This window comes from Paenibacillus psychroresistens, from assembly GCF_009728935.1.
Classification (GTDB): Bacteria; Bacillota; Bacilli; order Paenibacillales; family NBRC-103111; genus Paenibacillus_AC; species Paenibacillus_AC psychroresistens.
Genome location: NZ_CP034235.1, coordinates 2284387 through 2342057, shown reverse-complemented (window position 1 = coordinate 2342057; position 57671 = coordinate 2284387). Strand labels below are relative to the sequence as shown.

General features: G+C 40.8%; 52 protein-coding genes, 1 pseudogene and 1 riboswitch (2 of these 54 only partly in view). Of the genes and pseudogenes, 9 read left to right on the top strand and 44 right to left on the bottom strand.

Annotated elements, in window-relative coordinates:
• From EHS13_RS10405 to liaF, 8 genes are all read right to left on the bottom strand, one after another.
• Positions 1 to 404, bottom strand: partial view of a 4-hydroxy-3-methylbut-2-enyl diphosphate reductase gene (locus EHS13_RS10405; RefSeq protein ID WP_155700276.1) — the 5' end (the start) only. 541 nt of this gene lie to the left of the window's left edge; 404 of the gene's 945 nt are visible here — the first part of the coding sequence; its start codon is at positions 402 to 404; the stop codon falls past the left edge of the window.
• Positions 405 to 524: 120 nt separating this feature from the next.
• Positions 525 to 2051, bottom strand: coding sequence for a sensor histidine kinase (locus tag EHS13_RS10400; RefSeq protein WP_155700275.1), 1527 nt, complete (start codon positions 2049 to 2051; stop codon positions 525 to 527).
• 1 nt (position 2052) lies between these two features.
• A complete protein-coding gene (locus EHS13_RS10395) occupies positions 2053 to 2742 on the bottom strand; it encodes a response regulator transcription factor (RefSeq protein ID WP_155700274.1) in 690 nt (229 codons plus the stop codon).
• A 107-nt stretch (positions 2743 to 2849) separates the two neighbouring features.
• Positions 2850 to 4424 carry a S1C family serine protease gene (locus EHS13_RS10390; protein WP_155700273.1) on the bottom strand — a complete coding sequence of 525 codons (1575 nt, stop codon included), beginning with the start codon at positions 4422 to 4424 and terminating at the stop codon, positions 2850 to 2852.
• 112 nt (positions 4425 to 4536) lie between these two features.
• Positions 4537 to 4950, bottom strand: coding sequence for a YugN family protein (locus EHS13_RS10385; RefSeq protein WP_155700272.1), 414 nt, complete (start codon positions 4948 to 4950; stop codon positions 4537 to 4539).
• Positions 4951 to 5243: 293 nt separating this feature from the next.
• Positions 5244 to 5942, bottom strand: coding sequence for a response regulator (locus EHS13_RS10380; RefSeq protein ID WP_155700271.1), 699 nt, complete (start codon positions 5940 to 5942; stop codon positions 5244 to 5246).
• A 20-nt stretch (positions 5943 to 5962) separates the two neighbouring features.
• Positions 5963 to 6982 carry a HAMP domain-containing sensor histidine kinase gene (locus EHS13_RS10375; RefSeq protein ID WP_155700270.1) on the bottom strand — a complete coding sequence of 340 codons (1020 nt, stop codon included), beginning with the start codon at positions 6980 to 6982 and terminating at the stop codon, positions 5963 to 5965.
• Positions 6983 to 6996: 14 nt separating this feature from the next.
• On the bottom strand, positions 6997 to 8031 hold the full coding sequence (gene liaF / locus EHS13_RS10370) for a cell wall-active antibiotics response protein LiaF (protein WP_227013880.1): 1035 nt from the start codon (positions 8029 to 8031) through the stop codon (positions 6997 to 6999).
• A gap of 242 nt (positions 8032 to 8273) precedes the next feature.
• Here liaF and EHS13_RS10365 point away from each other — a divergent pair, with 242 nt between their 5' ends.
• Positions 8274 to 9566 carry an ammonium transporter gene (locus tag EHS13_RS10365; RefSeq protein ID WP_155700269.1) on the top strand — a complete coding sequence of 431 codons (1293 nt, stop codon included), beginning with the start codon at positions 8274 to 8276 and terminating at the stop codon, positions 9564 to 9566.
• 63 nt (positions 9567 to 9629) lie between these two features.
• Here EHS13_RS10365 and EHS13_RS10360 read toward each other — a convergent pair whose 3' ends face one another.
• Together EHS13_RS10360 and EHS13_RS10355 are read right to left on the bottom strand one after the other, a co-directional pair.
• Positions 9630 to 9971: a hypothetical protein gene (locus tag EHS13_RS10360; protein ID WP_155700268.1), complete on the bottom strand. Its 342-nt coding sequence runs from the start codon at positions 9969 to 9971 to the stop codon at positions 9630 to 9632.
• A gap of 116 nt (positions 9972 to 10087) precedes the next feature.
• The gene (locus EHS13_RS10355; protein WP_155700267.1) at positions 10088 to 11488 is read right to left on the bottom strand and encodes a methyl-accepting chemotaxis protein; all 1401 of its coding nucleotides are present in this window, start codon (positions 11486 to 11488) and stop codon (positions 10088 to 10090) included.
• A 76-nt stretch (positions 11489 to 11564) separates the two neighbouring features.
• On the opposite strand from EHS13_RS10355, the gene EHS13_RS10350 reads away from it, so the two are divergent.
• The gene (locus EHS13_RS10350; protein ID WP_155700266.1) at positions 11565 to 11801 is read left to right on the top strand and encodes a hypothetical protein; all 237 of its coding nucleotides are present in this window, start codon (positions 11565 to 11567) and stop codon (positions 11799 to 11801) included.
• Between the two features lie 318 nt (positions 11802 to 12119).
• Here the strand turns inward: EHS13_RS10350 and EHS13_RS10345 are convergent, their stop codons facing one another.
• From EHS13_RS10345 to EHS13_RS10325, 5 genes are all read right to left on the bottom strand, one after another.
• The gene (locus EHS13_RS10345; RefSeq protein ID WP_155700265.1) at positions 12120 to 12743 is read right to left on the bottom strand and encodes a 3D domain-containing protein; all 624 of its coding nucleotides are present in this window, start codon (positions 12741 to 12743) and stop codon (positions 12120 to 12122) included.
• An 86-nt stretch (positions 12744 to 12829) separates the two neighbouring features.
• On the bottom strand, positions 12830 to 14755 hold the full coding sequence (gene thrS / locus EHS13_RS10340) for a threonine--tRNA ligase (protein ID WP_155700264.1): 1926 nt from the start codon (positions 14753 to 14755) through the stop codon (positions 12830 to 12832).
• Positions 14756 to 15095: 340 nt separating this feature from the next.
• Positions 15096 to 16013: a putative sporulation protein YtxC gene (gene ytxC, locus EHS13_RS10335; protein ID WP_155700263.1), complete on the bottom strand. Its 918-nt coding sequence runs from the start codon at positions 16011 to 16013 to the stop codon at positions 15096 to 15098.
• Between the two features lie 184 nt (positions 16014 to 16197).
• Positions 16198 to 17148, bottom strand: coding sequence for an aldo/keto reductase family protein (locus tag EHS13_RS10330; RefSeq protein WP_155700262.1), 951 nt, complete (start codon positions 17146 to 17148; stop codon positions 16198 to 16200).
• 25 nt (positions 17149 to 17173) lie between these two features.
• A complete protein-coding gene (locus EHS13_RS10325) occupies positions 17174 to 18052 on the bottom strand; it encodes an NAD-dependent epimerase/dehydratase family protein (protein ID WP_155700261.1) in 879 nt (292 codons plus the stop codon).
• Between the two features lie 181 nt (positions 18053 to 18233).
• Between EHS13_RS10325 and EHS13_RS10320 the strand changes: the two genes are divergently transcribed.
• Positions 18234 to 18581 (top strand): winged helix-turn-helix transcriptional regulator, encoded by a 348-nt coding sequence (locus EHS13_RS10320; RefSeq protein ID WP_155700260.1) that lies wholly within the window; start codon positions 18234 to 18236, stop codon positions 18579 to 18581.
• A gap of 5 nt (positions 18582 to 18586) precedes the next feature.
• Here EHS13_RS10320 and EHS13_RS10315 read toward each other — a convergent pair whose 3' ends face one another.
• From EHS13_RS10315 to metA, 7 genes are all read right to left on the bottom strand, one after another.
• Entirely contained in the window at positions 18587 to 19267 is a 681-nt protein-coding gene (locus EHS13_RS10315) for a uracil-DNA glycosylase (RefSeq protein ID WP_155700259.1), read from the bottom strand.
• 140 nt (positions 19268 to 19407) lie between these two features.
• Positions 19408 to 19611: a hypothetical protein gene (locus tag EHS13_RS10310; RefSeq protein ID WP_155700258.1), complete on the bottom strand. Its 204-nt coding sequence runs from the start codon at positions 19609 to 19611 to the stop codon at positions 19408 to 19410.
• 141 nt (positions 19612 to 19752) lie between these two features.
• Positions 19753 to 20886 carry a cyclic dehypoxanthinyl futalosine synthase gene (gene mqnC, locus EHS13_RS10305; protein ID WP_155705294.1) on the bottom strand — a complete coding sequence of 378 codons (1134 nt, stop codon included), beginning with the start codon at positions 20884 to 20886 and terminating at the stop codon, positions 19753 to 19755.
• A gap of 109 nt (positions 20887 to 20995) precedes the next feature.
• A complete protein-coding gene (locus EHS13_RS10300) occupies positions 20996 to 22363 on the bottom strand; it encodes an EAL domain-containing protein (protein ID WP_155700257.1) in 1368 nt (455 codons plus the stop codon).
• 150 nt (positions 22364 to 22513) lie between these two features.
• The gene (locus tag EHS13_RS10295; protein ID WP_155700256.1) at positions 22514 to 23686 is read right to left on the bottom strand and encodes a trans-sulfuration enzyme family protein; all 1173 of its coding nucleotides are present in this window, start codon (positions 23684 to 23686) and stop codon (positions 22514 to 22516) included.
• A 21-nt stretch (positions 23687 to 23707) separates the two neighbouring features.
• Positions 23708 to 24862 carry an aminotransferase class I/II-fold pyridoxal phosphate-dependent enzyme gene (locus EHS13_RS10290; RefSeq protein ID WP_155700255.1) on the bottom strand — a complete coding sequence of 385 codons (1155 nt, stop codon included), beginning with the start codon at positions 24860 to 24862 and terminating at the stop codon, positions 23708 to 23710.
• Positions 24863 to 24895: 33 nt separating this feature from the next.
• A complete protein-coding gene (metA, locus tag EHS13_RS10285; protein ID WP_155700254.1) occupies positions 24896 to 25807 on the bottom strand; it encodes a homoserine O-acetyltransferase MetA in 912 nt (303 codons plus the stop codon).
• 81 nt (positions 25808 to 25888) lie between these two features.
• Positions 25889 to 26009: riboswitch (SAM riboswitch) on the bottom strand.
• Between the two features lie 391 nt (positions 26010 to 26400).
• Between metA and corA the strand changes: the two genes are divergently transcribed.
• The 3 genes from corA to EHS13_RS10270 all read left to right on the top strand — a co-directional run bounded on the left by corA (position 26401) and on the right by EHS13_RS10270 (position 29664).
• Positions 26401 to 27336: a magnesium/cobalt transporter CorA gene (gene corA, locus EHS13_RS10280; RefSeq protein WP_155700253.1), complete on the top strand. Its 936-nt coding sequence runs from the start codon at positions 26401 to 26403 to the stop codon at positions 27334 to 27336.
• A 168-nt stretch (positions 27337 to 27504) separates the two neighbouring features.
• Positions 27505 to 29037 (top strand): MDR family MFS transporter, encoded by a 1533-nt coding sequence (locus EHS13_RS10275; protein ID WP_155700252.1) that lies wholly within the window; start codon positions 27505 to 27507, stop codon positions 29035 to 29037.
• Positions 29038 to 29061: 24 nt separating this feature from the next.
• On the top strand, positions 29062 to 29664 hold the full coding sequence (locus EHS13_RS10270; protein WP_155700251.1) for an acyl-CoA-like ligand-binding transcription factor: 603 nt from the start codon (positions 29062 to 29064) through the stop codon (positions 29662 to 29664).
• A 7-nt stretch (positions 29665 to 29671) separates the two neighbouring features.
• Here EHS13_RS10270 and EHS13_RS10265 read toward each other — a convergent pair whose 3' ends face one another.
• Complete coding sequence (locus tag EHS13_RS10265) at positions 29672 to 31735, bottom strand: family 78 glycoside hydrolase catalytic domain (RefSeq protein ID WP_155700250.1); 2064 nt, start codon at positions 31733 to 31735, stop codon at positions 29672 to 29674.
• 80 nt (positions 31736 to 31815) lie between these two features.
• On the opposite strand from EHS13_RS10265, the gene EHS13_RS10260 reads away from it, so the two are divergent.
• Entirely contained in the window at positions 31816 to 32055 is a 240-nt protein-coding gene (locus EHS13_RS10260) for a helix-turn-helix domain-containing protein (RefSeq protein WP_155700249.1), read from the top strand.
• Positions 32056 to 32127: 72 nt separating this feature from the next.
• Here EHS13_RS10260 and EHS13_RS10255 read toward each other — a convergent pair whose 3' ends face one another.
• The 5 genes and pseudogenes from EHS13_RS10255 to rbsK all read right to left on the bottom strand — a co-directional run bounded on the left by EHS13_RS10255 (position 32128) and on the right by rbsK (position 36527).
• Positions 32128 to 33162, bottom strand: coding sequence for a M42 family metallopeptidase (locus tag EHS13_RS10255; protein ID WP_155705293.1), 1035 nt, complete (start codon positions 33160 to 33162; stop codon positions 32128 to 32130).
• A 63-nt stretch (positions 33163 to 33225) separates the two neighbouring features.
• Positions 33226 to 33378 (bottom strand): annotated as a pseudogene (locus EHS13_RS37515) (pirin family protein); the annotation flags it as partial.
• Between the two features lie 21 nt (positions 33379 to 33399).
• On the bottom strand, positions 33400 to 34497 hold the full coding sequence (locus EHS13_RS10250) for a serine hydrolase domain-containing protein (RefSeq protein ID WP_155700248.1): 1098 nt from the start codon (positions 34495 to 34497) through the stop codon (positions 33400 to 33402).
• A 168-nt stretch (positions 34498 to 34665) separates the two neighbouring features.
• Complete coding sequence (locus EHS13_RS10245) at positions 34666 to 35580, bottom strand: nucleoside hydrolase (protein WP_155700247.1); 915 nt, start codon at positions 35578 to 35580, stop codon at positions 34666 to 34668.
• Positions 35581 to 35621: 41 nt separating this feature from the next.
• Entirely contained in the window at positions 35622 to 36527 is a 906-nt protein-coding gene (rbsK, locus tag EHS13_RS10240; RefSeq protein WP_155700246.1) for a ribokinase, read from the bottom strand.
• 181 nt (positions 36528 to 36708) lie between these two features.
• On the opposite strand from rbsK, the gene EHS13_RS10235 reads away from it, so the two are divergent.
• Positions 36709 to 37479 carry a helix-turn-helix domain-containing protein gene (locus tag EHS13_RS10235; RefSeq protein ID WP_155700245.1) on the top strand — a complete coding sequence of 257 codons (771 nt, stop codon included), beginning with the start codon at positions 36709 to 36711 and terminating at the stop codon, positions 37477 to 37479.
• Positions 37480 to 37591: 112 nt separating this feature from the next.
• Here the strand turns inward: EHS13_RS10235 and EHS13_RS10230 are convergent, their stop codons facing one another.
• The 13 genes from EHS13_RS10230 to EHS13_RS10170 all read right to left on the bottom strand — a co-directional run bounded on the left by EHS13_RS10230 (position 37592) and on the right by EHS13_RS10170 (position 52539).
• On the bottom strand, positions 37592 to 40087 hold the full coding sequence (locus EHS13_RS10230; RefSeq protein WP_155700244.1) for an alpha-mannosidase: 2496 nt from the start codon (positions 40085 to 40087) through the stop codon (positions 37592 to 37594).
• Positions 40088 to 40110: 23 nt separating this feature from the next.
• On the bottom strand, positions 40111 to 41094 hold the full coding sequence (locus EHS13_RS10225; RefSeq protein ID WP_155700243.1) for an ROK family protein: 984 nt from the start codon (positions 41092 to 41094) through the stop codon (positions 40111 to 40113).
• Positions 41091 to 41726: a D-sedoheptulose-7-phosphate isomerase gene (locus EHS13_RS10220; protein ID WP_155700242.1), complete on the bottom strand. Its 636-nt coding sequence runs from the start codon at positions 41724 to 41726 to the stop codon at positions 41091 to 41093. Before EHS13_RS10220 ends, EHS13_RS10225 begins: the two co-directional genes overlap by 4 nt.
• A gap of 207 nt (positions 41727 to 41933) precedes the next feature.
• Complete coding sequence (locus tag EHS13_RS10215) at positions 41934 to 43172, bottom strand: ROK family protein (RefSeq protein ID WP_227014011.1); 1239 nt, start codon at positions 43170 to 43172, stop codon at positions 41934 to 41936.
• Between the two features lie 116 nt (positions 43173 to 43288).
• Entirely contained in the window at positions 43289 to 43753 is a 465-nt protein-coding gene (locus EHS13_RS10210) for a DUF2243 domain-containing protein (RefSeq protein ID WP_155700240.1), read from the bottom strand.
• Between the two features lie 132 nt (positions 43754 to 43885).
• Positions 43886 to 44731 (bottom strand): sugar phosphate isomerase/epimerase family protein, encoded by an 846-nt coding sequence (locus EHS13_RS10205; protein ID WP_155700239.1) that lies wholly within the window; start codon positions 44729 to 44731, stop codon positions 43886 to 43888.
• 31 nt (positions 44732 to 44762) lie between these two features.
• Positions 44763 to 45494, bottom strand: coding sequence for a phytanoyl-CoA dioxygenase family protein (locus EHS13_RS10200; protein WP_227013879.1), 732 nt, complete (start codon positions 45492 to 45494; stop codon positions 44763 to 44765).
• A 205-nt stretch (positions 45495 to 45699) separates the two neighbouring features.
• Positions 45700 to 47343 (bottom strand): type 2 periplasmic-binding domain-containing protein, encoded by a 1644-nt coding sequence (locus EHS13_RS10195; RefSeq protein ID WP_155700238.1) that lies wholly within the window; start codon positions 47341 to 47343, stop codon positions 45700 to 45702.
• 63 nt (positions 47344 to 47406) lie between these two features.
• Positions 47407 to 48306 carry a carbohydrate ABC transporter permease gene (locus EHS13_RS10190; RefSeq protein ID WP_155700237.1) on the bottom strand — a complete coding sequence of 300 codons (900 nt, stop codon included), beginning with the start codon at positions 48304 to 48306 and terminating at the stop codon, positions 47407 to 47409.
• A gap of 25 nt (positions 48307 to 48331) precedes the next feature.
• A complete protein-coding gene (locus tag EHS13_RS10185) occupies positions 48332 to 49279 on the bottom strand; it encodes an ABC transporter permease (protein ID WP_227013878.1) in 948 nt (315 codons plus the stop codon).
• Positions 49280 to 49408: 129 nt separating this feature from the next.
• Positions 49409 to 50395 (bottom strand): zinc-dependent alcohol dehydrogenase, encoded by a 987-nt coding sequence (locus tag EHS13_RS10180; protein ID WP_155700235.1) that lies wholly within the window; start codon positions 50393 to 50395, stop codon positions 49409 to 49411.
• Between the two features lie 53 nt (positions 50396 to 50448).
• Entirely contained in the window at positions 50449 to 51417 is a 969-nt protein-coding gene (locus EHS13_RS10175; RefSeq protein WP_162463053.1) for a zinc-binding dehydrogenase, read from the bottom strand.
• Positions 51418 to 51459: 42 nt separating this feature from the next.
• Complete coding sequence (locus EHS13_RS10170; protein WP_155700233.1) at positions 51460 to 52539, bottom strand: Gfo/Idh/MocA family protein; 1080 nt, start codon at positions 52537 to 52539, stop codon at positions 51460 to 51462.
• A gap of 315 nt (positions 52540 to 52854) precedes the next feature.
• Between EHS13_RS10170 and EHS13_RS10165 the strand changes: the two genes are divergently transcribed.
• Positions 52855 to 53697 (top strand): helix-turn-helix domain-containing protein, encoded by an 843-nt coding sequence (locus EHS13_RS10165; RefSeq protein ID WP_162463052.1) that lies wholly within the window; start codon positions 52855 to 52857, stop codon positions 53695 to 53697.
• A 91-nt stretch (positions 53698 to 53788) separates the two neighbouring features.
• On the opposite strand, the gene EHS13_RS10160 is transcribed toward EHS13_RS10165, so the two are convergent.
• The 3 genes in view from EHS13_RS10160 to EHS13_RS10150 are tightly spaced (at most 30 nt apart) and all read right to left on the bottom strand, a layout consistent with a single transcriptional unit that may run on beyond the window.
• On the bottom strand, positions 53789 to 54838 hold the full coding sequence (locus tag EHS13_RS10160) for a LacI family DNA-binding transcriptional regulator (protein ID WP_155700231.1): 1050 nt from the start codon (positions 54836 to 54838) through the stop codon (positions 53789 to 53791).
• A 30-nt stretch (positions 54839 to 54868) separates the two neighbouring features.
• Positions 54869 to 55801, bottom strand: coding sequence for a nucleoside hydrolase (locus tag EHS13_RS10155; RefSeq protein ID WP_162463051.1), 933 nt, complete (start codon positions 55799 to 55801; stop codon positions 54869 to 54871).
• On the bottom strand, positions 55798 to 57671 hold the 3' portion of the coding sequence (locus tag EHS13_RS10150; protein ID WP_155700229.1) for a hypothetical protein. 316 nt of this gene lie beyond the right edge of the window; the window shows 1874 of its 2190 coding nt (coding positions 317–2190); its start codon lies beyond the right edge, outside the window — the gene reads right to left on this strand; its stop codon occupies positions 55798 to 55800. The genes EHS13_RS10155 and EHS13_RS10150 overlap by 4 nt, the downstream gene beginning before the upstream one ends.

Below are 57671 nucleotides of genomic sequence, written 5' to 3'. Positions count from 1 at the left end.
TCAGGCTCAGGATGCGCCTTTTTACCAATATAAATAATGGTATAACCTTCATCTGCTTTTTCACGAATAAGATCATGTGTGCGAGTTACATCAGGGCAAGTAGCATCGACAACAGTTAATCCCTTATTTTTTGCTCTTCGGCGTACTTCAGGAGAAACCCCATGGGCTGTAAAAATCACGGTACCCTCGGTTATTTGTTCCAATATTTCAAGACGATTCTCTCCGTCTAAGGTAATAATGCCTTCTTTTTCAAAATAATCGGTGACATGTGCGTTATGCACAATCATGCCTAGGATATAGACTGGTCTTGGCAGGTTCAAATTTCGCGCAGCCTGCATAGCTAATGCCATTGCATCTACGACGCCATAACAATATCCTCTTGGTGATATTTTGACAACTTCCATATATAATCCCCATTTATATTCAAATAGTTACTCTTTTATTATAGGGTTTGTTGCAGAAGGAAGCAATGGACCTAAGACGGGTTGCTGTCTAGGACCACTGCTTTGAAGGAATCAAACCAATTAATAAGCTTGTAATAATGTTGCTTTGAATATAGGCAACCAAATAATAAAAGTGCTGCCCTCGCCTTTACGTGTCATTACTTCAATAGAGCCTTGATGCTCATCTATAATCCATTGGGCTATAGAAAGCCCTAAGCCTGTGCCTGCAGTTTGACCACGGGATGGATCTACCCGATAAAACCGATCAAAAATCCGAGGAACTTCATCTTTATCCATGCCTAAGCCTGTATCTTTAATTCGCAATCCAATCTGATCTGGCGAACAAACAGCTTCTAACACTACATACCCGCTAGGCGTATATTTAAAAGCATTTTCAATAAAAATAAATAATAATTGCTGTAAATAATCAGTATCCCCACAAACCTGTATTTGATACAATGCACTTAAATCGCCTGTCCGCCATTCCGCATTTTTCGGAAGCAGCTGTGCTTTGCGAACGACCTCTTCAACCAACGGCAACAATACGATTGGCGTCTTTTGAAGCGTATAGCCCGAATCCGCTCTAGCCAAAGATAATAAGTCATTGACCAACCGGCTCATTCTAGCTGCTTCAGAGGCAATATCCATCATAGCCTCAATAGAAACAGAAAGCTTCTCCCGATTGCTAAATGGATCTACAACAAACTGATTATTGGCTCCATCCACTATTACACTCGATTGAGATTCAATTTGCTTCCACATTTTCTGCAAAAGATCAACATTTCCTCTAATAGTTGTTAGAGGGGTACGCAATTCATGTGATGCATCGGAAACAAAACGCCGTTGAGCTATATTCGTTTCTTCTAGCTCGGAGTAAGTAACTTGAATTCTCGCTAACATACTATTAATCGTATTCGTTAATTGACCTATCTCATCCTGTGGGCCGTCATATTCAATACGTTTAGCTAAATCTGCGCCTTTTTCTATTTGTGTTGTTGCGGCAATGACATACTCAATCGGCTTTAAGGCTTTACGTGCCAAGAACCAGCCTAAGGAAGCCGCAGCAAAAATAATCACAACTGCTAATAATCCCAGAACATACAATAAGTTACTTAACGCTTTATTAATATCATTCATTTTAACTGCAATCTGCACATATCCAAAAAATTGTTTTTCTCCAGATATAGGCACATAGAAGGGTACATTATAAATAAGCAGTGTGTTTGAACCAAAATGCACCGTCTCATAGAAAGACTTTTGTTCTTTAGCGTCTTCAGCAATGTTGCTTTTGTCAGGAACGGGAAATGAAGCCCGCCTTTTGATAGGATATTGGACCGTCAAGTCTTTATCCACAATCTGAATGAAGAATCCTGAATATTGAAATTGGTCCAATGGCTGCAGATTAACAATTGGCTGTTGCACACCTTGGGATTCCCAAAGAGTCACTGTCATTTTGGAAGTAACATCACGGGATAACAGCTCCATATGATCCTTTTGATTACTGATTAAATAATGGGATAAAAAAACATAAACGACTACTCCCGATACAACAAGTGTCAGCGCCAAAATGGATGAGTACCAGATAGTTAGCCGTAATCTAATTGTCATGTTACGATTCTCCTCTCAGCACATAACCTGCTCCCCGGACAGTTTGAATCAAGCGTTTCCCTCCAAACTCTTCTGTCTTTTGACGAATTAATGCTATGTAAACTTCCAATACATTCGATTCACCGCTGAAATCATAGCCCCAAATCTTCTCCATCATTAAATCGCGAGAAAGCACTCGCCGTGGATTCTGCAGAAACAAATGAAACAGCTCAAATTCTTTAGTCGTTAATTCAATTAGCTTGCCGCTGCGGAAAACCTCACGAGTGTCAAAATCCATAATGATGTCCTCATAAGCAATTTGATTGGTTTTTTGTTCAGGACGTTCGGCTTTGCGTCGCAAAAGCACACGCACTCTCGCGAGCAGCTCTTCCAAGGCAAATGGTTTAACCAAATAATCGTCTGCGCCAAGATCAAGGCCTTTAACTCGATCACTAACTTCATCTTTAGCCGTTAGCATGAGAATTGGAATGTCCGTACCTGAAGCACGAATGCGTCGGCATACCTCCCAGCCATCTACATAAGGCATCATTACATCCAGAATGACCAGCTGCGGCTCATTCTCGAGAATACCCTTCAGCCCTTCTTGTCCATTGGCCGCTGTAGCTACCGTATACCCTTCAAAAGATAAGCTACGGCGCAGCATCGAGGTTATTTTTTCATCATCATCAATTACCATTATCTTTTCACGCATTCGATTCACCATCCTTATCTCTATTGTATCAGAAAACACTCGCTCCACAAAAAAGAAGCAGAGCATCACGATCTCTCGTATGTCTGCTTCTTTACTGAATTGTTCAATTATTGTTGTTGCTGCTGTTGCTGCTGAATTATTGCGGCATCTTTATTTTTATCGCCGATTGTTACACTAACATCCATTTTTTTACCATCACGGGAAATATTCAACGTTACTTTATCAGCAACCTTTAATGCCTGAATTTTCGTGATTAATTCTCCACTCTTCTTAATTTCTGCTCCATTGACACCAAGAATGACATCATAGGTTTTAATTCCAGCTTTAAATGCAGGTCCACCCATTGGGACATCTCTAACTAGAGCACCACTTGTATCTGTTAGCTGCAGATCTTTTACATTGGATGGAGGCACATCCAGAACTGTTACCCCAATATAAGGTGCCGGTTCTTTAGGAATCGTCACGTTCTTGATCAAGCTATCCAATACACCTTGAATAGTACTGGTTGGAATAGCAAAGCCAATCCCTTGCGCTTGTGAGCTAACTGCCGTATTAATTCCAATTACTTCACCATTTAAATTTAACAACGGTCCACCAGAGTTACCTGGATTAATCGAAGCATCTGTTTGCAATAAGTGTTTATAGTTACGCGTTCCTTGTTGATCCGGTATTTCAATTGGACGTTCTTTAGCACTAAGTACACCAACGGTTACAGTATGTTCAAATCCATAAGGATTACCGATCGCTACAACCCAATCGCCTACACTTGTATTCTCTACATTTCCTAAAGGCAAGATTGGGAAATCTTTAGTGCCAACAATTTTCAGTACAGCCAAATCCAGATCGTAGCTGTTACCAAGCAGCTTAGCTATAAACGGCTTTTCGTAGCCTTGTACGGTAACTTGAATTTCATCGGAACCATCTATTACATGCTCATTGGTTAGAATATAACCTGATTTTTCAAAAATAAATCCTGAACCCATACCTAGAGGCTGTAACCCTTGACTGTCTGAAGGATCTTGCTGCGGCTCTTGTTGTTGTTCAGAACCATCATCTCCAAAAAACTGACGGAAGATCGGGTCATCGAACAACGAACCTCCACTTTGACCTTGCCTTGTTTTGGGCTTTACCAGTGTTTCAATCTTAACAACGGCTGGACTTGAGCTTTCCACAATTTGTGCAATGTTATTGGGCCTAACAATATCCGAAGCTGAGCTAACCGCTGCTGTTTTGACGTCTGGGCTACCAACACTCGCATTGGCAGGAGCGGCATTCCCTACATTGACTGTTACTTGATCACCTGTAAAAAGATTCATTTTATCGGAATAAACCATTAAACTTGCAAGCACTACGGCTGAAGCCAAAAAGCCTGCAAAAAAGCTTTTTCCACTAACACGTCTGCGAGGTTCTTTAGGAACCGCGGCTGCTGATCTTGTTGAGGAATGTTCAACATTCTCGTAAGTATCCATAGTCCGTAATGGGCTAGGCGATGTTACTTCTACTTCTGTCCGATCACCTGTTGCATGATTTGTTCCTTGAGCGTCTACGCTCCGTTCTTCTGTTTCAGAAGATTTATAAGGACCATAAGAATAGTAATAAGAAGGTTTCTCCTGTTTTACTTCCGATTCCTTTGGCTCATCATTTTTGAGATATTCATCGTAATCTTTTTTGTTATCTTCCATCTGAATGTTCCTCCTCCAAATAAATAGGTATAAGATTGTTTGTCTTAAGTACATATTGCACTCGCAACCTTAAATGAACCTTAAGAATAGTTTAATTGGAGCTAAATAAATTTTATTGTAAAAAGCTCATCTCGACCTCTTGTAAAATATGTTTGGCTTGTTCGACCCAATGAGCTTCAATATCTGCATCCTTGTCGACCGGCTCTTGAAATTGGTTAATTAATGAGCCATATACATTAGGTACGGCTTCCGGATCTAAGCCTTCATTGTAGATATGCTTAAGCACAAAAGGAGAGCCCACCTTCACAATAGCATTGGATGAAGCGGAGTCTCCGTCCATTGTTCCCGAGGTTACCTCAAAAGGGATCCGCAGCCAGACCATATGTGCATCATCTAAGAAGCGATCAAAATAACCATGCTCATAGTCCCAATTACCGCCTAACGTAAAATCAAACCCTCCAAAGAAATCATGGAGAGCTACAAATTCTTCAACCTTATTTTCCAACTCGGATATTATCGCTATCACCACGTCACCCCATGTCTTTTTGATCTTAGGATAGGCGTGAAGCTGTTATTTTATACCCATATAAGGATCGTTTAGATGTCATCAATACGAAAACAGGCTGTTGAGAAACCTTAGAGGTTACGAATTTGTATATCAGTTGTTTGTGGCCAACTCGAAATTGAACTCTTATTACTAAAGTAGGAAGAGATGCAATATTCAAAGGCGGCACGTAAACTCTCCACTAGATATACAAATCCTCCACTTTTGGTTTCTCAACAGCCTAATAAGCTTCTGATGAATCTACGTCCTTATATCTACTCAATCCAGCCTTTACGGTGAGCGAAGATCGCTAATTGTGTGCGGTCCTCGAGATCACATTTCATTAGCAGATTGCTGACATGGGTTTTCACTGTTTTAATACTGATATGCAGCTCTTCCGCGATTTCTTTATTTGCTTTCCCATCTGCAATCAGCAAAAGGACCTCTTTCTCGCGCAGCGTAAAGCCTTCATCTTCCCCTTGTAAAGAACGCTGCCTTAAACCACGTGTTAGCGCTTGTGAAACTTCCGCATTCATCACTGGCATTCCATAATAGGCACCTTGAATGACATGGATTAGCTGATCCGAGGAAATCGTTTTTAGCACATAGCTTACTGCACCGGCTTCTATGGCTTTTACAACTTTATCTTCTTCAAGAAAGCTCGTCAAAACAATAATTTTCAGTTTAGGAAATTGCGTAATGATTTTGGCTGTTGCCTCAACACCATCCATAATCGGCATCATTAGATCCATAAGAATGACATCTGGCATTTCCTCATCATCCAACATTGTCTCATCCGTTTTGTTTAACTCAGCAATTGACCGTCTTTGCAGGGTTTCGAATGCTTCTAATCCGTTGGTTGCTTCGCCAATTACTTTAAACTTAGGCTCCAGCATTAAGAATGTTTTTAACCCCAGTCGAACCATATCATGGTCATCTACGATCATTACTTTAATTGAAGTACCTGTCGCCATTGATCTATTCTCCTTTGCTATTATGTAAATTTAGGTATGCTTATTTTCACACTGGTTCCTGCGCCGATTCGACTAATGATTTCACCGCTGCCGCCAAGCTTCTGTGCACGTTCCTTCATTGTAGCTAACCCGTAAGATGTCGGCTGTGTCTTAAGCAGCTCAAAACCCTGCCCATCGTCAGTGATTTGCAATAAATATTGATGATCGGATTCAAATATAGTCAGAGAAACATGAACGGCTTTAGCATGCTTAACTACGTTCGCCATTCCTTCCTGAATAATTAAGAACAGCTGATGCTCCAAGGCTTCTGAGAATTGAGATTGATATTGTAAATCAAGCTTGCCCTGCAGACCGTTTTGTGTGCAGTATACAGGGAACCATTGATCTAGCGCATCCTCGAGCGATTTATCCTCAAGCTCCAAAGGTCGAAGCTGGGCTATTAACCCGCGCATTTGTTTCTGTGCATGCTGCGACATTGTTACTAGCTGCTCTACAACCCCGTCAACTGCATCTGGTCGGCTTATCAGCATTTTCTGCAAGGATGCAGATGACATATGAATGGCAAACAGCTGCTGACTCACTGTGTCGTGCAAATCACGTGCCAGCCTTTTTCGTTCCTCGAGTACAGCTGCTTCATTGGAATGCATCTTCTGCATAACGCTCTCTTCACCAAGCCGCTGCAGCAGCCGCATTTTACCTTCTACCCAATCTGTCATTTCATTAAAATCTTCATAAACGATATCAAAGTTTTCCGTCCCAACCACTTCAATCCGCGAGCTTAAATTGCCTTTAGAAACCTGCTTAATCGCCAAATGAAGCACATCGAGCTTGCGTTGAAACATTAAAGCTGCCAAATATCCAATAAACAAACTGATTAAAGCTATAATCGCGATAAGAATAAACCACATAGGTGTCGGAGGCAGATCATAGTGACTGTCAATATATACCTTACCTTGAGTCCCAACTCCGATGGTAATAAATGTTGAAATTATAAAAAAAATCGGAAGCCGCCATTTCATATTTTCAATTCGGTTCTTCATCTGTTATCTCCCGCCTAACCAACACGTTTTACGATAACATCACCAATAAAGGTACTAACGACAATCCGTATTTTCTTATCCGCATCCGCATAATCCCGTGTCTTGGCTTCAAGGTTTTTGAATAACCCACTTTCATAACGATCCAATACCTTCATATCCGAAATAAAAGCTGAAGCTGTAACACTAACCTCTAGTTGCAAGTCATTTGGAATGAATATTTTGAAATCTCCGATAAATGAGGATACATAAATCTTCGTCTCACCATCCGGTATATTGGCTTTAGTTAAATCAATTACCGTATCACCAATGAAAAGTGAAATGTTCATCGGCGTTAAATCCCAATTATCCTGACCATAATGAATATCGCCAATAAAGCTGGAGCGATTTACTTTATCCTGTTCGTTATGCACATGGCCAAAGTTCTTCCATTTCCAATGCTTATCCGCTTGCTTGTATGCTTCCTCTGTAAAATTATGCTTCTCTGCACGAAAAGGATCCTCATGTTCAAATGGAGCAGAAAGCGGCGGAAGTTCAGTTCTATCTACTACAGGTATTTCAGCTTGTGTTTTATAGTCATCCAAGGGTTGGTTTTTATGAACTCTGTGACTATTGTGGATTTGCTGCTTAATTTCACGATGCACTTGCCGTCTAAGCTCGCGTTCCTCACGTTTTTCGTTCCTTAGTTCATCTCGAAGCACGTTGGAGCTTGTTCCCTTAAAGAGTATATTTATCCCAAACAATATCAGCAGCACAGGCACAATAAATTTATACATATTATCATAGTTAAACGCCTCTACCCCTAAATTATTCAACAGAAAATAAACACCAAGAAAGATTACAAAAAAGCTCCAAATAAATGAGCCGCTTCCACTATGTTTATTGCGAGACATTAGTCCCTTCAAGCCAAAAAATATGATAAAGATAGGCCAATACGTGGACAACATATAACCTAAATCAAATGTAAGTACATCTAGCTGGTCCAATAAGTACAACACACCAATTGCTATCATTCCTAGTCCAAAAACTAGCTTATTAAAAAAATTGTTCATTTGAGTTACCTCCATTGTACTCTGTCTGTATGTATAGTTTAAGCTATTTTACCAGTTTGTAATAGAGCCGTCGGATGGAATGTTGACTCCGCCTCTAGACGGAGTCCAAAACCCGAACATTATAATTTCTACGTCACCATATCTAACATCATTTATTGACAGTATTATCAGTAGAAACGTATAATATGGGGACTAAAGCTAGCTAATGTTAGGTTTGAGATCAAATTGGGAGTGAATGAACAGTGAATTTAACAGATGTGTCCAATGGATTAGATACCATTTGGGTTATTTTGACTGCTGCGATGATTTTACTGATGGAAGGCGGCTTCGCATTATTAGAAGCGGGCTTTGTTCGTCAGAAAAATGCAGTCAGCATTATTATGAAAGTCTTTGTAGATATAACCTTCGGCGCACTTATCTTTTACTTTTTCGGCTTTGCTTTAATGTATGGAGTAGATAACTTCGGTTTGTTTGGATCATCAGGCTTTATGATGCATGGGAATTTAGGCCATCTAGTTACGAATATTTCACATGATACCTATTGGCTTTTTCAATGCGCATTCGTTATTGCCGTTATATCCATTGTTTCTGGAGCTGTTGCTGAACGTATTCACTTTCGCGCTTATATTCTATATACCATTGCTATGACAGGTTTGATCTATCCGATTGCTGGACATTGGATCTGGGCCACAGGCGGTTGGTTATATAACTTAGGCATGATCGATTTCGCCGGTTCTGCTGTTATCCATGCATTGGGAGGCTTCTCTGCTCTTGCTGCAGCCATGTTCATCGGTCCGCGTATCGGTAAGTTTAACGAAGATGGTTCAGCTAATATTGTTCCGCCTTCTAATTTGCCACTGGCATCTGTAGGCGCTTTCATCCTCTGGTTTGGTTGGTTTGGCTTTAACTCAGGCAGTACATTAAGTGCGACTAACGGGTCGATTGGCCATATCGCTGTAACTACCATGCTTGCAGCGTCTGCAGGTGGTGCAGTCTGTATATTGTTTACCATGTTTCGCTATCACAAAGCAGATCCACCGATGGTTATCAATGGAGCCTTAGCGGGCTTAGTCGGGATTACTGCAGGCTGCGCCTTTGTTTCTGATAATGCAGCAATCCTGATTGGGGCTGTTTGTGGAGTTTCCATGGTATTCGCCACAGAATTTCTTGAATCCAGAAAAATTGATGATCCTGTTGGAGCTTTTCCAGTCCATGGTATCAGCGGGAGTATCGGTACATTAGCTGTCGGGCTATTCGCGCAAAAAGACTTAGCAAGCGTGGCAGGAAAAGGCTACTACGGCTTATTCTATGGCGGTGGCTGGTCATTGCTTGGTGTTCAAGCTCTAGGTTTGGTTACGGTATGTATTTGGGGATTTGCTCTTACCTGGCTTTTCCTTAAGCTCATTAACACCTTCACTAATGTCAGAGTAAGTCGAGATGAAGAATTAATTGGTCTGGATGTTGGAATTCACGGAGTACCTGCATACAGCCAGGAGCATGGTTTCATTGATCTTAAACATATCAAGCGGGATTAAGCTGATTAAAAAGAATAACCTCCTCTTACTAAGCTGCATTCGCTTATAAGAGGAGGTTATTCTTTATTCCATTTCTTTAGCCATTTCGTCGGACAATTTAATTAAATCATGAGGCTGTGATTCCTCGAGAATGGCTCGCGCCGTTTCAATTTCAATCCGGATTTGCTTTACTTGTTCCATAGGTCTACGTACATAATGTATATATTCAACAGCTATATGATGGTCTGGTTTTTTGCCGGATAACATTCGGCGTAAAGGTGACATCGTTTGGTAAGCTCTTTCTTCCATCATTCTCTTCTTCTCGTAACGTTCAACCATTTGGATAATTTCTGACATTTGATGCTCTCTTTTAGCAATATATACCTCTAAAAAAGGATAAACATCCGCTGCTTTACGTTTTTCCACAGAAATCAAACTCCTTGTTGATGCCGCATTAAGCATGATATATCACCTATCCCCCAATGTTAACTATCATCACACTATATAGTGTACTACATTCAGGGTTACTTGGAAATAAGTTTTTAAGTGAGAATCAAATCAATGCCAATAACACCAACGGGTCTGCCTCCATCATCGAGAATCGCTTTGGAAAGCGAAATACAAGGTTTTTTAGTAATCGCTGAAATATAAACGGGAGAGATAAAAAGCTGCCCTGCCATGGCTTGCTTCCACCATTCTCTGCCTCTTGCATTGATTAAGCCTGCTTTAGGCTGCGAGAATATAAAGGTACCATCCGAACGATTAGACCAAATGGCTTCGATTCCATTCGTTTTCTGTAAGGTATGGCTAAGGATGCTTTCATGTTTACTTGCATCTAAGGTACTTATCTCTACATTACGTACAAGCTCAGATAGTATAGTCTGCATGGGTACAAGCAAGGCAGATTTACCTGCAGAGCTTTCAAATCCCATTGCGCGAATTGAGCCATATAGCTCTGTTGAGGTTGCATCTAAATCCTGATTAATTAGCGTAAGCTTCTTGACTTCCTTGTGCTGCAGCTCCATTAATTCAAGCGTCTGTTCTACACTTAATATGGTGCTATTCACTATTTCTACGACTTCTCCCAGCATACTTGTTGCATTCATGACTATATTAGACTGTTCCTTGCTTGAACTTGTCGTAGTGGTAATTAGTCCGTTAACATGAATGATCTGTTGAAAAATAAGGTCGATTTTGTCCTTCATTACTTGCATTTCGGCAATACCTTGCTGCACCGCTTTACGTTCTTCGGCTACAGCAGCAACAACATGTTTCACACCAGTTTCAATCGATTCCAGAATGGAAGAGGATTGACTTACCGCGTTATGACTTTGCTCAGCCAGTTTTTTAATTTCTTGGGCTACAACAGCAAAGCCTCGTCCATGCTCACCCGCACGAGCAGCTTCTATTGAAGCATTCAAGGCAAGTAAGGAGGTTTGCGAAACTACATCGCGGATAAATCCGTTAATGTCCTCAATTTTAGCTGTGTGATCACTTAATTCACCAATTCTATTCTGCATGTTGTCATGATTGGCGTGCATCTGGTTCATCACACGATCCGTATTGTCTAAAGCTCGACAAACATCCACAACCGCATTCTTGGTTTCTTCACTTTCCTTATTCATTACAATAGCTGAATTCATGATTTGATCTGCTGCTGCAGCTACTTGCTGCATGGACGAAAAGGTTTCTTCGATTTGACTTAGCACTTGCTGACTTTGGGCACGCAGCTGTTGCTCTTTATCGACAGAGGCATCAGCTATTTCCGTAAGTTTCGTAATCGATGTATTGACTTCTACTACAGATGCGACGAGTCGATCCGCCACAACTTGAGATTCATTGACAAATTCCTTTATCTTAGTGATAGGATTCGACATATTAACCACTTTCTTATCCGGAAAAATACCCCATTTACGGTCACCCATATCCATCACCCAATCCATTTATTAATATCGTATTATTATAGCGAAATTTAGCAAAAAAAACCATATGCGATAAGATAAACAGTTGAGCAACTACATGGCGGCGCAAATGCTTATTAAAGAACAAACTCACTCTTTGGGTGAGTTTCAGGCTGTTGAGAAACCAAGGACGTTACGGATTCGTATGTTGGCTTCGGGCACTCTTGAATTTGCATCCTTTTTTATTGAAATAAAACAGGTGGTAAGGATGCAATCTTCAAAGGCGCCACGTAAACTCTTCGCTCAACATACAAATCCTCCACATCTGGTTTCTCAACAGCCTTTTTTTGTCTGAATACTTCTTCTTTTCAACAAAATGAAAACAAACTAATGACAAGTTACTTTAACTCATTTACTCCCGATAACATGATTTTCAATTTATCGAAAGCCCAACCAGTTTACTTTGTGCCCGATCTTACTCTGATGCGCTGAAAATCAATCTAACCGCAAGTTACTTTAAGCTCATTTACTCCCGATAGCATAATTTTCAGCTTATCGCTACATCATATATTGCTTTTCCATATCCTCAGGTTACCAACAATCACGAAACGAGTATATTTTCCAAGACAATAAAATAAGGCTCTTGGCAAAAAGCCAAGAACCTAATGTTGTCTTACAATTCAATTCGCATGACCGGAGGATGCTGGGAAAAAGCTTTCATCTCGTTAAGGCGATCCAGCATGGCTTCTGTAACCTTGCCTTCACCTCGTTTTAGCACATAAACGTTGACCTTTTTTTTACCCCAATTTGCATATACCTCTTTTTTGTTCAAAAAGAATAAATCAATTTTATTGCCTTTAATGGCACTGCCAGTATCCGCTACAAGTCCATAGCCATATCCGGGAATGTAGAGCAAAGTTCCTAGTGGAAAGACCTTGGTATCTGCGGCAATGGTAGAAACCATTGCTTTCCTTACCTTAACCCCAGAATAGGTAATGCCATATTGCGGATGACCTGAGCTTTTCCCTGTAGATTCAACACCTGCTGTGTATCCAGTAGCCATTACCTCCACAGATTCATACGAGCTTAAATTACTTATTGGCTTCGTATCAGGCTTTTGGAGTGCGGATTTTTGTGGACCAACCTTTTTTACTATTGGTTCAGATGCATCGGCAGGAAGCGGGTTAGATGCTGAGAAGACTGTCTCACACCTATTAATCCCTATACAGATAATTATTATAGAAACAATTTTTAGCAGATGCAGCCTTCTCGAATGGCTAATCATCATCGGTAACATTGGCTTGAAACCTCCCCTTACTATTAAGAGGTTGCCCCAAGACAATGTTGCTTATGCATCGTTAAATGTTGCCTGTTACCTGTATATTAATTCCCGTCTGTCTTCTTGGAGCGAATTTCTTCTTGAATCAATGCAATTGTAGCCTCAATGCTGTGTGAACCCAAATCCCCAGTACCTCGTCTTCGTACAGAGAAAGAACCTGCATTGACTTCATTTTCTCCGACAACTAGCATAAAGGGAATTTTCTCAAGCTGAGCTTCACGTATTTTGTAACCTAGCTTCTCATTGCGTTGATCGGCTTCTACACGAATTCCAGCTGCCAAAAGCTTCGTTGTAACTTCAGCTACATAACCTTCAAAAGCAGTTGAGACAGGGATAACTTTAGCTTGAACAGGTGAAAGCCACGTTGGGAAGGCTCCTGCAAAATGCTCTGTAAGAATACCAATAAAACGGTCAATGGATCCATAAACGGCACGATGGATAACCACAGGACGATGCTTTTGGTTATCTTCACCTACATAGTTTAGGTCAAACTTTTCTGGCATTTGGAAATCCAACTGAATTGTGCCGCACTGCCAGCTTCTTTTTAGCGCATCAAGAATGTGGAAATCGATCTTAGGTCCGTAGAAAGCACCGTCTCCTTCATTAAGACGATATTCAATACCTTTGCTCTCAAGCACATTCTTTAACGCTTGCTCTGCTTGATCCCACAATGCTGGATCACCCATTGAATCCTCTGGACGTGTAGATAGCTCGACTCGGTAGGAGAAGCCAAATACTTGATAAATTAGATCAATCAACGAAATGACTTGACTGATTTCTGTTTCAATTTGCGAAGGCAGAACGAATAAATGAGCGTCATCCTGACAGAAGGTTCTCACACGCATCATCCCATTTAAGGCTCCAGAAAATTCATGGCGATGAACCTGGCCAAACTCAGCAATACGAATAGGCAGCTCACGGTATGAATGCAAGTCATTCTTATAGATCAACATGTGACCTGGGCAATTCATCGGCTTTAAGGCAAATTTATTGTCATCCACTTCTGTAAAATACATGTTATCGTGATAATGATCCCAATGTCCAGATTGCTCCCAAAGCCTTTGGTTCATGATAAACGGTGTACGTACCTCGTTATACTCACGCTCAATCTGCAGCTTGCGTGCGAACGCCTCCAGCTCGTTGCGGATTGTTGTTCCGTTTGGCAAATAGAACGGCATTCCCGGCGCTTCTTCTGAAAACATAAACAATTTCAATTCCTTGCCTAATTTACGGTGATCCCGCTTCTTAGCTTCTTCCAATAGATGCAAATGCTCATCCAATTGCGCTTTTTTAGGAAATGCAGTTCCGTAAATCCGCTGCAGCATTTTATTATTCGAATTCCCACGCCAGTAAGCTCCTGCCACGCTTAACAATTTAAATGCTTTAATTCGCCCAGTAGAAGGTAAATGCGGTCCACGACATAAGTCGAAGAATTCACCTTGATCATAAATAGTTAGCTCTGTATCCTCAGGTAAATCACGAATCAGCTCTAATTTATAAGGATCCTCTTGTTCTCCAAAAATCCGCAATGCTTCCTCACGGCTAACCACTCGGCGAGTAATCGAAAGATTCTCTCCAGCAACCCGTTCCATTTCCTTTTCGATTCTAATTAAATCCTCAGGAGTCAGTGGATTTGCAATATCAATGTCATAATAAAAACCATCTTCAATAACAGGACCGATACCAAGCTTTACTTCTTTATTGCCGTAAATTCGTTTAATGGCTTGGGCTAGTAAGTGAGCTGTGCTGTGTCGGTATACTTCTAAGCCTGCAGGGTTATCTAAGGTAACGATCTCGATCTTAGCATCCTCTTCAAGCTTTGTGCTCAAATCGACAACCTTACCGTTTAATTTACCGGCTACTGCATTCTTTCGTAAACCTGAGCTGATGGATTCAGCTACTTGATCAATTGTTGTACCTTGTTCATACTCGCGTGTTGCGCCATCTGGAAATGTAACTTGAATAGCCATGTTTACCCCAACCTTCTATTTGTTTTTGAACGCAAAAAAACGCCTCTCTCCTCAAGGGACGAGTGCGTTCAGCTCGTGGTTCCACCCTACTTCGATTCGCTGCATTATACACGAATCCTCAGGCATTCTTTATCGGGAATGAGTCGGCCAATTCTACTTGCATGCATTAATGCATGGTTCAAATTCGCAGCTACAAAGGGGTAAATGACTATTAAGCTCGGAAGGAGATTACAGCCAAGTCTCCTCTCTCTGGACCGTTTAACAGACACTCATGTCTTTGATCGTTGCCGTACAATAACTATTATCTTGTTCTTTATTATAATTACCTCGACCCCTTTGGTCAAGTATAGTGTTGATTCTGAATCATACGATCCCCTAGGATCGGCTTGCATTGTCTGCAATATTCACAGATTTGCACCCTATTCTCGAATATTTGCATAATGGTTTGAATCACCTGAACCTCTGGCTCGCGAGTGTGAATATGGATTTCCTGCGGAGCGATCGAAATTAATGTGCTGACCACTAAATCTTCAAAATTAAACTCCTGATCCAAAATTTCGATTTTGAACGAATCCTCCGTTGCTTTCAAATCCATTGGGGTCATCTGCTCATTGAACAATACAAATTCATGACCCCCTTTGTGCATTAGATGCACAACTGGAATTTTCGCTTCCTGAATGAATACAAAATATTTAAGCAAAGCGATGAATTCTTGATACTGTTTATCCATGATAAATTCATCAACTGCATATTCGACAACCTCGCGAAGCTCCTCTTTGTACTCCTTCAGCCGAAACTCAAGAAAACCATCCAGGTTTAAGTCGTTATTCTTCTTGAAAAATTGCTTGATTTCATTGCTGATTGTCAGTGCCCTGCGATTCTTCCCATGGTCTGCAACATATAGGGAATCATCCTCATTATTCAGCATCTGGTTGCAATAGCGAATGATTTTATTGATCTCAGGCTCATTTTGATAAGAAAAATCTTCGCAAATCAGACTTCGTAACAGTTCTATTTCTTTATGTGCAATAATATGGTCAGCTACGGCTCGTGCTAAAATCTCGCTTATTTCAATTTTCTCGGAATGCTTCCAGCTCTGAGTCAAACTATTCAAACAATAAATTACCGAAAAGCGAGGAAATTCCTCATAGCTTAATTTCACTTTATATAAAAGTGGCTGCATGCGCACAAGGATGTCATTATTCAGCTGTACAACCTCATCTGCCGGCTTCATAAATGTTAGCTTCAATAGATCCAATAGGTCCCACTCCTTTCCAAGCTATCGCCTCTGTTAAACGATTCTTATAAAGTATATGGTTACGGGAATACATATATACAAACAACAATTTGGCAATATCCCCCGTTAATTTCTGCTCAAAAAAATGAAAAAGGCCCCTGCACCCTATACCTCTGGGCAAAGACCTTAGTCATAATCTTCGTTCTTATGCGATTAGAATAGCTTCAATTACATTTAATTCATCATCGCTGAATTTCACTCCAGAAGCTTTAATATTAGCTTCGATTTGATCAGGTCGAGATGCCCCTACAATACAGCTGGAGATATTCGGCAGCCTTAAGATCCACGCTAATGCAAGCTGTGCCATACTGATGCCCTTTGCTCCCGCAATTTCCTGCAATTGCTCTACCTTGCGCAGCTGTTCATCCTTTAATAACCATTCCATGAACATGTTGGATTTAGCATCTGTCGCTCTGGAGCCCTCTGGGACTGCTACTCCTACTTTATATTTACCTGTAAGCACGCCTTGAGCTAGAGGTGAAAACACAACCTGTCCTACTCCCAGTTTCTCTGAAACAGGGATAACATCTTGCTCTATCTGACGTTGCAGCATATGATACTGCGGCTGATTAGAAGCAATTGGATCCAAATTAAGCTCCTTAGCAACCCGAATAGCATCTTGAATTTGCAAGGCACTCCATTCGCTAACACCTGTATATAGAACTTTCCCTTGCGAAACCAAATCATCTAAAGCTCTCAAGGTTTCATCAAGCGGTGTTTCTTCATCAAAGCGGTGGCACTGATATAAATCAATGTAATCTACATTCATTCGTTTCAAGCTCGCTTCGCATTGCTCCATAATATGTTTTCTTGATAAACCGCGATCATTGGGTCCTTCCTCCATCGGGAAGAACACCTTTGTTGCCAATACATAAGAATCACGACGATATTTTTTGAGTGATTTAGCCATAATTTCTTCTGCAGCTCCGCGGTAATAAGCGTTAGCCGTATCAAAAAAATTAACACCTAGCTCATAAGCTTTATCAATGACAGCTTCGGACTGAGCAGCCTGTACAGAGCCACCATAAGTCAACCAGCTTCCTAGTCCAATTTCACTAACCTTTAATCCTGTTCTACCTAAGCGACGATATTGCATTTTATATTCCTCCAATTGTTTTTCATTAATATTCAACATTCTCTTGCAAAAAGAATTGCTGGCGCCAGCCTAATAAGACCTTTGCTTTCTCATTGGATAATAAAGCTGGACGTCCATCACCAGGAAGCTTATTATTCTTAATATTTGGTAAGTATCGTTGCACTAGCTCAGCCGTACTAAGATTGGATGAAGTATCATCCGCTGCGAGAATTATCGCTTGTGCACCAAGCCCAGTCTTATCTACTGCAAGTCTGCAAGCTGCTGCTACATCACGCACATCAATGTAAGACCAAAGAATGACTTTGCGATCCTCAGGCTTTGTAAAGCTTTCATGTACTCGCGGATAATCATTCGGTTCAAGAATGTTGCCTAACCGCAAGGATATAACTTGCATCCCCGTTCTTCGGTGGAAAGCTTCAGCTGTTACCTCATTAACCACCTTGGATAAACCATAGCTATCCTCCGGCAGCTGTGGATGCTGTTCATCCACAGGCAAATATTGCGGTGAGAAAAATGGAGAAGCAAATACCATTCCATAAGAGGATTCACTGGATGCCAGCACCACATTATTGATTCCTAAGTTTGCTGCTGCTTCAAGAATATTATAAGTATTCATCACATTATTGCGATAAATATAGTCATTCGCATAAGTATACGCTTGTGGAATTGCAGCAAAATGGATAACCGCGTCAAACGACTTGCGATTTCTTCCATTATAGCGAGACAATGCGTTATGCACCTGGCCTAAATCATTAAGATCCACAATAACCGTATCACATAATGGTTCATCCGGCAGCTTCCAATCTAAATTTAAAACATCAAATCCATGATCTAACATTTCTTTTATAATCCATTTCCCGGCTTTGCCGCTTCCGCCTGTAATGGCAATACGTTTTTTCTCCAAGATGGCATCACTCCCATTTTTTTGGATCTTTTGCCATCTTATACGCTAATCTTAAAAATAGATAGTAGTGAAATATTCTTAACATTATTACCATTTTTAAACCTAATTACTTTATGTATAGTAGCTTTATATAGTATAATAGGAGCTAGGTTAAGTCATATCTCAAGGAGTGAATAAGCAAATGAGCTTGAAAGAAAGCAATATTGATAATTATATCCCTAAAATCCCGAAGATTATTGACTGCAGAATAGAAAAAACCTTAAATGTTATAGGTGGCAAATGGTCTTTTTACGTAATAAGAGAGCTTTTCGATGGCATTAAACGCTTCGGGGAGCTGCAACGGCAAATTAATGGGGTCAGTCCAAAGGCTTTAACGGATACTTTACGCCATTTAGAAGTTCAAGGTGTCTTGGAGCGAGAAGCTTTTGCTACTGTTCCGGTAACTGTACAATACAAATTAACCCCCAAAGGCGAAGATCTCCATCAGATTCTGATTGAGATGAAGCTTTGGGCGGCTAAATGGGCTTAAATTTATTAATAGGCATCCATTGGCAGCTGCCAATCTATCAGAGCACTGCCGTTTTGCCGTAGGAAACGGTTTGCTGCAGAAAACGGTTTGCTGCCAAAGAATCCTCTATAAGAGGATAAGGGGCTTGGATGTACGGATTGAATCACGAGATGCTTGGGATTAGTAATTAATTCGGTTTTTTGTTGAGCCCCATTCCCCCATAGAATGAAGACAACAGGATTCACACGTGCATTCAATAGACTAATAATTAGGTTGGTGAATTGCTGCCAGCCTATTTTCTTATGTGAATTTGCTTCACCCGCACGAACAGTCATGACAGTATTGAGCAATAAGACACCTTGCTCTGCCCAAGAATGCAAGCAACCATGATTGGGGATATTGAAATCTACATCCGATTGCAGCTCTATGAAAATATTCTTTAGCGAGGGTGGAAGCGGTACGCCAGGTTGGACAGAAAAGCTTAGACCATGCGCTTGACCAGCACCATGATAAGGATCTTGCCCAAGAATGACAACCTTCGTATTCGCATAGGAAGTTGCCTGCAATGCAGTAAACAAATCAGCTCGGTTGGGATATACCACCTTAGTCTGGTATTCTTCCTCTAGCGTCGTCATTAGCTTTAAGTAATAAGGCTTTGCAAATTCCTCTTCCAACAGCACTTTCCAATCATCTTGGATTTGTATCATGGTTACTCTATCATTCCTTTAATGTGAAGTTCAATATAAGCTTTCTTTTACTATAACGTATTGTCCGACTTTTCTCATGTAATTCTACATAAAAAAAGACCACTGCGTAATTGCCAGTGATCTGCTGTAAAACAATTATATTACGAATGTACTAGAGTACAAATGGTAAATTCACTGCCGTCTTTAAAAAAGTAGCTGCTAGTTAATTTAACCGAATGTAAACTATGGGATAGGATTTGACCTCTACCCAGCTGTGAACCATATTGTGTTACCATTACCTCAACAGCATTCAATATAGCATTATCGAAGTCTGCATCTGTTTTTAGAATTTGCCCGGGTAACATACCTGACCTCCAAATAGATTTATAAAATAACATAACGAATGGAAAGGCAAATTTGTTGCAGCACCGAGTGCAAATTATGTAGAAAGCATTAAAAAAAACCGGGAAATAGCTTCCCGATTTCATTTAATCACTTTATAACGTTTAATTCTGTAGGATGAAATCTTTAGCAACCTTATCATTCGCTTCAAATGTACGGAGAATCTCATATTTAGTATTACGCTGAGCTGGGATTTTCCCGGCTTCGCGAATCAATTGTAGAATGAGTTCAATGTTTACTTTATGAGTTGTTCCAGCTGCAGATACGACGTTCTCTTCCATCATTGTACTCCCAAAATCATTGCAGCCATATTCAAGTGATAATTTACCGACGTCTGGTCCCATGGTTACCCATGAGGATTGAAAATTCGGAATATTATCAAGCATAATCCGACTGATTGCTAGAGTCTTAAGGTACTCTTCTGCTGTAACCTTAACACCTTTCATATTCGTATTGTCAGGTTGGAATGTCCAAGGAATAAAGGCTAGAAACCCTGGTGAATTATATTTGCGCTCGACACATTCATCCTGGGCCGTACGAATACGTTCAAAATGAAGGGCTCTCTCTTCGTACGATTCTCCTAAACCAATAACCATAGTTCCTGTTGAATGCATGCCTAGCTTGTGGCCTGTTTGCATAACATCCATCCAATCGCGCCAGCTCCCCTTCAAACGGCTGATCCGTCTACGGGTGCGGTCATCGAGAATTTCTGCTCCGCCACCTGGCAACGAGTCCAGCCCAGCAGCATGCAGTTCACTCAGCACTTCTTCTAAAGACATGCCACCGGAGTTTTCCTTGATTTTCATAATTTCAGCCGGAGATAATGAATGCATTTGAACATTAAAACGTTTTTTGATTTCACGAAGCAGGTCGGTATAATAGGAAAAAGGTAAATCTGGATTTACTCCGCCTTGCATCAGAATCTCAGTACCACCTACATCAAGTGTTTCTTGTATTTTTTGAAAAATTAACTCGTCTGGTAATACATAACCCTCTTTAGAGCCTGGTGCACGATAAAAAGCACAAAATTTGCAATAAACATCACAAATGTTCGTGTAGTTGATATTCCGTCCAATTACGAAGGTTGTTACAGGATCAGGATGCCATTTAAGCATGATTTTATTGGCTGTATCACCAATCTTTTCAACCTCATCCGATTCGAATAAAGCGATACATTCTTCAACATTCATTCTTTCTCCCGCTAAGGATTTCTTCAATATATGGTCAATAGCTAGCAATACAATCACTCCAATCATCTTTATCTATCTCTTATCGTACCATACATACGGTGCATTAGTCATTCTGAAAAACAACCCTTTTGATCTCGAAAGGATCAAAAGGGTTAGCTCAAATATTGTAAGCGGCACGCATTTGCATGATCTTTTCTTTCAAGTGCGGGACGTGAGTGCGAGCATAATCAAATTGCATCCGTTCTGGCTTGGCAAAATAATAACCCTGACCCATTTTGACCTGATGATCGAATAAAATATTCGCTTCTTCTTCACGTTCTATGCCTTCTGCAATCACCTGACATTTAATATCTGCTGCAAAAAATAACAAAGCGCGAAGTAGAGATTGTTTGACTGCAACTTGATCTATATTCTGAATCACTGATTTATCAATTTTGATCATATCCGGTATAAGCTCAGAAATGGACTGCAGGCTCGAATATCCCGCTCCAGCATCATCCACAGCAAACCTAAATCCATGGCTTCTATAATTTCGCAGGATCGTACCCATCTGTTCATAATCACGTATCGAATGCCGCTCTGTTATTTCAAATATGATTTGTGTCGCTAGGATCTTAGGATACTGCTGTAAACAATTTAAGACATGAACCAATAATGTAGGCTGCATCAATGAAATAGGCGTAATATTAATGAATACTTGCTCAGTTATACTGCGACTAGATATCTCCAAAAATGCTTTCTCTAATACAAGATATTCTAGCTCCTGAAGTAAATCTGCTTGATGCGCAAATTCAAATAACTCTGTAGGAGTATGAAAAGGAGAATGCTGCGGGCCTCGAGTTAAGACCTCCCAGCCAAAAATTTCACCCGTATCTAAGCACATAATGGGCTGTGTCAGCACATAAATCGCTTTATCTTTAATGATTTCTTGAAGCCTTAGCCGATACGGTGCGAAATGAGCAGGAAGTCGATCTGTGGCTACGCAAAGCGCATAATAATAAGCTGCTTGTAAGGCAGCTTCTGTATGTTCAGTACTCTGACCCACAATCATACTACCCGATTGAAACTTTAATCGACCATATAGTTGCTGCTCCATGAAATGGTTTAAGTTTAGTTCCACATCTTTGCGAAAGCATACTTCTTTTTGGTGAAGATCTTCGTAAGTCCAATCTTTATCTACTTTTAAGATTACGGTAAAGTCATCTGGATTGAATTGCTTAACACCCAATATCAGACTCTCATTAAAACTTCTCTTTAATACATCTATAAACTCATATTTCAATTGCTGCAAAAGCTTTTGAGCGAGTGAATAAGGAATTTTGGCTAAGATATTCTGAAAATCATCCATATGAATCACAATGACTGCATAATGGAGACCTTTACGACGATACGCGTGAACCAATGATAAAAGTGGATCTCGTATAATAAATTCAGGAGGAAAAAACCTCAAGGCTCGATTTGGAAAAGGCAATGACCAAAGCAATTTAATACGTTTTTCCCATCTAGCGGCCATAGAATACCTCATCGCTCTCCTCCTGCTGTGTTTGTAAATAACCTATGAGCTTTGGGTAAAGTTAACAAAAGCTAATGGTATTTTATCACATCTAATCAGCAAAAAGAAGTCGAATTTTAGCGAATATACCCGCATATAATAAGCGTTTATAGTCCTTTAGTACTATTTTTCAAAAGCTTGGGCTAAATCTGCTAGAATATCATCGATATGCTCCAGTCCTACAGAATAGCGCAGCAAGCCATCTGTTATGCCCCTTTGATGTCTCACTTCACGTGGCATTGCAGCATGCGACATCATAGCTGGATAGGACAATATGCTTTCAACTGCCCCTAAGCTTACTGCAACTAGAGGAATTTTCACACGTGCTAATACCCGCTTCGCGTTTTCTTCCGAGCCCGTATCGAAGGAAACCACAGCTCCATATCCAAGCGATTGCTTTTCATGAATGGCTCTGCCCGGATGATTCGGTAAGCCCGGATAAAAAACCTGTGTAATAGCAGGATGTTTATCTAACCATTCAGCTAGAACTCGTGCACTTTTTTCGGAAAATTCCATTCTTGCTTGCAACGTTTTCATACCGCGAATCAATAGCCAGCTGTCTTGCACACCTAATACATTGCCTAGTCCGTTCTGAATTTGTTTTAACCGAACCCCTAAACTATCACTATTAACCACAGCAAGTCCAGCAAGTAAATCACTGTGCCCACCGAGGAATTTGGTTGCGCTATGCAAGACAATATCTATCCCCAGCTCAATCGGTCTTTGGTGATAGGGCGTCATAAAAGTATTATCCAGCATTGTTAACAAACCAAATTCCTTAGCCCAGTCTGTCAATTCTCTGATATCAGTTATTTTCAAAGTAGGATTAGAGGGTGTTTCCACGAAAACAGCTTTCGTATTCGGCTTCCACGCTGCTTTGACGGCTTCGATTTGAGTCATATCCACAAAGGTCGTTTCGATATTCATCCGACTCATAATGGTACTCAATAAACGATAAGTACCGCCATATACATCCTCTGTACAAATGACATGATCACCTGCTGAAAGCAGCATAAAAGCAGCTGAAATCGCCGTCATGCCAGAGGAAAATGCGAATCCTCTTGTCCCGCCTTCCAGCATCGCGATATAGTCCTCTAAGGCTTGTCGTGTTGGATTTCCCGAACGTGTGTAATCATATTCTGGTGGATTATCCAATGAATAATGATGAAAAGTTGACGCTTGGTATAATGGAACACTAGAGGCTCCAGTATGCGTGTCAATTTCTGCCCCAAAATGGATAAGCCTAGTGGCGAAATTAGTTTGCGGTGACAGCTTTTTTTCTTGATTATCTCCCATTTGAGAAAACCTCCGTAATCATTAATTCAACTCATTACTTGCAATTTCAAAAGCATTGCTTAGATCGGCAATGATATCATCAATATGCTCAATCCCCACTGAAAACCGCAGCAAACGATCATCCACGCCAATTTGACGACGAATTTCTTCTGGAATATCTGCATGTGTTTGAACAGCTGGATAAGTCATTAACGATTCCACTCCACCTAAGCTTTCTGCAAAAGCTATCAACCGAATACTGCGCAGAATAGGCTCTATCGTGCGAGCATCCTTCATTTTAAAAGAGAGAATCCCTGTGTTGCCTGATGATTGACGCTGCTGCACTTCATAATTAGGATGACTTTCTAGACCAGGATAATAAACTTGCTCCACCATAGGATGAGCATCCAAGAAAGCTGCCATCCGAGTAGCATTATGTTGATGTCTTTCCATGCGAAGTGCTAAGGTTTTCATCCCTCTCATCATTAACCAGCTATCCTGTGGTCCAAGTACAGCACCCATTGTATTATGTAGAAATGCAATTTGCTCGGAGAGCTCTTTGCCTTTCGAAACGATTAATCCAGCAAGTACATCATTATGTCCACCTAGATATTTGGTCGCGCTGTGAATAACAATATCCGCGCCAAGCTCAAGCGGCCTTTGGAAGAATGGAGTTAATAAAGTATTGTCTACTATAGTAATGAGGTTATGATGCTTCGCCCAAGTACAAACCTTGGCAATATCTGTAATCATCATTAAAGGATTAGTTGGAGTCTCAATCAATACAGCCTTGGTGTTGGATTGGCGCTTGGATTCCAAGCCATCTAAATCATTCGTATCTACATAGGAGGCAGTAACCCCAAATCTAGACATTACTTTCTCGAGCAAACGGTAAGTCCCTCCGTACAAATCAAGCGAAACCAATAAGTGATCGCCTTGACTAAAAAGCGCAAAAATCGTTTGTAAGGAAGCCATGCCTGAGCTGCTAGCAAAACCGGCATCTCCGCTCTCTAAATCGGCAATGGCTTGTTCTAGTACTGATCTTGTTGGACTCTTCGTCCGCGCATAATCAAAACCAGTGCTTTGTCCTAAACGTGGATGGCGAAATGCGGTTGATTGGTAGATCGGAAAGCTAACTGCGCCAGTTACCGGCTCAGAGATGGATCCAATTTGGGCTAAACGGCTTTCTATGTTCATATTAAGATGAACTCCTCTCATAATGAAGCTAAATTATATATTCCAATCGAATGGTGTTTTTTGATATACGTAATAATTGAGCCAGTTGGAAAAAAGCAGATTAGCATGAGCGCGCCATGATGAGACAGGTGTTTGCGTTGGATCATCATTGGGATAATAGTTCCGTGGGATTGCCACATCAAGTCCTTTACTGGCATCTCGGTCATATTCCCATTTCAACGTTAATGGATCGTACTCCGAATGGCCTGTAACAAAAATTTGCCTGCCGTCCTTAGTAGCTGCAATATAAACGCCCGCTTCTGCGGATTCAGATAAGATTTCAATATCATCGCGACCTGCGATGTCTTCGCGTCGCACTTCTGTATGGCGAGATTGCGGCACATGGAACACTTCATCAAAGCCTCTGAGCAGCTTTACATTTTTCTGGTTAATTGTATGAGGGAAGACACCAAACATTTTTTCATCCAAAGAAAACTTAGGAATATCAAAATGATGATACAGCCCCGCTTGAGCGCCCCAACATATATGAAGTGTTGAAGTAACACGCTTCTTGCTCCAGTCCATGATTTGTTGAAGCTCTTCCCAGTAGGTCACATCTCTAAACTCCATTTGTTCTACGGGTGCACCGGTTATAATCATGCCATCAAAATTCTCATGTTTAATGTCATCAAATGTCTTATAGAAGGTTTCCAAATGCTCAGCGGAAGTATTTTTTGAAATATGTGTTTTGGGATGCAATAACACAAACTCCACTTGAAGCGGTGAATTTGCCAACAGCCGCAGAATTTGAGTTTCAGTCGTTTCTTTAGTCGGCATTAAATTAAGAATAATGATTCGCAATGGGCGGATGTCTTGAAGAAAAGCTTCACTTTCATCCATTACGAATACATTCTCTTGATTTAATATTTCTTTGGCGGGTAAATGGTCGGGTATCTTAATAGGCATTCTGACTCACTCCTTTGTGTGATTATAACGAAAAAGACCTTTCTCAAAGAGAGAAAGGCCATAGAAATATAACAATGTCCTTTCTCATCTCTCAGAAGCTGCATGGCTCCTGCAAGAATTAGCACCGTTCATACCTTGTTTCCAAGATTTGTCGGTTGCCGGGTGTCATCGGGCTAGTCCCTCCACCTACTCTAGATAAGAAATTCAATACTATTTAATTTGTTTTACCTAAGCTTATTACTCACTATTATACCTACTTTTCTGAAAATGTACACCCCTTTTAAGTACCTAGAATGAAAACCAGCTTTTTTGTTCTGAAACTTATGTTATTGGATCTAATCAAAGAATAAAAATTTATGCTAAGATGTATCTTGATGAATGGCAAACGGCAGGTTATACTATAAAAAGTATTCCGACTAGAAAATGAGGTGCAACTGTATGGACGGAGATCGAACGAGTGGAATAAACATATTTAATCCAACCGCATATTTCCTGAAAACAGTCGGTGCACACACCTGTCTACTTGTGCCTGCGTGAAACGTATCGACTGTTTTCGCTCTTAAAGCTTGATCAACCAAGAGGAGTGAAAACAAATGAAAATACGTTTAGTTGAGCATGGCCAGTTTTCTTTAATCGATGATGTTTCCCTTACTCTTACACAGCCGACAAACGGCTATTATTGGATTGATGCCACTATAGATGATCTGGAAGAGCTGCAGCCTTTGTTCCATCTGCATGATTTGGCTGTGGAGGATTGCTTAAGCGAAGAAGAGCAACGTCCCAAAATTGAAATTTATGACGGTCATTATTTTATTGTTATTAATAGCATTCGTTTCGATGACGAAGAATTCTTCTTGCGGTCATTGAATATGTTTCTGGGCAAACACTATATCATTACCGTCACCAAACAAAAGATCAATGAAATGCGCGCGCTAAAACCGATACTCTTAGAAGAACAAGTCAACACACCGGATCGTTTCTTATATCATATCGTTGACCTTGTTATTGATAATTACTTCTCCGTTGGGGATCGAATTGAAACCAAGCTCGAAAAGCTTGAAGAAGATATCTTAATGCACACCAAAAAATCACACTTGAACGAGATTATTGGATTACGCAGTGAGATTTTATGGTTAAAAAAGGTACTGGTTCCGCAAAAGGATCTAGTTTCTACTCTGCACAAACGTGATTTAAAGCTAATTCACGATCAGCTGCAAAAATATTTTGGCGATATTTATGAAAATGCGGTGAAAATTACCGAAACCTTTGATACCTATCGCGATTTGATGGCCAACTTACGTGAAGCCTATCAATCCAGTCTAGCCAATCGTGCCAATGAAATCATGCGTGTATTTACAGCTCTTACCACTATATTCATGCCTTTAACCTTTATTACTGGCTTATATGGAATGAACTTCGAAAAGCTTCCAGGACGTGATTTTCCAGGCGGAGAATACATTGTAATGGGCGGTATGCTGGCTCTTGGAGTAAGTATGCTTTGGTATTTCCGTAAGAAAGACTGGCTATGAGTGTTTTTCCCAAAAACCGCATCAGACCTATAGCTGAAAAGCTGTACATCTGAAGCGGTTTTTTGCTGTTTACTCCACCTTATAAAATAACACTAAATATCATTTGACAGTAACTTTCATATTTTGTATACTTCGATTATTGAACTAAATGGAATGAGCGTGGAGCAAATGAGCGATAATAAAAAGAATAATAAAGCATTAATTATTACGGGCCTGATGATTGGAATTATTTTTGCTGAGCTCGATGAAACGGTTGTAAGTACTGCCATGCCGACAATCGTACGTGACTTAGGCGGATTATCTCTTTATGGCTGGGTTGCTGGAATCTATATGCTGGCTATGACTTCCTTTATTCCAATTCTCGGTAAATTGGCTGATCTCTACGGGCGAAAACGAATCTATGTCATTAGTATGGGCCTTTTTATTGCAGGGTCCGTTATCAGCGGCTTTTCTACCTCTATGACTGTGCTATTAATTGGCCGAGGTATTCAGGGTATTGGTGCAGGGGGTCTTCTGCCATTAGCGCTGGTCATCTTCGGCGATTCTTTTACCGTTGAAGAACGAGCCAAGACACAAGGTATATTCGGTGCATTTATGTTTATTCCACAACTGCTTGGACCTTTAATTGGTGGTTATCTCACACAGCATATTTCTTGGCACTGGATTTTCTGGGTCAATATTCCTGTGGGGATTGTTGCTGCATTTGTACTATCTGCAGGGCTGCGTGAATCAACGATTAGAGATAAAAAAGTCAGCGTGGATTGGGCAGGCGCATTTCTGCTTGTAGGATCCATTCTAGCTTTATTGCTTACCCCCGTGCTTCATCAAAATGAAGGTTATGCATGGGATTCCTCTGTAATAGTTGGTCTTTGGGTATTAGGCGCAGTGCTGCTAAGCTTGTTTATATATGTAGAATCCAAGGCCAAAGAACCCATATTACCCTTAGATCTTTTTAAGAATCGCACTTTTGTAGTGCTTTCATTAATTGTATTTACGATGGTGTTAGGTATTATGGGAGCTTTTGCTGCCTTTCCGTTTTATGCTCAGAATGTGATTGGATTAACACCGATTGTGTCTGGTTACTTAAGCTTGCCTCTGATGGTCGGAGCTATTCTAGCAAGTGTAATAAGCGGGCGTCTGATTACTAAAGTTCCTTACAAATATATTTTCGCCGTATCTATGCTGCTGCCGGCTATTGGATTTTATCTGATGACGAACATCGATATTCACACTAAAATAATTGCAATCATTTGCTATTTCTTCATCCTCGGTCTCGGATTTGGCATCATGTTTAACAATAATCTGATCATCCAGGAATCTGTACCTAAGGAACAAAGCGGGATCGCTTTATCATCTGTTACTCTATTTCAATCGATTGGCATGACAGTTGGCCTAAGTATTTTTGGAAGTCTGTTAGCGTCTAAAATCACTTCAGGTATTGGGGGATTAATGACAGAGGTTCCGGCAGATAGTGTGGAAGCTCTCAAGAAGGCGGCTCAAGGGGGCATTCCAAAAGGGATCGATCCAAGCTTGGCAGAACAAATTAAAATTGTTTTCGCAGATGCGTTTAGGCATTTGTACTGGGTTTCCTTCGGAGTTGCCTTAGTGGTATGTATCCTTTGTTGGTTTCTGAAAAAGGAAGTACTAGCTACTGCTCCTTCAATTCCGAAACAGAATGAACAAGCCTCCCTAGAAGCATAATTAGATATTAGCTGGAGGTAACTAATGGTTGTGGACAAACAGCAAAAACTAGGACTGCGTGAACGAAAAAAAATAAAAACAAGAGCAGCGATTCAACGACATGCGCTGCTCTTGTTTCGCAAACAGGGTTATAACACAACGACGATTGAACAAATCGCAGAAGCTGCAGAAATTTCAGCCAGTACTTTTTTCAGGTATTTCCCTACAAAAGAAGCCGTAGTTATAGAGGATGATTTTGATCCTTTGTTAATCCAATTATTCAAGCAGCAGCCAGCAAGCTTGACACCGCTCCAAGCCATGCATAAATCTATGGTAACGGGTATATCCATGATTCCTAAAGAAGCTCACAGTGAATTAAGGGAACGTTTGGAGTTAACTAGATCTGTCCCTGAATTGCACGCCGCTTTATTAAGTCAAATGGCAAATACGATGCACTTGATTGCAGGGCTTATAGCGGATAGAATTGGCGCTGACCCTCATGATTTTCAGGTGCTTACAATGGCAGGATCGATAATTGGTGTTATGATGGCGGTGCAGGGATACCTAGTATTTAATCCAGATGCGGATTTTGCGGAGCTAGTTGATCAAGCTATGATACATTTAGAGGCTGGATTGCCTATGAAATAACTCCGAATTAGCCCTGAATATGATACTCATACCCATGTTTATCAATAACTACCTCGTAGCTCCCTTCCCCAATTGAAGAAACCGATGCCCCCATACATATAGGTACTACTGAGCTCAGGATTCTTAGGTAACCTTTGCCTCCAGCTGCCTGAATCTTAATAGTTAACTTATCCATATAAAGATTAAGGTCACCTAATGCAGTGGGAACGGTTCCTTCTATCCATTCAAGTCCACCGAGATGGGGTTGGATCACATATGTTTGATAACCAGGGGTAAGTGGACTTACACCAAGAAAATATTTGCCCAGCAGATAAATCGGGCTTGCCCCCCAAGCATGGCATAAACTCTTGCCGTAGCGGGAGCCGTACATTGCATAATGTTCTGGCCCGCTTAACTTGGGGTTATATTCCTCCCAAAATGTGGTTACCCCCAGATCGAGCATTCCTCCCCAATAATCCAAAATTTCACCCATCACATAGGGATGCTCGCCAATCTCACAGAGTGCCGCCAGTTCAAAAAAACGCATATAAGGCGTTTTTATCTTCTGGATTTCATCATTAACCAACACTTGTTTTCTGACTTTTTCTGATTGGGCAGCATCCAGATAGCCGTACAATACAGCAAACATATTAGGGTATTTGGTTATCTGTGTACTCAGAACACCTTGATGGCGTTGATGAACAAAGCCACCTAGGTCATCCTTCCAGAATGTTTCGAAGAGCTTTTTCTTTAATTCTGTTCCCATTGAGGAGTACTGTATCTCACGTGCTTTATCTTCGACTATGGATGCAAAGCTAGACATGGCTTCCAAGCTTCTGCAGAATAAGATTTGGATAACACTTACCTCTCCCCGATTGTCTAAGTCATTCCAATCTACGAACACCCAATCCTCTTCCATCCCCTCAACCATTCCTGCATCATTTATTCTTGTGAGGCAAAAGTCCATTAAAACAACTATATTGTCGTAATGAGCACGAATAAAGGCCTCATCTCCTGTGTACATGTAATAATCCTGAATGGAAATAAACCAGTAAAAGCTGTAATCCAGAATCGTATTAATATGCGTTTCTACCGGATTTTTTCCTCTTAGAGCAATTAGTGTTCGCTTAGTAATTTCCTGATCAAAAAAACTATAATAGTTCATTAAGAATGATTGGTAGGCATCCCCTGACCACACCCATCGATCTCGTTTAATCCCGTCAAAAAAGAACTCGCGAGTGTTTAAATGCAAGGTATAAATGGAAGTATCCCAAATCTGGTTTAACCTTTCATTGGAAGAACGAAACTGTCCATAATATTCAACAGGCGCATATTCATAAAGCATGGAGACTGAACCTAATCTAATATTGCTTCCTGCTTCTGGCTCAATATTTACATATCGAAAAGCTCTTGAAAATGGATTCGTATAGCTAGAAATGCCACTTCCTACCTCGATAATGTCAATTGTTTCACAATATGCTTTGTCGTTAGCTTCTTCGAGTGATTCTCCATAATATAGAGTGACTGTTCCATTTCCTATAAGATTATGTAATTGCAAATAACCAAACGTTTCTTTACCGAAATCCGCTATTAATCCAGTTTCCCCTGATGCTCCTACGATAAGCGGTTGCTGTTCACTTGTCTCAAGTCTAAATTGAGAGGGAGATAAGGATGAATCATAAAAACTCCCCTTTCCTACAGAAACCCATTTTTTATAGTTATGCGATACTTCCCAATGGGAGCCTGTTGAGATTGACTTTCCAGAGATGTACAAAGCCGGTACATTCAATGAGTTATACACCGTTATCAAAAGCGTATGGTTACCAGCAGGAAGGGTGATTGTAGATTTACTCTGTCTTTGGTTATCAAATCCCGACAGATAAGCGGCAAATTCTCCTTCCGTATTAATGCTTATTTCTTCTTCCTTATCGAGTATATAGGTTAAGCGATATACGACACTCCTGTAATGCTGATCCAATCGCCAAAAAGGTGGGAAAATCGCTCCCCGTGTCTTTCTACGTACAGATATTTTTTCATTAAGCCACACTTCAAAATCTCCTGGATACCAAATCCACTCTGCTTGCTGATTCATCGAATTCGTGCTCCCTCACCATTAGTATATTCCTATATTTTAACGAATAATGGCTGCCTAACTAGCCGTTGATCGAGAATATGAGTAAAAGGCATTTTTATCGTATCTTTCAACAAATAACTGGACAAACCTTCACAGGCTACTTACAAATTAAACGCATTGATCAAAGCTGCCATCTTCTCCGCACGACAACAAGAAAAATTGCTGATATCTCGAGGGACGTAGGCTATAAGGATTCCAAATTTTATTCGGCAGTCTTTAAACAATTGTATGGAATTACGCCATCTAGTTATCGTAAGCTGCGAAAGCTAGGTGAGTGATTAAAAAAATGGCAAACGCCTCTGCTAATTTGCACGGACGTTTGCCAATATTCTGAATTGTTCACATAAACGCTAGCTCATCATTGAGCTAAGTAAATATGCGCGCACTAATTTAGACGTATTCTCTAATGAATCCTGATGTGTTCTTTCCATAGCATGTGAGGAGTCAACACCTGGTCCAATTAAACCATGTTTTACATCATATCCAGCATGCATCGCTGAAGTTGCATCCGAGCCATAATTAGGAAAAATATCAATTGTATAGCCAATGTTTTGTTCTATAGCTAGCTGAACCAGTTGTTTTCTCAGCTCATAATGATATGGACCACCACTGTCTTTAGCGCAAATGGAAACGCTGAATTCATTAGAGGCTTGACCTATTCCGCAAATCCCAATATCAACAGCAACATATTCTACCGTTTCTTCAGGAATATTCGAGTTCGCACCAAAGCCTATTTCTTCATTATTGGAAAAGAAGAAGTGAGTCGTGTAAGGAATCACCACTTTGTTTTCTGAAAAATCCTTCAATATAGCTAATAAGCAAGCTACAGGAGCTTTGGCATCGATATGTCTGGATTTGATGAATCCATTATCTAGTTTAACGAATCGAGGGGAAAATGAGATGAAATCTCCGATTTGAATACCCAGCTCTTTTACTTCATCTAAGCTCTTAACCTGTTCATCTAGTCGTACTTCCATATTTTCTTGAGATCTTTCGATTAAATTCGTATCGCGATGTATATGCACGGACGTTTTAGATAAATGAATCGTTCCCGTATATATACGCCCATCTAAAGTGTGTATCTGGCAATACTCCCCTTCAATCGAATTATATGTGAAGCCACCAACTAAGGATAATTTGAGCTTGCCTTTGTCTGTAATTTCCTTCACCATGGCTCCTAAAGTATCTACATGTGCGGAAACTAAACGATGTTTACTTGAATCAGATCCAGCAACAGTGACTAACAAACCGCCTTTTTGAATGCGTTGGCTAGCCATGTTAAATGTATTCAATTCTTGCTGCAGAAATTCAACAATAGAATCCGTATAACCTGATGGACTCGGAATACCGATTAATTTTTCTAAAATATTAACCACATAGTCCATTTTCACTTTTAATCGACTCCTTTATACGAATGAGTGTGTCAGAACTGGCCAATTATCATAGATTCAAGGCAAGTCAATCAACATAAATCTTGTACTGCTAGCTGCTGTTAGATGAAGCTTTGATATATTCGTTACTCGAGCGGTATCTCTTTTACTGAGTTTTTCCGCTCCATTCAATTCTAACACACCATCTACAATGAATATGAATATGCGGCGACCTTCGTTAGCTTTGCCGAGTTAATCCAATGGGATTCCTAGCTTTTTTTTCAATTCATTGATAATAATAAAGCCAGCTCCGTTTTTTGAATAGAGATTATTTACCAAACCAACAGCCAAATGGTTTACTGGATCAGCAAAAGCAATGGAACCGCCATACCCGCCATGCCCAAACGTTGATGCGTGCGGTCCCATGATAGAATCCTGCGCACCGATAGAATATCCCATACTCATGGTAAGTGGAATTCCATCTTGCAGAATGACTGGTTTAGTAGCCAGCTTAATGCGTGCTGGAGAAAGCAATTCTACACCATCCACACCTCCTGGAAGGAGCGCGGCATAGTGTCTAGCAATAGCCTTAGCAGACATGATACCATTGCTCGCTGGAATACATGCTCGACGTGCATCCTGCCTATTCATCCATTCATGAAGCGGCATGATCCATGATGGAATAGACTGGGGTCCTGCAGTAGGATTGACTGCACTCTGCAAATCAAACTCAGGCTCTTCAAGAATCGCAACACGTGATTCAACTGCATCTGGAATCCCTACATACATATCCTCTATACCCAAGGGCATACAGATTTCTTCATGCATAATTTGCGAAAAAGGACGCCCATCTATCCGACGTGCGATCTCCCCTATAATCCAACTGAAAGTAATGGCATGATATTCCATATGTATACCAGGAACCCATTGTGGTGTTAGCTTTGCAATTTTATCACACATTTTGTTCCAATCAACGATATCCTCATATCCCAATGCCTCTGGCATGTGGGGAATCCCCGTTGTATGATTTAATGCATGCCTGATTGTAGCACCTTCTTTGCCATTAACCCCGAACTCCGGCCAGAAGCTGCTAATCTTCAAGTCATAATCTAGTTCTTTTAGATCAGCAAGCAAGTGAATGATTGTGGCTGCGATTCCTTTTGTTGTTGAAAAAACAGGAAATAACGTTGATCCATCCACTTTTCTACCTGTTTTATTGTCGGCTATACCTGCCCAAGCGTCCACTATTAACTCACCTCGATGATAAACGGCAAGCTGAATACCCCGTTCCCTGCCCTCTCCGACAATATCGGCAAGAAGCTGCTGCATTTCCTTTTGAATGTTTTTCATCCTGAACCTCCCATAACGACTCACTCATTTTATGAAATTTGTGTTAATAGTATACTAGACTTGATCATCTTGACAATTATTAAATTTATCTTCTGATAATATACATTCTGATATAAAAAAAGAGAAGCCCATGCTTAGATGCATGAACCTCTCACAAAGTCGGTTTCCTTAGCCAAGCTTTTGGAACAAATCTCTAAACACTGGATCTCGATTAATATAGTGAACATACCGAATAAAATGACGGGAAGCGTCAAAGCTCCAGCGGAAGTCCTCCGAAAGAAGTGGACTGTGCACTAACTCATTCGGCAGCCACTTCGGTTGAACCAGATAGGCAATTGCAGAGATATCCCAAATGACCCGGGAATTAGCAAAATGCTCTTTCATGCAGTTTTTATATGTTTCGTATAAATACTCACCAATATCGCCTTTTTCCTTCACATAATCTCTTAATTCAGACAATGTAGTCTGTAGATGAGAAGCTACTCCTGCACAAGGAATTAATACAAGTGGTACACCGCTATCCAATACAATTCGAGAGGCATGCAAATCTTGGTTTAAATTGAATTCCTTCGTATCTGGCCAATGCAGCGCATGCCCACCGAGCCATACCACGACAATCTTCTCGATGATGAGTGGCTCCAATAGAATCGCAGAGGCAACATTTGTTATAGCACCTATGGCTACTACATATAATGGATCATCCTCAGATGAAGCCATTGCCCGCTCTACCAGATTACGAGCTGCATCGCTCTCTACAGGTTTTTCAGGGCCGGACAAGTAGGCTTCCGATCCACGATAGATTGGAACGCCAGCCATTTCAGGCAATAGCAAAGAGATTTTCTGCAGCTCCTGATAGCTCTTCTCCATACCATCCTTAGGCCCTGTCGACAAATCATTATAAAAAGGCGCTGCATAGAACGCTTCAACTTGCATTTGATCTGGTGATTTCAAAGCATAGACGACTGCAAATTGGTCATCAATCTCATTGAAAGTATCCGTATCCAGTACCATACGAATCTTCTTGTTCGGGTGCGATAACCGCTGTAACAGCTTTTCTTGGCTAAGCTTTGGATAATTAATCATGGTTTCATCCTCCAAAATTTCATTATTAAACACCTGTCTGATTATGCGTTTCTCATGTCTTCCATGCTTGGCATCCCGTTCTGTGCTCCGAATTTCGTAACGGATAAGGAAGCGGCTTTGACTGCAAAAGCAGCGGCGTCTGCCACAGATTGTCCGCTCGCTAGACAACAGCTGAATGCTGCATTAAAGCAATCCCCTGCACCTGTTGTATCCACAACCTCAACCTTGGGAGCATCAACCGTACGTAAACTACCATCCAGCAAATACGAAACACCATTCTTTCCTCTCGTCACAAATAGCTTGGGTCCGTATTCCTGCTGCCATTTCATCATTCCAGCATACAGATCATCCTCAGATTTATATGTAGCGCCACTAAGCAATTCAAATTCGGTTTCATTGGGTGTGAGATAATCCACAAGCTTCAACAAATCTACAGACAATTCCCGTGCTGGAGCCGGGTTAAGAACTGTGCAAACGCCAGCTTCACGAGCAATTTTCAGTGCTGTGTATACCGAATTAAGTGGAATTTCCAATTGAACCAGCAGTAAGTCCGCCCCGTATATCAACGATTCGAAATTACTGACTAATTCTGCGTCGCACAATTCATTCGCTCCCGGGATGATTACAATACAATTATCTTCAGGCGTGTGGAATATGATAGCCGAACCGGTAGGCGCGTCACTAACTAATATCGGATGGACATCGACACCATAATTTCCTAGTTGACTGATGATTTGCTTGCCGAAGCTATCGTTGCCTACTGCTCCAACCATCGAAACCTTCGCTCCCAGTCTCGAACAGCCTACCGCTTGATTGGCTCCCTTGCCGCCAGGGATCGTATGCATTTGCTGACCTGTGATGGTTTCACCCAGCTTTGGCATCCGCGAAGTTGATATAACTAAATCCATATTAAGACTGCCAATTACAACAATATGAGGCTGTTTCATGATACCTGTATCCCCTTTCAGAAGTTGTTGATTAATGAGTGAATCTATTCTATGATATGGCTACAAGATATACATATTAATCTTGTGCATATTCTATTTTATCTGATATGAGGAGATTAAATTTTCACAATTTGGTCAAGTTTTTATACTATTTGGCTATAGTCAAAAAAGAGGTTATGACATGCTTGCTGAGACTAATTTTATTTTCCATGCCCTACGTCCCATAAATTCTTATATATCTTTTCACCAACATAATTGTTATGAGCTCGTTTATTATCAATCAGGCAAAGGTTTAACCCGATTAGGGGAAGTAGATTATCATTACGAAGCTAATTCTTATATGATAATCCCCCCAGACTGGCTGCATGACGAACGACGCACCGAGGATACAAACGTTATCTTCGTCGGATTCAGTTTAAACGAACGAACCTTCCCTTACCTGCAAGAAGGAATATTTCAAGACGAATCGTCTTCACGAATCCTCCCTCTGTTATTGCAAATGACAACGGAAATGCGGGACAAACAAGCTTATTATACCAGCAAATTAAATTTACTTATGAGTGAAATAATCGTCGAGCATTTAAGAAGCCATACCATAAACCCAGTCAACGATAATAACCTACTCTATATACGTAAGTTTATTGATGAGAATTATAGCCAGAAGATGACAGTAGAAGAAATGGCTGATATTGTCGGGTATAGTTATCACCATTTTCGGCACTTGTTTAAGAACTACTTTGGTGTCTCACCTATGCAATATGTTATAAATAAACGTTTGGATAAAGCAAGAAGGCTGCTCAGATATACCGAGCTGCCCATTTCTACCATTACATTGGAATGTGGTTTTTCCAACATCGCACAATTCTGTACAATGTTTAAAAGGGAAATTGGTGAAACTCCTAAAGGTTATCGCAATTCAACAAATGGCAATACTCTCAATAGATTAAATTAAGTAACAAAGCAAACTAGAAATTAATGCATAGGTATAGTGTAGCCAAAAACCACCTTCTATCCGGAGTTATATTTTCCTGATAAGAAAGTGGTGTTTGTTATATTTAATCGACTTAAATAGGCATCTCAATCATATTGACTTCTGTTACAGCTTGCTTCGGATCTATTGGAATCCATAATGTTTTAATTTCGCATTTAGTGAAAGGTACGGTCCACTTCCGATTCAACGCCGGTATCGCCAAATCTGTTTCCCCATCCTGGCCATTTGTTTCATAGAACCGCAAAATATAACCATTACCATCTTCAGATTTCTTGAAAACCGTAACTATGAGATTCTCAGCAGTAACTTGGATACCTTCAGCTATTTGTGGCAAAATGCCTTTGTGATAGGTTTCAATTATGTGAATAGGTGGAACGTTTAGCTCGTAAGCTTTTTTAGAGGCTTCAGCATTACGCCAGTCTCCAACGTGGGAAGCTAGCGCATAACGGAATTCTTGCACCCCTTGGTCCATAAACTCACACTGGTCATCACGTTCACCGTAATGGTCTGCATAAATTGGGCTTCGTACAACTGTCATTCTCAAGTCGTTGTCCTTGACATCAAAGCTATATTTCGAATCGTTAAATAGCGTAAGTCCGTATTGCGGCAAATCACCTGATACTGGGATTCCTGTTACATCAAGCCATTGCTGTCCAGGCTCTTCTTCACCGTTCACAGGCCTTTCAATATAACCATATGGAATTTCATAGGTAGCCTTAGGATCAGTTACGTGTACAGGAAATGAAAGCTTGAGCATCTTGTGTTTTTCATGCCAGTCGAGCTTCACCTTCACTTCAACCCCTGGCTTATCACGATATAGCATGAAATCCTGCTGCAGAACCGAATGGTTGTAGCGATTCGTTACGCGGATTTTAGCACGCAGTGGACCCGATTCTAGTAAGGTAACTTGTGCATCCGAGAATGTAGCGATTTCATTACGGAATTCGAATACCCCATGTGCCCAAGTATCGCAATGATGCTCATCAATAACGATGGGAACTGCGCCTTTACCGCTCAATACCTCAACCTTGTTTTGTTTGTCGTACAATCTTCGAACATGCCCAGTATGGGGTTCAATCTCAAGACGGTACCAGTTATTCTCCAGCGCATATGTCTCTGCAAGGAGACATTGTGTGGAAGCAGGAGTTGGCAGCTCCTTCTCCTTATAGATCCAAAAGACTTTATAGCCCATTGCCGGAATTCGCCCCATGAACAAAGTGTCAAATTTATCTCCGTCGACATTCGTTCGCGATCCACGTACAATTTGATATTCGATTGCCTCACCATCAGCATCAGTAACACTTTTTACTCTTTTATTAATTTGAATCGGGGCTAGGATCTTCCAAGACAGCGGGTTAAAGACAACAACTGGGATCCCGGCATCCTTTTGCTCCCAAAGCTGCCAATCCATATCTTTATTTAATGATTGAATTTCATCCTTCATGGTATCAATTGACCAAGAGATTTTCTGCAGTGCGGCATTTAAGGAAACTGCTGCATTATTAAGTGATTCGCCATAAGCATCCCTTGAATCATCAAAGGCTTCTTTAATGGAGCATCCGCCCATAATATCGTGAAATTGGTTGAACATCACATTATTCCACCCACGGCGAATTTCGGTGGCCGGATACTCGAATCCAGCAATTAAATGCGAGAAGGTGCTGAATTTTTCAGCTGTTAACAACCGATGCTCGGCCCTGCGATTCAAAGCTTTTGTTTCTGAATGCGCGGAATAGCAGCCGCTTGCATGGTGCTGCAAATCATCCGTAAAAACGGGAATAGCAGGATTACTAAGCTCCATTTCTTTAAAGTATGCATTGGGAGAGCTAAGCTTAAATTGCCCCTTTGAATGCTCATCTTGAAGCTGCTGAATCGATTGCAAATTGGCAATAGTGGGTCCGCCGCCATGATTACCAACTCCATAGAAGCACATTAGATTATGTTCATGCTTCTCTGCAAGTTCAAGCACTTCAAGGGCTTTGCTCTGTACAGCATCCTCATGCTTCTTAGGATTCCAGTTATTATAGCTAATCGGATTTCTGAATGTCATAACTCGGCTGCCGTCTAGACTTTCCCACCAGAATAAATTGCGCTCCATACTCTTTTCATGTTCTTCTGGACGCATGTATACATAATAATCCATCCCGCTTTTCTTAAGAATTTGCGGCAGCATATTATGATGGCCGAAAGAATCAACGTTATAACCTACTTTTGCCATTACACCAAATTTCTCTTGAAAATATCGTTGGCTGTACAATCCGTGCCTGACGAATGATTCTCCAGCGGGAATATTACAGTCTGGTTGAATCCACCATCCACCAACGATAACCCAGCGTCCTTCCTTCACCCGACTATGTATTTCTTCAAACATTTCCGGAGCATTTTGTTCAATCCACTGATAATAAGCAGCACCGGCGCAAGTGAAAATAAACTCAGGAAATTCATTCATACGGTCCAACGCAGAGCGAAAGGTTGCTTTTATCTCTGCATATCCTTCCTGCCATTGCCAAAGCCAAACGGGATCCAAATGTGCATTGCCTATCATGTGAAGCTGAATTTCTTTTTCCATAGTACTTGATCATTCCTTCCAAATTATGATTGATTTAAATGTAAATCCCTAGCAACTGACAGTGCTGCATAATCTCCGACTTGCTCTCCTAATCCTGCAGGCACAATCTCGCAAACTGAAAGGGTGTTCGGTAGAGCTTCATTCTCAAGCTCTTCGCGCATATAAGGCTCAATAAGCTCTTTTTGCCGTCCGTAAATACTGCCAATGACAACCTTTTGCGGATTGAGTATATCAATAAGCAGCGCGATTCCGCGTCCAAGCTTTCGTCCGACCTCTTGAAAAATACCAATTGCAAAGGCATCCCCAGATTGAGCTGCTTCAGCTATATCTTTTGTGGAGACTCCCTCAATGTCATTCGACTGCTTAAAGAAGGAAGGAAGCGAATCTCCAGCATCCATACGTTTTCTCAGCATCGATTGTGCAAGCCTGGCAATACCTCCGCCACTACAGAATCCTTCAAATGATCCTGCTTTGTTATACCCAATTGGCCCTTGCTCAGCTAGTCGAATATGACCTACCTCGCCGGCATTATCGTTAGTCCCTGAATACAGCCGACCATCCAATATGAGACCTGCTCCCATTCCCGTACCAAAGGTTAGAAAAATCATATTTCGCGTCCCCTGACCAGCTCCCCATTGCCATTCTGCCAGTGCGCATGCATTGGCGTCATTCTGTAAACCAGTAGGTACATTAAAGTGACTTTGTATCGGTCCAATGATATCAATTCGATCCCAATTGGGTAGATTAGGCGGTGAGAGGATGATGCCTCGTTTGCTATCAAGAGGTCCACCGCAGCTAATACCAATGGCGATTAACCGTTGTTTATCTTCTGGATATTGATTGAATAGCTGATCTAGTTCAATAATAATTCGTTGAATCGATTTTTCTGGTGTGTGCTCTGTGGGGAAAATGACTTTATCAACCAACTCAATGTGATTATTCTCTGCACGACCGATTGTAACTGCACATTTAGTTCCACCAATATCTATGCCTGCATAAGTGATCATTCTCCGAAAAACACCTCTTCTAGCATTATGCACAGAGTATGGTAGATAGGCAGGTGCCGTTCTTGAATGTCAGGGGTCATTTGATAGGGTACTGTAATGGTAACATCACATAGCGCTTTCATTTTCCCGCCCGCAGCTCCCGTTAATCCAATGGTTTTCATTCCTTTTGCTTTGGCAATTTGAATCGCACGAATAATGTTGCGAGAGTTACCCGAGGTGCTAAGCCCAAGAAATACATCCCCTTCTGTTCCATATCCATATACCTGCTGAGCGAAAATCATATCAGATGAAATGTCATTGGAATAGGCCGTCATGAAAGCGGTCTGGCTTACTAGAGAAATAGCGGGCAATGCTCCTTGCAAGCCGTCACAAATCTCGTCATTTTCTTCCGGAAATAGCTCCGAGAAATGATTACGGAATGATTGCGGAATCGGTCTAGCTAACATAAAACCTTTCATCAGCTCCCCGACAATGTGCTCGCTATCGGCTGCGCTGCCTCCATTTCCGGCGATCAATACTTTGCCGTTATGCCTATAGCAGCTTTCTAAGAGATTAAAGGATTGTTGAATTTGCGGTAGGCAATCTTGCAAATCAGGATATTTGTTCTGAAGAGTCTGTAGATGGTGGTTCATACTAGTTCAATCCTTTCACAACTTTTATGGGTATTTCATAAACCTGTATACGTTTACAGATCAATTAAACTTATTTATTTAAGTTTAATAAGTTCGCTTATTATTAATTATATTAAGTTTATAATTAATGGATGTCAACATAAATATCGACACTTATTAATATAGTATTAATAAGTGTCGATACATATTACTTTACAAACGTTTCAATTAGTTGTGCACTGAATCAAGTAAATCATCGAGATTCTTACTGAAGAAATTCTCTAGAATAAGTGTTCCAGCTCCAACCGCACCGCCAAGCATGCCAAGCTCTGATCTCTCGATATGAATATTCTGAGCAAAGGAAGAAAAAATCCGGTTTAAAGCCGACTCTTTAATTAGCTCAAAATAAGGTGTGTAATTATGCGTTAACGTGCCGCCAATGATCACAATTTCCGGCATAAGCAAATTAATCACATTGCCAATTGCAATACTCACGTACCTCGCCGATTCTTGCAGTAATTGCTTTGCGAGTACATCGCCATCATTTGCTGCATCTAAAATGGTATAAATAGTAACAGATTCTTCATCTGCAAGGTATTGAGCTCTAAAAGAAGCATCTGCTCCCCTTCTAATCTCTTCGCTTACTCGGCGCATGATTGCAAGTCCAGATGCGACCACTTCAAGGCAGCCATAATTGCCGCAATTGCAGCGAGGCCCATCGATGTTTATCGTACCGTGCCCTACTTCACCAGCACCATAAGGAAATCCATGGTAAAGCTTACTATCTACGATTAAGCCACTGCCAATGCCAACATCTGCATCCAAATAGAAAACATTTTTCTTTCCTCGTCCTGCTCCTTGCCAATATTCACCAAGTGCAATTAAATTGGCATCCTTCTCAATAAATGTCTCAAGCTGAAAATGATCTGTAATAATTTGTTTAAGAGGAACCGATTCCAAGCCTTTCATATTAGGCGGGGATAACACAATACCATCAAATGGATTTAGCGGTCCGGGAATTCCCATTCCGATTCCAAGAATTTTGCTCCGCTCCAATTTTGAATCCGCTATTGCTTCCTCAAGACAAGTAATTAATTGCAAAATAATCGCATTTGTTTGAAAGGTGTCCTTATTCGTAACCGTTTCATATTGCGCGTATATATTCCCCTCTAAATCTAGGATAGCAACACGAATGCGTGTAATACTCAAATGGATACCAACTGAGTAATAACGGTCCTTTTTAAGTTTATAAAGCTGAGGTTTTCTGCCACCTGAGGATTCATCATAGCCGCTTTCACAGATGACCTGGCAGGAGATTAATTCCTCTATAATGTTAGTGACAGCTGTAAAGCTTAAATGAGTCTGTTGTGCAATATCTGCTTTGGAGATCTGCCCTTGATTGCGAATATATTGCAATACCGTTGAGCGGTTCATGCTTTTAACCCGCCGATTATTAGTACCTTTCATTCGGTCCACTAGTATCGCTCTCCTCATTACCCCTATGTACAAATAATCAAAACTAATTGATTATAATACCATAATTTAAATTAACTACAATTACAATAATAGAATTAGGACGGCTTTTATCGTTCCCTTTGTCTAAATTGCATTTTTAGATTTAAATAAATAGTTCCAATGATTATGAGCAGTACTCCGGATATCAAATAACCAATATCATAAATGAACCAATTTGGGCTATTTGATCTTACGTGATGCAAACCCAATATTTGATGGTCAATCAATCCTTCAAACAGATTAAAAGAACCAGCACCAACAATGATAGAGCCAATGAATATCCTCCAGCTAAACCCTATTCTATTATGGAGCGCATCTCTAAAAATCTTTATACAAGCAAATACTAGCAGCAATGTTACCACTAGATTAAAGACCCCATCCGAAAACAATTCTATTCTGTGATTCTGATGGTCAATAACATGATGCCATTGTAAAAACTGGTGAAAAACGATTCCATCCAACGATCCCATAAATCCAAGCCCCAGTATAAAAGCGCTAATAAATAAATTCTTAGTATTCGTATTCGTATTCATATATTTCCCCCTTGAAATCACTATCTTCTCTATTATTACCAATTTTATAATAGTTAGAACATCCTCTATATATAACTATGTAAAAATGAAGAAGCCCACTCCTATAATAGCGAATGGGCTTTTACAACAGTATTAAATGGAACGGATGTTTCCAAGAACGCGATCTACAGCTGCTTTTGTTTTGATGGCTGCTTCATTTGGATGCATGTTTGGAAGCTCTGTACCAAAGGTTTCTACAGATACAGCGTGGTTATAACCAATTTTGCGAAGCGCACCAAGCATTCCAGCTAAATCTATGATTCCCTCACCAGGCAGCAATCGCTCCATATCAATCTGTTCGTCTTTAGGTTTATTAGGAGCATCATTGATATGAACCAATACAATTTGCTGTTCCGTTAAACCTAAAATATCTTCAATACTGGCATGAGATGTAAACCAATGAAAGCTATCAAACAGGAGACCTGTATTATTTTCACCAATCGCATCTATGAATTCCAATGTGCCAGGAATAGTATGAATAAAATCATGTTTCATGGTTCGCATTGTTTTCGGTCCAACCCACTCAATACCAAAACGAATACCTTGATCACCTAGTACCTTGGCACAAGCTCTTAACCGTCGGATAAAACGGCTAGTGTACTCAGCTACAGGTTCATCTGTAGAGGGCAGCATCCATGTGCAGCAGCGATCGGTTCCCAGCTTGCGAGCCAAGGAAGCTAATTTGGAAAGCTCCTTTAATTGTTCTTGAAACGTGTGTTCATCCTTGCGAAATTCAACAGGCAGCATAAAGCTGCCAATCTGTAAATTCCGTGAAGTTAAGAGCTCTATGGCTGCTGCTTCCGATTGTTCACTTGCCACCTGCGCAAACGGCTCGATACTATACTCAATTGCGGGGAATCCCGCTTCATAGGCAGCATCTAAAAAGTCAATAAAGGGGACATGTCCTCCTGTTGTCATTGGATTCAAAGTAGGTATCATTGCATAAACTCCTTACCTTATTTTTAGATTATTATATATTTTCGCACGGATTACCTGCTATATTTTCTCCGCGTGCCAGCCAGAATTTCCAGCCTGGATTTCTATCCAAATTCATCTTGGTAGAAGCAGATATAAATCTCATAGTATAGCCACAACGGCGATAAGGGCTTGTATTTGCTGTAGCACCGTGAATAATACGTGAATCATGAAGGGAGCACTCTCCCTTTTCTATTTCAAAATAAACGGCTTTGGATTCATCCATGTTTTTAATTTGCGCATGAAACGTGTTAACACTCTTATCCACTGCTTCATATTCTGAAAATCCATTGGTATGTGTACCCGGAATCACTCGCATACATCCATTTTCTTTATTACTCCGGTCAAGGGCAAGCCAAATGGTGACAATTCCATCGTACTTATCAAATCGTCCTTGCCAATAAGATGAATCTTCATGCCACGGAGTCATTCTGCCTTTGTAGGGATCTTTACAAATGAAATGACTTGACCATAAAAGAATGTCAGGCCCTATCAGATCTTCGACCAAATCTAAAGCTTCCTTACTTAGCAAGTAATCTAATAAACGTTTGTCACGGAAGTGAGGTGTATCTAGCTCATCTGATAATTTATCTCCCTTTTCTGCTAAATGCTCCTCAAAAATAGTATTTAGTTGATCGAGCTTTTCTTCCGAAAATAGTGGTTTATGGTGTAATAGATATCCTTCTTTCTTGAAAAAATCTACTTCTTGTTTCGTTAAAGTACCCAATGTGTTTTCCTCCTGCAATAGATGAATTTTTGGAATTCCTGATCTCAATATAATGTTTTTAAGAATAAAATTCTTCTGTTTTATCCCTATCATTTTTGCGCTATATTGATATTTTACTAGCTCATGCACTTTGGCAGAAATAGCAAATGGGCATGAGAATTAACCGCATGCCCATCCAACTAACAAAAGAGTTTACACCGCAATCCTATTTATAGGAATCAAGTGCATCTTGGTATACTTTCAAGTATTTTGCTGCATCCATATCTTGTATTCCTTTGACATAAGCATCCCAATCCTTATTAAGATCTTTTTGTCCAATTACAAATGAAACGGCATTCTGTTTAATATAGGCATTGATAACTGTCGACATTTCCGCAACGGATTGTGCTGCATCCGGATTAATAAAAATATCCGGCAATCTAACATCCTCAGCAGGCTCATGTCCGGAATATTTTAAGTTTTCATTATATAAACGTACTTCGTTCCCTTCTTGTACTTCCATATCTTGTGAACTCACTCTCCCGTGAAACAAATCAATAGGCATATAGTAGAATCCATTTTCCCATTGAGTTTTGGTTGGCGCATCCCAATCTGTAGCGGCTCCCTCTGGATTAGTGTAGAGGGCTGGTTTACCATTCGTACCCACCTGCTCCTCTTTTGGTACAACCCATCCATCGACTCCTTGGAAATTATCCAAAGCGCCTTCCATTGTATATAGATAATCCGCAACCTTAATTGCGGCTATAGCTTGTTCTTTGGATGCCTTATCGGTTATTGCAAATTTGCCATTTGGTACTCGATAACCATTATAGGTTGAGAATTGTGCACCATTCGGCCCTTTGAGCGGTGGAACGGCTACATACTGATTCCAACGTTGATCTACGGCTTCTTCATAAATGGTCACAATATCACCATTCCAGAGATCACCGAAGTCCCCTAAGATCACGCCATCTGGATTCATGGCCGTTTTCTGCAATCCCTCCATATTCTGAGTGAAAGCTTGCTGATCTATTAACCCTTTATCATATAAGCCTTTAATATAAGTAAGACCCTGCTTCCATTCCTCATTATCAGCTACAAGATCAGCCTTGCCATTGTCAAGTTTCAAATAATTGGAAGGATCGGTGTAAACAAAAGCGTTCATTAGGAAAGTAATCGGGTTACCCCAATCGCTGCCTGTGCTTGTATATCCACTTAATGGAACTTCATCGGCTTTGCCGTTCTTATTCGGATCATTATTCTTCATAGCTAATAATACCTTTTCATATTCTTCTGTTGTTGTAGGCATATCCATATTCAATACCTTCAACCAGTCTTCATTAATCCACGACTTCGCAGGCCAATAGCAATGCCAGCAGCCATCAAGACCAGGTAAAGCGTAGATTTTGCCATCTGGAGTTGTAATGCCCGCTTTAAGGGATGGATTTTCTACAAATGCCTTTTTAATATTGGGTCCATATTCTTCAATCAAATCGTTTAAGGGAACTAGCACACCTAATGCTCCGTATTTCAGCTGGTCAACTTTACTGAAGTCTCCTCCAATAAATGCAGCAGGATAGTCGCCGCTCGCTAGAATTAAGTTTTGCTTATCTTTAGCACCTTCAGAAGGAGCTGTTTGAAAATCAATATCGATCCCAAGCTTCTTTTCAATTTTTTGCGTCAATAAATTATCGTTATAGCTGGAAATACGTGCTGGTTGTTCTGAGAATGCAGTGAGTTTTGTTGTCTTTCCGGTTCCTGTCGATTCTCCAGTTGAAGTTGGATTGCTATCTTTATTCTTGCTGCAAGCCGTCATTACCATTACCACGGCAATCAGTACGATCAACCATTTACTTGAATTTTTTTTCAATTTGTATCGCTCCCTATTTCGTTTTTTATTAATGACCCTATTGGATTTTGTAACACGCAGCAACTATCCTTTCAAAGAACCGATCATCATACCTTTTACAAAATGTTTTTGAACAAATGGATAGAAAATGATAATCGGTAAAGTGGAGACAACAATAAGCGCATATTTCAATAGATCAGCTAATCCTTGCTGCTGTCTCATCATATAGGCAAGTTTGGGAGATAATGTGCCGACTTGATTCATTACTAGAATGTTACGCAATACTAGCTGCAACGGATATAACTCTGAAGTTTGCAAATAAAGCAAAGCATCAAAATAGGAATTCCAATTAGAAACTGCATACATGAGCACCAATACCGCGATAATCGGTTTGGATAATGGCATAACTATACGCCAAATGAATCCAATATCACTGCAACCATCAAGTTGAGCGCTTTCATATACTTCATCCGAGATGATTGATTTGAAAAAAGTGACTGTAATAATTACTTGCCATACGAACAATGCCTTAGGAACAATTAACGCCCATCTTGTATCGAGTAGGTGCAAAAATTTCACAATCATATAGGTAGGAATAAGTCCGCCTTCAAAAAACATCGTTAATAATAATGCCATCATTAAAATAGTTCTTCCTACAAATTCTTTTCTCGAAAGAGGGAAGGCTAATAGTATGGTTAATATAACCTGTATAATTGTTCCGACGACCGTATAAAAAATAGTATTCAGAAAACCCATATAAATCGTACTGTTTGTGAGTAGAGACTTATAGGCAATCAAAGTAAAATCTACCGGGAAAATCGTCACATCACCCCGAATTACAGCCTGAGAATTACTTAAAGATGCTGCAACAATATGAAGTAAAGGGTAAAGAATGAGGACTAGCAGGATAATCAATATCGCATAAATAATAAACATAAAAACACGATCGCCAAATGGTTCACCAATTACATTACGTTTTATCATATTAATTTTCCTTTCGGAGCAGAGATTACCATAAGCTGTTACCCGAAAATCTACGAGCAATCCAATTTACCGAAATTAATAAAATGAAATTAACAACAGAATTGAACAGTCCTATGGCCGTACCAAAGCTATAATTGGCATTTACAAGCCCTACTTGATATACATATGTTGCGATTACCTGAGAGCCTGGCAGATTTATCGGATTTTGCAGCAATAATATCTTCTCAAAACCAATAGCGGTTAACTCTCCAATCTGCAAAATCAAGAGTATTGTGATAACAAGCGCAATCCCGGGAATATCAATATGAATAATCTTCTTCAATCTTGAAGCCCCATCCATCCTAGCAGCCTCATATAACTCTGGATTTATTCCAGCCAATGCAGCCAAGTAAATAATAGAAGCATATCCAGTATTCTGCCACACCTCGGACAAGGCATAAACAAATTTAAAGCTGGTAGCACTCGCTAAAAAATTAACAGGGTCCATGCCGAATAATTCAAAAAATCTGGAGAACATCCCGTTGGTTGGATTTAGGAACAAGATTATCATCCCAGCCATAACAATAACGGAAATAAAATGCGGAGCTAATGTAATGGTTTGACTTAATTTCTTAAAGGCACCATCACGAATTTCATTCACAATTATTGCTAATATTATCGGTGTCGGGAATGTAAAGATAAGCGTAGCAATACTTATTGCTAATGTATTACCAACAATATCCCAAAAGATAGGAGAGTTAAAAAAGCTGATAAAATATTGCATTCCAACCCAATCACTACCCCACAAGCCATCCCTGACATTGTAATCTCTAAAGGCCATTTGCATTCCCACAATAGGGAGGTATTTAAAAATGATAATATACAGAACTGGAAGTGCGACTATTAAATAAAATTGCCAGTGTTTTTTCATCAGTCTCCAATTTTTATGAGACCGGGTTGAGTAATTTCTAGATTTACCTGCAATCGCTTTCAATATTGAGACCTCCTCTGAGCAATTACTATCTTAGAATTAAATATAAGCCCTTTTTGTTGAAAGTTCTTCTGTTTTATTGACATCTGTTTTGTAGTATATTGACAACATTTTATTAATCACCCTATTTTGTCATTCCCAAGGCTTAATTAATATTTTAGCATTTTGCTGTGATGCTGAAGTTTCGAATGCCTCCTGAATTTGACTCATTGGAAATACATGTGTAATTAATTTATCGATGACAGTAGAATGTTGAATCACCTGCATTAACTTGGGAAAATCATTCAAATTATAATGCCAAGATCCAATAAGACGGAGCCCTTTGCGAATTAAGTCTCTACTAATGACGATTGGTGTCTCTGTGTGGCTTTCCCCGACAAAAGTTACCCATCCCTTACGGCGCACCACATCAATACAAAGTCGATGGGCAGCTGGGGCTCCTGAACATTCTACCGCCCCATCAGGACCTTCGCCATTACACAAGCTGCGTATCAACGTATGGATCTCTGAATCCGTAGGATCGAGCACTACATCAGCGCCTAATTCTTTGGCCAATTGAATTCGATACGGGTTTGTATCCACTGCAATGACACGAGCACCCAGATATTTGGCATTGGCTACGGCCCCCAAACCAACGGGTCCAAGACCTGTAATCAATATAGTGTCAAAAACACTGGCTCCAAGCGCTTGAAATGCCCCGAAGGATGGACCTAATGCACAGCAAGCCAGGGAAGCCTTCTCAAAAGAAACATCATCCGGAATACGTCGTGCAAGCAAAGCAGGTTTAGCTACAAATTGAGCAATTGAAGCATCACTCATTGGGTTTTTCTCACAATGAATGTAATCTCCTGACTCACAGAAACGGCATAAGCCGCAGGATGACAATGGCATTAATACGACACGATCTCCAGCCTGATACATCGGAGATAGTGATTCAACGATAATGCCTGCAGCTTCATGACCTAGATAATCATTTAGTTGACCAGATATGAATCCTTTATATTCCGCGCACATAGGTGCCACTCGAACTTGAACAAGTACTCCTCCAACGGGTATCTCTGGAATAGGCGCTTCTACTAATGCTGCTTTTCGTTCTCCTACTATTGCCGCTTTTTTCATTGCCTTTCCTACCCTTCGCTAAATTGTATTATATTGATGCTACCTTTAAACGATTAGTCCATTTTAATGACAGATTTAATAAAACCTGCAGGTTTAGATTTAATTGCATCGTAAGCTTTATCTATTTCATCTAGGTTATATACGTGTGTGATAAGGTCTTTCATATTAAGCTTTTTGTTGGCAATTAATTTTAGTCCCGCTTCCATTTGTTTAATATGAACAGCGTCCCGGCGCTCATGTGCGTTGATAACGGTAATTGCTTTCCAATTCCAAAGTTCCATATTAACATTGCGCAACCCGCCATTACCTTGATGGAAACCGACTACAGAAAGCACGCCATGAACTCCAGTCATTTCGCCAGCCAGCTGTAATCCACCTTGTGAGCCTGTCGCATCAACGGAAACATCCATACCTTTAATACCTTGATCCATATGGCGCCATTCTGTTACTTTATATTCCGGCTTTACATTTTGAGGCGTATAAACCTCATCCGCACCAAAACGCTTTGCATGCTCAAGGCTTTCTTCTCGCATATCGACGGCTATGATTCGTCCTGCACCCTTCAAAGCCATGAGCTGAAGAAATCCTAACCCCATAAAACCTGCGCCGATGACAGCGACATCGTCACCCGGCGATACGGGTGTACGATCTGCACCGCTCATTAAACAGGACAGCGGTTCCCCTAATGCTTCGAGATCATCTAGTACTTCTGGAACTTTAACAATCAATCGATAATTTACTTTAGCATAATGGGCAAACGCGTTCTGAATTAACCCGGTAACCCGATCTCCGACCTCAAAGCCTTGTACCTGGCTTCCAACTTTTTCTATGATTCCTACCGGCTCATGACCTAAGATTGGGCGCCTTCCGTATCCGCCTTCCAACCAAGAATGCAATTCAGATGCGCAAACACCGCAAACCTTTATCCGAATTAATACTTCTTCAGCACTAATTGATGGGATGGCAATCTCTACAATCTCACTTTTCTCTGGTCCTGTGATTATACTGGCTTTCATACTCATAAGAATCATCCTCTTATTCATAGATTTACTTACTAAATATAATCATTCATAATTTTTCAACAAGGCATCACAAATCATTTTGAATAAAACCAGGTCCTCTTTAAAGTCTTCTGGTGTTGTTTTTGGTGCAATGCCTTTGGTTGCTACATCATAAAAAGTCTCTAGCTCTACAACATATGCGTCCTTGTAGTTTGCCCGAACAACAGACTCCTCAAAGGCTTCGCCAACCGTTTCTGTAATATGCAGGGTAATAGGGAGACTCTTAATGTAAGGTGTCCCGTATTGAATCTTCATTTGTTTCGATTTACCGAACAGTTCGATATGAGCATCGAATCTTAGCTGGTCATCTACACCTGTCTCGAATGTAGCGTTAAAACCGTCGAATTCAAACGTAGCTGTTATATAATAGCCATTATTCCAATGTGATGCAGAGATGACTCGTTTAGGCATACCTATCAATTCGCGCATTGCGGAAAGATCATGGCTGTTCAAACCGCATAGTAATCGATAGGAGTTCTTTACTTGCTGAGGCGCATTGCCAAGCACTTCGTCCACCATCATCTTAGCCCGTCTTGAACGGTCTTCGATCGCTTCTTTTGGCAAATCATCAAAACGATATACTTCACTGGATTGGTCGATAATTAATCTATTGGGGCCGATGATAGCTCGAATTCTAGCATATTGAAGATCTCCAAGGCTTTTAAGGTCTTCGACTGCTTTAGTAAAAGTAGGAGCATATCGTCTCATGTACCCTACCATCACTTGAACTCCAGATTCATCTCTAGCACGAATTAGAGCATCTGCGTCTGACTCGGTCAAGGTCATTGGTTTTTCAATTAAAATATGTTTTTTATTCTTAGCAGCAGCGATAGCGCATTCTGCATGATATTCGTCGCTATTCAGCACAAATACAGCATCCAAGTCATCCTGCTGAGCAAGCTCCACAGCATCTGTGTACAGATTGCTTACATTATAATGCTGACCCATCGTTTTAAGCAACGAAGGTGAAATGTCACATAATGCTGCAATCTCATAACGATCGCTTAAAGATTTCAAGATAGGCAAGTGAATAATTTGTGCTACTTCCCCTAATCCAATAACCCCTACTTTTAATTTTTTCATATTTATCTCTCCTCGTATAGTTAATGTCGCATTAAGCGCTTCCAAATAAAAAAGGAATTCTAGGAATCAAAAACCTTACAACATAGCGTCATACTTGTCAAATCTAGCTACCTATTCTCGCTAAATGCTACTCAAAAAAAGCATTTAATTTAGTCAACCTCCAATGATATTCAAATTAGTTTAACTAACATTATTAATATGGTCTTAATATAAAGTTTTTCCCAATTAAAATCTTCTGTTTAATCGATATTATTTTTGTGCTATATTGATATAACTTAAACTCTATCATAAGGAGCTCCTTACATGATCAGACTAATGGAGAAGGATTTAATTGATCCAGAAACGGAAGCGCATTTTTTCTATCATAAATCTTTAAAAAGCATTACCGGAGAGCATGACCATGATTTTTTTGAGTTGTTCTTGATTACAGAAGGAAATGTATATCATATAATTAATGGAACTAGAGAATTGATAACCGAAGGATCATTGGTTTTTATTCGCCCTGACGATGTCCACTACTATGAAAAGCATGGAATTAAAGATTGCCAGCTGCTAAATTTAGCATTTCCTAAAGTCACTTTGGAAGCTTTATACCAATATCTTGGGAAAGGATTTTATATAGAAAAACTACTAAATTCGAAAACTCCACCTTATACTATTCTCTCAAGAATAGAAATTAATCAAATGATTTCAAGATTTCAAATGCTTGCAACCATTCCTAATGAATTAAAACAAGAAAAGAAAACCGAATTAAGAGCCTTGTTGGCGGAAATTTTTATAAATTATTATTCCGAGCGCCATCAGGATATTCAATCTTCTATCCCAGAATGGCTCGAAAATTTAAATCAAGATATGAAAAAAACAGAGAATTTTATAGCAGGCCTTCCCAGACTTCATGAGCTTAGCTCCAAAAGTCCTGAGTACCTTTGCCGGATGATTAAAAAATATTATGAAAAAACACCCACTCAGTGGGTCAATGATTTCAGACTGAATTACGCTGTTAACTTAATGACTTATACAGACGATGATATTCTAGTCGTTTGCCTTGATTCAGGCTTCGAGAATCTTAGCCACTTTTATCACTTGTTTAAAAAGAAATTTCATGTCTCTCCCTCAAAATACCGTAAACTAAACAGAAAAGTTGCCATACCCGAATAAACAATTGGTATCTCAACACTAAAATAAAGCAGCCTTCAAAACCCCTTATTAAGCGGTTTCGAAGGCTGTTTTAAATCATAATCTATTCCGCTTAGCGTTCTTCATGGAAGAAAAACGTTTCATCTTGTTTTCCTACTCCTGAACTCTCTCGAACAATAAGCTCTGTAGGAACGACGATTTTACGCGGTGTCCGGTTTCCTACTTCTTGATCCATGCATTGAAGCAGCAGACCGATAAGTTCTTTACCAATATCAGATATGGGCTGCCTCACAGTTGTAAGCGTAGGCTTAAAAAGGCTGGCAGACTGAATGTCATCGTAACCCACCACTGCCACGTCTTCAGGCACTCGAATATTCGCCTCTTCTAGTGCTTTAATCGCTCCGAAAGCCAGCATGTCATTTCCGCAGAACAGGGCATCGAACTTTTCTCCGGATGCAAGAAGCTGCTGAAGTGCCCTATAGCCCTCTTTGGGAGTCTGACCGTTCACGGTTAAAATTAGTGCCTCGTTCAAATTCAGCCTGTGCATCATCATGGCTTTGCGGTAACCGAATTCTCGTTCAATTGAAACGACAGGTCCCCCAATATAGGCTATATTGCGATGCCCTAATTGAATTAAATGTTCGACTGCATTAAATGAACCGAGCAGATGATCCCCCGTGACGCAGCTGATTCCAACTACGCTCGGGTCCAGTGTAACGATTGGAACACCGGAACGCTTAAGCATGTCCATCTGTTGCTGATCACCAGAAAGATGCTGGGAAGGGGCACAATAGATAATGCCGTCAACCCGACGCTCGATATACATTTTCAGATAGGCATTTTCCTTGTCCGTCTCGTTATCCGTTGAGCTTATCAAGGTTGTATAGCCGTTTAACCATAATTGATTCTGAATGACTTCCGACATCAATGCCCAATATTCATTGGATAGCTGCGGAACGATTAGGCCAATTGTTTGTGTTTTCTTGTTGATCATGGCTCGTGCCACATGGTCCGGATAGAAATTTAGCGTCTCGACTGCCAGCTGCACCTTCTTCGTCGTACTCTTGCTGACTCGATCCATGCCATTGATGACTCTGGAAACGGTTGAGATCGAGACGCCCGCTTTTTTGGCCACATCTTTTATGGTAGTTTTTATGATCATCACATCTTCTCTGGGAAATAGGATTCATTCCTACTCGCATAATCTGCCGAATAATAATTCCAAAAAACGCGGTGCATCCACATCGATGCAGACATCCACGCTTCCTGCAGGGTCTGATCTCGCAATTGTCTGCCCCGTACCGTTACGATGGTCGTATCCGACCTCCACCGACATTCGTAAGGTTGTCACTAAAGATCGATCTAGCACAACAGCTACAGCCAACGGATCGTGCATGGCCGTTGTATTCTCTCCAATGCGCACTAACCAACGTTCGATTACGTCAGCCAAGGCAATATTCGAAGGCTTGACGCTGGCGATTAGTCTTTTACAGTGCTCACGTGTGATCATTACCTTACTGGTGACATCCAATCCCACCATTACAATCGGTCCCCCGGATGAAAAGACAACCGATGCCGCTTCTGGGTCGCATTGGATGTTGTACTCAATCGGTTGAAGATCCGCTCCATTGCTTCCAAGGCGAATTACCCCGCCCATGAGGACGATCTCTTTTACATGGCTGATTAGCCGTGGCTCCATAATAATTGCAGCTGCTATGTTGGTTAATGGACCAATGCCAATTAACGTTATTTCACCGGGATTTTCCATTATCGTCCGGATGATGAACTCGACAGCATGGCCTGCACTTGCCGGCGTAGGGCCGCCATCCAGCATGTCGCCGTCCCCTCCATCGTCCTCTGTATCCGCTTCGGTAATCCAGCCTATTTCGCGATTGCGCAGTAAGGATTGGGACAGTTCGTAATAAATGGGGATCGGACGAATGCCAGCAAGCTTAAGCAGCTTGGCGACGCGGCGGGCATGATACCGGACATCAGAGTATACCGTTGTTATTCCTTCAATGTATAGCTCCGGTGACACAGCTGCAAGCGTAATCGCTGTCGCATCATCGGGATCCCCACCGATATCTGTGTCGATAATGATCCGACTAGGATCTACCTTTCTCATGCACCTGCCTCCTCGCTGTCTGTCTCTTTGCCAGCAGTATTTCCTGTTATGCATTCAACCAACACGTACAAAGGCATCGATTCTATTGTGACTGTCAAGTAACCATCAGAATAGCTCCATAACGGTTCGAGCTTCTCATCTGTAATCGTGTGAAGTTTTACGCCAATTACAGTCACTTCTGTCCGAAAACGGAATGTGACATTGTCAAGCGGGATAACACGATCTTGTTCGCGGTCGAACTGATAGTTAACTAGGTGTACCGTATTGCCACCATTCAGCAGACGATGTGGATTGATTCCGATGTCCGGTCGGCCATCGATTTCTATCTGATACTTGGCATCAGGCAGCACATTACGGATCGAGCTGACGAAACCAAATAGTTTTTCCTCTAGATTGCATTGAGCTGTACCGGGGTGTGCGATAATTTGCGCCGCTAATTCCGGGTCTCCCATCTCATCGGCCAACCGACCGTAAACAACAACTCTCCCCCCCTTGTTCAAGTACTCAAGTATGGTGCCGAGTTGTTTGACTGTCATTTTATTATTGTCGGGCAAAACCAAACATTTATATTTCTGCAGGCTGGAAAGCGTAAATTCGTCTTGAAACAGATCGCCGTCGTCAGAGATGATAACATCAAAAGGAACGTGCTGCTTGCTCATTTCCTTAATAATGTCCCAAAACGGCATAACGACGTCTTTGTTGATTGTAGAGGAAAGCATGGTCGCTTGGTTCGGGTCATGCTCGACTGCATCGTTCTCGCGAGAATAATAGCTTGGATAGCTGTAATTGACGACAATCTCAGCGCCTGAGCGATCAGAAAGGAGATGATCCTGCTTTTTTAAAAATTGCTGCACAGCTTGAGTCGGTTCTTTTGGCGCATAGAATGCATCGCGAATGGTATTGCCCATCCATCCACCATAGGGGACGGAAAGATTGCAGCCAAATGTAGTCGCTTCAAGCAGCATAAGCTGGAATTGCTCAGCCATTCTGCCTGCACGCAGATTTTCAAGCAGCTCAGGCACGATTCCTCCGTATGGATTCTCGACCACAGTCATCGGCTTGCCGTTAGCGAAACCATTGGCATAACGGTACCAGTAAGCTTGGCGATACAGCGTGTTGCGCATTTCTGTAGCGATGATATCGACCTCAGCCTGAAGCGGCATGTATTGATGCATCACATGAAAAAAGTTTCCTGAGACAAGAACTTCTCTGCCCTGGGAACGTCCATATTCGCGGATATGATCGGTCAGCTCTTTGAAATAACCCGTCATAATTTTCATTTGAAATTGAAAGTACTCCGTAAAGAAAGGTGTCTCCGATTTCTTACCAGGAAAAGGGGCATTGAGGGAATTCAAGTAATTGCCGTAATGGAAAGCTGATAAATTCATCTGCTGGAGCTCTGAAGGCAGGTCACCTTTAACTTGACGGTCGATTAAATATACGTTGAATTGCTTCATGCAATCTTTGCAAAAACATCCGCCATACCCAATCGCGGTAATCGGCAGCTCGCATTCATCGAGATGGACTCCATGTACGCCTGCGTCGATTTGGATTTCAATGATCTTCTTCAGGTAGGCACGCCATACTTGGTTGTTCCGGCACATCTGATAACATTGCTGCTCATGTCCAACGATTTCGACCCACTGTGCGTGAACAGCTGTTCCATCCAGTTTACGAGCGGCGCAATCTTCCCATATATCGGTGACTTGCTCGCCATCACTGTTCACAAGCCCTTCCGGAAAATAATCGCGGAAGCTTTTTTTGAACAGCTTTGGATACTTATCTTGACTGAACTCCCGCAATCCGTAAGTCACTTTCTTGCCTTCGCCGCGCATGATGTTGAGGCTGAGCAGCTCAGTCTCATCTTCGC

Coding starts and splice junctions, on each gene's coding strand:
- EHS13_RS10355 (WP_155700267.1), bottom strand. CDS start 11,488: ATGGATTGGGTGATGGATATGGGTGACCGTAAATGGGGTATTTTTCCG.
- EHS13_RS10320 (WP_155700260.1), top strand. CDS start 18,234: ATGAGCTTGAAAGAAAGCAATATTGATAATTATATCCCTAAAATCCCG.
- EHS13_RS10260 (WP_155700249.1), top strand. CDS start 31,816: ATGAGTAAAAGGCATTTTTATCGTATCTTTCAACAAATAACTGGACAA.
- EHS13_RS10290 (WP_155700255.1), bottom strand. CDS start 24,862: ATGAACATAGAAAGCCGTTTAGCCCAAATTGGATCCATCTCTGAGCCG.
- rbsK (WP_155700246.1), bottom strand. CDS start 36,527: ATGAAACAGCCTCATATTGTTGTAATTGGCAGTCTTAATATGGATTTA.
- EHS13_RS10400 (WP_155700275.1), bottom strand. CDS start 2,051: ATGACAATTAGATTACGGCTAACTATCTGGTACTCATCCATTTTGGCG.
- liaF (WP_227013880.1), bottom strand. CDS start 8,031: ATGAACAATTTTTTTAATAAGCTAGTTTTTGGACTAGGAATGATAGCA.
- EHS13_RS10175 (WP_162463053.1), bottom strand. CDS start 51,417: ATGAGTATGAAAGCCAGTATAATCACAGGACCAGAGAAAAGTGAGATT.
- thrS (WP_155700264.1), bottom strand. CDS start 14,755: ATGGCTATTCAAGTTACATTTCCAGATGGCGCAACACGCGAGTATGAA.
- EHS13_RS10255 (WP_155705293.1), bottom strand. CDS start 33,162: ATGGACTATGTGGTTAATATTTTAGAAAAATTAATCGGTATTCCGAGT.
- corA (WP_155700253.1), top strand. CDS start 26,401: ATGAAAATACGTTTAGTTGAGCATGGCCAGTTTTCTTTAATCGATGAT.
- EHS13_RS10265 (WP_155700250.1), bottom strand. CDS start 31,735: ATGAATCAGCAAGCAGAGTGGATTTGGTATCCAGGAGATTTTGAAGTG.
- EHS13_RS10250 (WP_155700248.1), bottom strand. CDS start 34,497: ATGAAAAACATTCAAAAGGAAATGCAGCAGCTTCTTGCCGATATTGTC.
- EHS13_RS10275 (WP_155700252.1), top strand. CDS start 27,505: ATGAGCGATAATAAAAAGAATAATAAAGCATTAATTATTACGGGCCTG.
- EHS13_RS10225 (WP_155700243.1), bottom strand. CDS start 41,094: ATGATCACTTATGCAGGCATAGATATTGGTGGAACTAAATGTGCAGTT.
- EHS13_RS10375 (WP_155700270.1), bottom strand. CDS start 6,982: ATGAAGAACCGAATTGAAAATATGAAATGGCGGCTTCCGATTTTTTTT.
- EHS13_RS10170 (WP_155700233.1), bottom strand. CDS start 52,539: ATGAAAAAATTAAAAGTAGGGGTTATTGGATTAGGGGAAGTAGCACAA.
- EHS13_RS10315 (WP_155700259.1), bottom strand. CDS start 19,267: ATGATACAAATCCAAGATGATTGGAAAGTGCTGTTGGAAGAGGAATTT.
- EHS13_RS10295 (WP_155700256.1), bottom strand. CDS start 23,686: ATGGGAGATAATCAAGAAAAAAAGCTGTCACCGCAAACTAATTTCGCC.
- EHS13_RS10300 (WP_155700257.1), bottom strand. CDS start 22,363: ATGAGGTATTCTATGGCCGCTAGATGGGAAAAACGTATTAAATTGCTT.
- EHS13_RS10190 (WP_155700237.1), bottom strand. CDS start 48,306: ATGATAAAACGTAATGTAATTGGTGAACCATTTGGCGATCGTGTTTTT.
- EHS13_RS10160 (WP_155700231.1), bottom strand. CDS start 54,838: ATGATCATAAAAACTACCATAAAAGATGTGGCCAAAAAAGCGGGCGTC.
- EHS13_RS10155 (WP_162463051.1), bottom strand. CDS start 55,801: ATGAGAAAGGTAGATCCTAGTCGGATCATTATCGACACAGATATCGGT.
- EHS13_RS10210 (WP_155700240.1), bottom strand. CDS start 43,753: ATGAATACGAATACGAATACTAAGAATTTATTTATTAGCGCTTTTATA.
- metA (WP_155700254.1), bottom strand. CDS start 25,807: ATGCCTATTAAGATACCCGACCATTTACCCGCCAAAGAAATATTAAAT.
- EHS13_RS10205 (WP_155700239.1), bottom strand. CDS start 44,731: ATGATACCTACTTTGAATCCAATGACAACAGGAGGACATGTCCCCTTT.
- EHS13_RS10180 (WP_155700235.1), bottom strand. CDS start 50,395: ATGAAAAAAGCGGCAATAGTAGGAGAACGAAAAGCAGCATTAGTAGAA.
- EHS13_RS10330 (WP_155700262.1), bottom strand. CDS start 17,148: ATGCAATATCGTCGCTTAGGTAGAACAGGATTAAAGGTTAGTGAAATT.
- EHS13_RS10235 (WP_155700245.1), top strand. CDS start 36,709: ATGCTTGCTGAGACTAATTTTATTTTCCATGCCCTACGTCCCATAAAT.
- EHS13_RS10350 (WP_155700266.1), top strand. CDS start 11,565: ATGGCGGCGCAAATGCTTATTAAAGAACAAACTCACTCTTTGGGTGAG.
- EHS13_RS10345 (WP_155700265.1), bottom strand. CDS start 12,743: ATGTTACCGATGATGATTAGCCATTCGAGAAGGCTGCATCTGCTAAAA.
- EHS13_RS10245 (WP_155700247.1), bottom strand. CDS start 35,580: ATGATTAATTATCCAAAGCTTAGCCAAGAAAAGCTGTTACAGCGGTTA.
- EHS13_RS10395 (WP_155700274.1), bottom strand. CDS start 2,742: ATGCGTGAAAAGATAATGGTAATTGATGATGATGAAAAAATAACCTCG.
- EHS13_RS10390 (WP_155700273.1), bottom strand. CDS start 4,424: ATGGAAGATAACAAAAAAGATTACGATGAATATCTCAAAAATGATGAG.
- EHS13_RS10220 (WP_155700242.1), bottom strand. CDS start 41,726: ATGAACCACCATCTACAGACTCTTCAGAACAAATATCCTGATTTGCAA.
- EHS13_RS10165 (WP_162463052.1), top strand. CDS start 52,855: ATGGAGAAGGATTTAATTGATCCAGAAACGGAAGCGCATTTTTTCTAT.
- EHS13_RS10215 (WP_227014011.1), bottom strand. CDS start 43,172: ATGAAAGGTACTAATAATCGGCGGGTTAAAAGCATGAACCGCTCAACG.
- EHS13_RS10380 (WP_155700271.1), bottom strand. CDS start 5,942: ATGGCGACAGGTACTTCAATTAAAGTAATGATCGTAGATGACCATGAT.
- EHS13_RS10230 (WP_155700244.1), bottom strand. CDS start 40,087: ATGGAAAAAGAAATTCAGCTTCACATGATAGGCAATGCACATTTGGAT.
- EHS13_RS10270 (WP_155700251.1), top strand. CDS start 29,062: ATGGTTGTGGACAAACAGCAAAAACTAGGACTGCGTGAACGAAAAAAA.
- EHS13_RS10310 (WP_155700258.1), bottom strand. CDS start 19,611: ATGTTACCCGGGCAAATTCTAAAAACAGATGCAGACTTCGATAATGCT.